Origin of the sequence: Alteromonas confluentis, from assembly GCF_001757105.1 — a bacterium.
In the GTDB taxonomy this organism is placed as follows: Bacteria; Pseudomonadota; Gammaproteobacteria; order Enterobacterales; family Alteromonadaceae; genus Alteromonas; species Alteromonas confluentis.
Window position 1 is genome coordinate 1 of the sequence record NZ_MDHN01000003.1, and the last position, 57,671, is coordinate 57,671.

52 protein-coding genes and 4 tRNA genes (1 of these 56 running past the window's edge) are annotated in these 57,671 nt (G+C 46.8%); 15 read left to right on the top strand and 41 right to left on the bottom strand.

Annotation, left to right across the window (positions count from 1 at the left end; all coding sequences use genetic code 11):
- Nucleotides 1-136: 136 nt before the first annotated feature.
- The gene (locus tag BFC18_RS00380) at nucleotides 137-1,573 is read right to left on the bottom strand and encodes an IS1182 family transposase (RefSeq protein ID WP_070123173.1); all 1,437 of its coding nucleotides are present in this window, start codon (nucleotides 1,571-1,573) and stop codon (nucleotides 137-139) included.
- A gap of 450 nt (nucleotides 1,574-2,023) precedes the next feature.
- Between BFC18_RS00380 and BFC18_RS00385 the strand changes: the two genes are divergently transcribed.
- Nucleotides 2,024-2,539 (top strand): hypothetical protein, encoded by a 516-nt coding sequence (locus BFC18_RS00385; protein ID WP_070123217.1) that lies wholly within the window; start codon nucleotides 2,024-2,026, stop codon nucleotides 2,537-2,539.
- Between the two features lie 152 nt (nucleotides 2,540-2,691).
- Nucleotides 2,692-3,675: a hypothetical protein gene (locus BFC18_RS00390; protein ID WP_070123218.1), complete on the top strand. Its 984-nt coding sequence runs from the start codon at nucleotides 2,692-2,694 to the stop codon at nucleotides 3,673-3,675.
- Nucleotides 3,676-3,750: 75 nt separating this feature from the next.
- On the opposite strand, the gene BFC18_RS00395 is transcribed toward BFC18_RS00390, so the two are convergent.
- Nucleotides 3,751-4,152 (bottom strand): type II toxin-antitoxin system death-on-curing family toxin, encoded by a 402-nt coding sequence (locus BFC18_RS00395; RefSeq protein ID WP_070123219.1) that lies wholly within the window; start codon nucleotides 4,150-4,152, stop codon nucleotides 3,751-3,753.
- A complete protein-coding gene (locus BFC18_RS00400) occupies nucleotides 4,152-4,322 on the bottom strand; it encodes an acetyltransferase (protein ID WP_070123220.1) in 171 nt (56 codons plus the stop codon). Before BFC18_RS00400 ends, BFC18_RS00395 begins: the two co-directional genes overlap by 1 nt.
- Before the next feature lie 180 nt (nucleotides 4,323-4,502).
- On the opposite strand from BFC18_RS00400, the gene BFC18_RS00405 reads away from it, so the two are divergent.
- The 3 genes from BFC18_RS00405 (at nucleotide 4,503) to BFC18_RS00415 (ending at nucleotide 9,834) form a co-directional block, all read left to right on the top strand.
- Complete coding sequence (locus BFC18_RS00405) at nucleotides 4,503-5,111, top strand: tyrosine-type recombinase/integrase (protein WP_070123221.1); 609 nt, start codon at nucleotides 4,503-4,505, stop codon at nucleotides 5,109-5,111.
- A gap of 229 nt (nucleotides 5,112-5,340) precedes the next feature.
- Nucleotides 5,341-9,021 carry a hypothetical protein gene (locus BFC18_RS00410; RefSeq protein ID WP_139138916.1) on the top strand — a complete coding sequence of 1,227 codons (3,681 nt, stop codon included), beginning with the start codon at nucleotides 5,341-5,343 and terminating at the stop codon, nucleotides 9,019-9,021.
- Between the two features lie 15 nt (nucleotides 9,022-9,036).
- Nucleotides 9,037-9,834 (top strand): hypothetical protein, encoded by a 798-nt coding sequence (locus BFC18_RS00415; RefSeq protein ID WP_070123223.1) that lies wholly within the window; start codon nucleotides 9,037-9,039, stop codon nucleotides 9,832-9,834.
- Nucleotides 9,835-9,935: 101 nt separating this feature from the next.
- Here the strand turns inward: BFC18_RS00415 and BFC18_RS00420 are convergent, their stop codons facing one another.
- From BFC18_RS00420 to yceD, 17 genes are all read right to left on the bottom strand, one after another.
- Nucleotides 9,936-10,772: a nitrate- and nitrite sensing domain-containing protein gene (locus BFC18_RS00420; RefSeq protein WP_070123224.1), complete on the bottom strand. Its 837-nt coding sequence runs from the start codon at nucleotides 10,770-10,772 to the stop codon at nucleotides 9,936-9,938.
- Between the two features lie 6 nt (nucleotides 10,773-10,778).
- Nucleotides 10,779-11,930 (bottom strand): methyl-accepting chemotaxis protein, encoded by a 1,152-nt coding sequence (locus BFC18_RS00425; protein WP_070123225.1) that lies wholly within the window; start codon nucleotides 11,928-11,930, stop codon nucleotides 10,779-10,781.
- A gap of 183 nt (nucleotides 11,931-12,113) precedes the next feature.
- Nucleotides 12,114-12,914 carry a DODA-type extradiol aromatic ring-opening family dioxygenase gene (locus BFC18_RS00430; protein WP_070123226.1) on the bottom strand — a complete coding sequence of 267 codons (801 nt, stop codon included), beginning with the start codon at nucleotides 12,912-12,914 and terminating at the stop codon, nucleotides 12,114-12,116.
- Nucleotides 12,915-13,034: 120 nt separating this feature from the next.
- Nucleotides 13,035-13,610: a pyridoxamine 5'-phosphate oxidase family protein gene (locus tag BFC18_RS00435; protein WP_245680303.1), complete on the bottom strand. Its 576-nt coding sequence runs from the start codon at nucleotides 13,608-13,610 to the stop codon at nucleotides 13,035-13,037.
- A complete protein-coding gene (locus BFC18_RS00440) occupies nucleotides 13,600-14,376 on the bottom strand; it encodes a TatD family hydrolase (RefSeq protein WP_070123227.1) in 777 nt (258 codons plus the stop codon). The genes BFC18_RS00435 and BFC18_RS00440 overlap by 11 nt, the downstream gene beginning before the upstream one ends.
- Before the next feature lie 23 nt (nucleotides 14,377-14,399).
- Nucleotides 14,400-15,290, bottom strand: a complete 891-nt coding sequence (gene holB, locus BFC18_RS00445) for a DNA polymerase III subunit delta' (protein WP_083272835.1) — start codon at nucleotides 15,288-15,290, stop codon at nucleotides 14,400-14,402.
- Entirely contained in the window at nucleotides 15,287-15,904 is a 618-nt protein-coding gene (tmk, locus tag BFC18_RS00450) for a dTMP kinase (protein ID WP_070123228.1), read from the bottom strand. The genes holB and tmk overlap by 4 nt, the downstream gene beginning before the upstream one ends.
- 3 nt (nucleotides 15,905-15,907) lie before the next feature.
- A complete protein-coding gene (mltG, locus tag BFC18_RS00455; protein ID WP_070123229.1) occupies nucleotides 15,908-16,942 on the bottom strand; it encodes an endolytic transglycosylase MltG in 1,035 nt (344 codons plus the stop codon).
- Nucleotides 16,926-17,732, bottom strand: coding sequence for an aminodeoxychorismate lyase (pabC, locus tag BFC18_RS00460; protein ID WP_070123230.1), 807 nt, complete (start codon nucleotides 17,730-17,732; stop codon nucleotides 16,926-16,928). Before pabC ends, mltG begins: the two co-directional genes overlap by 17 nt.
- Before the next feature lie 210 nt (nucleotides 17,733-17,942).
- The gene (fabF, locus tag BFC18_RS00465) at nucleotides 17,943-19,187 is read right to left on the bottom strand and encodes a beta-ketoacyl-ACP synthase II (protein WP_070123231.1); all 1,245 of its coding nucleotides are present in this window, start codon (nucleotides 19,185-19,187) and stop codon (nucleotides 17,943-17,945) included.
- Nucleotides 19,188-19,269: 82 nt separating this feature from the next.
- On the bottom strand, nucleotides 19,270-19,509 hold the full coding sequence (gene acpP / locus BFC18_RS00470; protein ID WP_070123232.1) for an acyl carrier protein: 240 nt from the start codon (nucleotides 19,507-19,509) through the stop codon (nucleotides 19,270-19,272).
- A 190-nt stretch (nucleotides 19,510-19,699) separates the two neighbouring features.
- A complete protein-coding gene (gene fabG, locus BFC18_RS00475) occupies nucleotides 19,700-20,440 on the bottom strand; it encodes a 3-oxoacyl-ACP reductase FabG (protein ID WP_070123233.1) in 741 nt (246 codons plus the stop codon).
- Nucleotides 20,441-20,459: 19 nt separating this feature from the next.
- Nucleotides 20,460-21,383 (bottom strand): ACP S-malonyltransferase, encoded by a 924-nt coding sequence (fabD, locus tag BFC18_RS00480; RefSeq protein WP_070123234.1) that lies wholly within the window; start codon nucleotides 21,381-21,383, stop codon nucleotides 20,460-20,462.
- Between the two features lie 49 nt (nucleotides 21,384-21,432).
- Nucleotides 21,433-22,398: a beta-ketoacyl-ACP synthase III gene (locus BFC18_RS00485; protein WP_070123235.1), complete on the bottom strand. Its 966-nt coding sequence runs from the start codon at nucleotides 22,396-22,398 to the stop codon at nucleotides 21,433-21,435.
- Nucleotides 22,395-23,420, bottom strand: coding sequence for a phosphate acyltransferase PlsX (gene plsX, locus BFC18_RS00490; protein WP_070123236.1), 1,026 nt, complete (start codon nucleotides 23,418-23,420; stop codon nucleotides 22,395-22,397). The genes BFC18_RS00485 and plsX overlap by 4 nt, the downstream gene beginning before the upstream one ends.
- A gap of 17 nt (nucleotides 23,421-23,437) precedes the next feature.
- Complete coding sequence (gene rpmF, locus BFC18_RS00495; protein ID WP_070123237.1) at nucleotides 23,438-23,608, bottom strand: 50S ribosomal protein L32; 171 nt, start codon at nucleotides 23,606-23,608, stop codon at nucleotides 23,438-23,440.
- A 3-nt stretch (nucleotides 23,609-23,611) separates the two neighbouring features.
- Nucleotides 23,612-24,145, bottom strand: coding sequence for a 23S rRNA accumulation protein YceD (gene yceD / locus BFC18_RS00500; RefSeq protein ID WP_070123238.1), 534 nt, complete (start codon nucleotides 24,143-24,145; stop codon nucleotides 23,612-23,614).
- Between the two features lie 172 nt (nucleotides 24,146-24,317).
- Here yceD and BFC18_RS00505 point away from each other — a divergent pair, with 172 nt between their 5' ends.
- A complete protein-coding gene (locus tag BFC18_RS00505) occupies nucleotides 24,318-24,956 on the top strand; it encodes a Maf family protein (protein ID WP_070123239.1) in 639 nt (212 codons plus the stop codon).
- Here BFC18_RS00505 and BFC18_RS00510 read toward each other — a convergent pair.
- Nucleotides 24,942-25,592: an HAD-IA family hydrolase gene (locus tag BFC18_RS00510; protein ID WP_070123240.1), complete on the bottom strand. Its 651-nt coding sequence runs from the start codon at nucleotides 25,590-25,592 to the stop codon at nucleotides 24,942-24,944. The two genes, BFC18_RS00505 and BFC18_RS00510, sit on opposite strands and share 15 nt — an antisense overlap.
- Nucleotides 25,582-26,532: a 23S rRNA pseudouridine(955/2504/2580) synthase RluC gene (rluC, locus tag BFC18_RS00515; RefSeq protein ID WP_070123241.1), complete on the bottom strand. Its 951-nt coding sequence runs from the start codon at nucleotides 26,530-26,532 to the stop codon at nucleotides 25,582-25,584. Before rluC ends, BFC18_RS00510 begins: the two co-directional genes overlap by 11 nt.
- 708 nt (nucleotides 26,533-27,240) lie before the next feature.
- Here rluC and rne point away from each other — a divergent pair.
- Together rne and BFC18_RS00525 are read left to right on the top strand one after the other, a co-directional pair.
- Entirely contained in the window at nucleotides 27,241-30,471 is a 3,231-nt protein-coding gene (gene rne / locus BFC18_RS00520; protein WP_170826543.1) for a ribonuclease E, read from the top strand.
- An 82-nt stretch (nucleotides 30,472-30,553) separates the two neighbouring features.
- A complete protein-coding gene (locus tag BFC18_RS00525; RefSeq protein WP_070123242.1) occupies nucleotides 30,554-31,534 on the top strand; it encodes a phosphotransferase in 981 nt (326 codons plus the stop codon).
- Between the two features lie 65 nt (nucleotides 31,535-31,599).
- On the opposite strand, the gene BFC18_RS00530 is transcribed toward BFC18_RS00525, so the two are convergent.
- A complete protein-coding gene (locus BFC18_RS00530) occupies nucleotides 31,600-32,151 on the bottom strand; it encodes a DUF2058 domain-containing protein (RefSeq protein ID WP_070123243.1) in 552 nt (183 codons plus the stop codon).
- A 7-nt stretch (nucleotides 32,152-32,158) separates the two neighbouring features.
- Nucleotides 32,159-34,792: a type I DNA topoisomerase gene (gene topA, locus BFC18_RS00535; RefSeq protein ID WP_070123244.1), complete on the bottom strand. Its 2,634-nt coding sequence runs from the start codon at nucleotides 34,790-34,792 to the stop codon at nucleotides 32,159-32,161.
- A gap of 354 nt (nucleotides 34,793-35,146) precedes the next feature.
- Here topA and astB point away from each other — a divergent pair, with 354 nt between their 5' ends.
- Nucleotides 35,147-36,487, top strand: a complete 1,341-nt coding sequence (gene astB, locus BFC18_RS00540; protein ID WP_070123245.1) for an N-succinylarginine dihydrolase — start codon at nucleotides 35,147-35,149, stop codon at nucleotides 36,485-36,487.
- A gap of 74 nt (nucleotides 36,488-36,561) precedes the next feature.
- Here astB and BFC18_RS00545 read toward each other — a convergent pair whose 3' ends face one another.
- Nucleotides 36,562-39,186, bottom strand: coding sequence for an Ig-like domain-containing protein (locus BFC18_RS00545; RefSeq protein WP_070123246.1), 2,625 nt, complete (start codon nucleotides 39,184-39,186; stop codon nucleotides 36,562-36,564).
- A 122-nt stretch (nucleotides 39,187-39,308) separates the two neighbouring features.
- Between BFC18_RS00545 and BFC18_RS00550 the strand changes: the two genes are divergently transcribed.
- Entirely contained in the window at nucleotides 39,309-40,655 is a 1,347-nt protein-coding gene (locus BFC18_RS00550) for a dicarboxylate/amino acid:cation symporter (protein WP_070123247.1), read from the top strand.
- A gap of 69 nt (nucleotides 40,656-40,724) precedes the next feature.
- Here the strand turns inward: BFC18_RS00550 and lolE are convergent, their stop codons facing one another.
- The 10 genes from lolE to dnaQ all read right to left on the bottom strand — a co-directional run bounded on the left by lolE (nucleotide 40,725) and on the right by dnaQ (nucleotide 46,957).
- Nucleotides 40,725-41,960 (bottom strand): lipoprotein-releasing ABC transporter permease subunit LolE, encoded by a 1,236-nt coding sequence (gene lolE, locus BFC18_RS00555; RefSeq protein ID WP_070123248.1) that lies wholly within the window; start codon nucleotides 41,958-41,960, stop codon nucleotides 40,725-40,727.
- Nucleotides 41,957-42,643 carry a lipoprotein-releasing ABC transporter ATP-binding protein LolD gene (lolD, locus tag BFC18_RS00560; protein WP_070123249.1) on the bottom strand — a complete coding sequence of 229 codons (687 nt, stop codon included), beginning with the start codon at nucleotides 42,641-42,643 and terminating at the stop codon, nucleotides 41,957-41,959. Before lolD ends, lolE begins: the two co-directional genes overlap by 4 nt.
- Nucleotides 42,644-42,780: 137 nt before the next feature.
- On the bottom strand, nucleotides 42,781-43,311 hold the full coding sequence (locus BFC18_RS00565) for a hypothetical protein (protein WP_070123250.1): 531 nt from the start codon (nucleotides 43,309-43,311) through the stop codon (nucleotides 42,781-42,783).
- 15 nt (nucleotides 43,312-43,326) lie between these two features.
- A complete protein-coding gene (locus tag BFC18_RS00570; RefSeq protein ID WP_070123319.1) occupies nucleotides 43,327-43,995 on the bottom strand; it encodes a HupE/UreJ family protein in 669 nt (222 codons plus the stop codon).
- A gap of 196 nt (nucleotides 43,996-44,191) precedes the next feature.
- Nucleotides 44,192-44,268, bottom strand: a tRNA-Asp gene (locus BFC18_RS00575).
- Nucleotides 44,269-44,296: 28 nt separating this feature from the next.
- Nucleotides 44,297-44,373 (bottom strand) — tRNA-Asp (locus BFC18_RS00580).
- A 25-nt stretch (nucleotides 44,374-44,398) separates the two neighbouring features.
- Nucleotides 44,399-44,475: transfer RNA gene (locus BFC18_RS00585), tRNA-Asp, on the bottom strand.
- 30 nt (nucleotides 44,476-44,505) lie between these two features.
- Nucleotides 44,506-44,582, bottom strand: a tRNA-Asp gene (locus BFC18_RS00590).
- 249 nt (nucleotides 44,583-44,831) lie between these two features.
- Nucleotides 44,832-46,268 carry a TIGR03503 family protein gene (locus BFC18_RS00595; RefSeq protein WP_083272841.1) on the bottom strand — a complete coding sequence of 479 codons (1,437 nt, stop codon included), beginning with the start codon at nucleotides 46,266-46,268 and terminating at the stop codon, nucleotides 44,832-44,834.
- Nucleotides 46,244-46,957: a DNA polymerase III subunit epsilon gene (dnaQ, locus tag BFC18_RS00600; RefSeq protein WP_070123252.1), complete on the bottom strand. Its 714-nt coding sequence runs from the start codon at nucleotides 46,955-46,957 to the stop codon at nucleotides 46,244-46,246. The genes BFC18_RS00595 and dnaQ overlap by 25 nt, the downstream gene beginning before the upstream one ends.
- Nucleotides 46,958-47,096: 139 nt before the next feature.
- On the opposite strand from dnaQ, the gene rnhA reads away from it, so the two are divergent.
- The 3 genes from rnhA to BFC18_RS00615 all read left to right on the top strand — a co-directional run bounded on the left by rnhA (nucleotide 47,097) and on the right by BFC18_RS00615 (nucleotide 48,735).
- Nucleotides 47,097-47,561 (top strand): ribonuclease HI, encoded by a 465-nt coding sequence (gene rnhA / locus BFC18_RS00605; RefSeq protein WP_070123253.1) that lies wholly within the window; start codon nucleotides 47,097-47,099, stop codon nucleotides 47,559-47,561.
- 23 nt (nucleotides 47,562-47,584) lie between these two features.
- Entirely contained in the window at nucleotides 47,585-48,334 is a 750-nt protein-coding gene (locus tag BFC18_RS00610) for a nucleoside hydrolase (protein WP_070123254.1), read from the top strand.
- Nucleotides 48,335-48,396: 62 nt separating this feature from the next.
- Nucleotides 48,397-48,735, top strand: coding sequence for an FKBP-type peptidyl-prolyl cis-trans isomerase (locus BFC18_RS00615; RefSeq protein ID WP_070123255.1), 339 nt, complete (start codon nucleotides 48,397-48,399; stop codon nucleotides 48,733-48,735).
- Between the two features lie 144 nt (nucleotides 48,736-48,879).
- Here BFC18_RS00615 and BFC18_RS00620 read toward each other — a convergent pair whose 3' ends face one another.
- Together BFC18_RS00620 and BFC18_RS00625 are read right to left on the bottom strand one after the other, a co-directional pair.
- Nucleotides 48,880-49,941, bottom strand: a complete 1,062-nt coding sequence (locus BFC18_RS00620; protein ID WP_070123256.1) for an NAD(P)H-dependent flavin oxidoreductase — start codon at nucleotides 49,939-49,941, stop codon at nucleotides 48,880-48,882.
- Between the two features lie 70 nt (nucleotides 49,942-50,011).
- Complete coding sequence (locus BFC18_RS00625) at nucleotides 50,012-51,175, bottom strand: alpha/beta hydrolase (protein ID WP_070123257.1); 1,164 nt, start codon at nucleotides 51,173-51,175, stop codon at nucleotides 50,012-50,014.
- Nucleotides 51,176-51,403: 228 nt separating this feature from the next.
- On the opposite strand from BFC18_RS00625, the gene BFC18_RS22090 reads away from it, so the two are divergent.
- Nucleotides 51,404-51,649, top strand: a complete 246-nt coding sequence (locus tag BFC18_RS22090) for a BrnA antitoxin family protein (protein ID WP_425388340.1) — start codon at nucleotides 51,404-51,406, stop codon at nucleotides 51,647-51,649.
- A gap of 90 nt (nucleotides 51,650-51,739) precedes the next feature.
- Here the strand turns inward: BFC18_RS22090 and BFC18_RS00630 are convergent, their stop codons facing one another.
- Together BFC18_RS00630 and BFC18_RS00635 are read right to left on the bottom strand one after the other, a co-directional pair.
- Nucleotides 51,740-52,615, bottom strand: a complete 876-nt coding sequence (locus tag BFC18_RS00630; RefSeq protein WP_070123258.1) for an AraC family transcriptional regulator — start codon at nucleotides 52,613-52,615, stop codon at nucleotides 51,740-51,742.
- A gap of 128 nt (nucleotides 52,616-52,743) precedes the next feature.
- Nucleotides 52,744-53,721, bottom strand: a complete 978-nt coding sequence (locus tag BFC18_RS00635; protein ID WP_070123259.1) for an NAD(P)H-quinone oxidoreductase — start codon at nucleotides 53,719-53,721, stop codon at nucleotides 52,744-52,746.
- A gap of 133 nt (nucleotides 53,722-53,854) precedes the next feature.
- On the opposite strand from BFC18_RS00635, the gene BFC18_RS00640 reads away from it, so the two are divergent.
- Nucleotides 53,855-55,048 (top strand): class I SAM-dependent rRNA methyltransferase, encoded by a 1,194-nt coding sequence (locus BFC18_RS00640; RefSeq protein ID WP_070123260.1) that lies wholly within the window; start codon nucleotides 53,855-53,857, stop codon nucleotides 55,046-55,048.
- 4 nt (nucleotides 55,049-55,052) lie between these two features.
- On the opposite strand, the gene BFC18_RS00645 is transcribed toward BFC18_RS00640, so the two are convergent.
- Both BFC18_RS00645 and hrpA read right to left on the bottom strand, forming a co-directional pair.
- The gene (locus tag BFC18_RS00645) at nucleotides 55,053-55,355 is read right to left on the bottom strand and encodes a PilZ domain-containing protein (RefSeq protein ID WP_070123261.1); all 303 of its coding nucleotides are present in this window, start codon (nucleotides 55,353-55,355) and stop codon (nucleotides 55,053-55,055) included.
- Between the two features lie 179 nt (nucleotides 55,356-55,534).
- Nucleotides 55,535-57,671 carry the 3' portion of an ATP-dependent RNA helicase HrpA gene (gene hrpA, locus BFC18_RS00650; RefSeq protein WP_070123262.1) on the bottom strand. Its footprint extends 1,769 nt past the window's final position, so only the last 2,137 of its 3,906 coding nucleotides appear in the window; its start codon lies beyond the right edge, outside the window; the stop codon is at nucleotides 55,535-55,537.

Here is a 57,671-nt window from a genome sequence, read left to right on the forward strand (position 1 = left end):
TTGGTCCAGACTGTGTGAAAACACACTTGCTTGTCGAAGGCGATGAATATCCATATTTTGAAATCGTCGAAGAAGATTTCGATCGCGATTTTCTACAACACCTGAATTTACCGGAGGCGAGTCAGATTGTCAGGGATTATCCTTCTCTGATGGCTTTTGTTAGTGCCTGCACGCCCATAATTGCCATCATTCTCTTCATGTTGTAAGCAAGAACATGGAGACTCATCTCGGTACTGACGTTTTTGAATCGTCTTGTCAGAAAGTGAGTTGCGCCCATCCACATTTTTATCGTCCCGAAAGGGTGCTCAACAGTTTGTTTTCGGATCACTGGTGTTTCGGGGGCGTTTGCTAGACGTTCCAGCATGGCTTCAGCTTCTGCCTCATGAATCCAGCGTTTCATTCGTCTTGGCTCGCGCTTTGAGGTGGTACACTGGTTCCGAATTTTACACTCCTTGCACGCGTTATGATTGAAGTAGACATCTAATTCCAAACCATCTTCGACGGTTCTCATTCTATTTATCATTTCTTCGCCAGCAGGGCAGGAATAGATATCTTTAGTGGGGTCGTATTTGAATTTGGAGCGATTGAAGATACCCTTTCTTTCCGAGCCAGAGGTATCTGTTTTAGGGACTAAAGTTTCAGCGCCAAGGTCCAGTGTCGCTTTGATATCCTGACGGCTGTAGTAGCCTTTATCTGCCAGAGAAGTGATATCTTTTCTATTTAATATTTCTTGCGTGAGTTTGGTCATCCTTGCTAGCTCGCCACGGTCGTTAGTATTTGTAACATCATGACAGACAATAAGATGATGCTTTGTATCAACCGCGCTTTGGATGTTATAGCAAACTTGGCGTTCCATATTTCTGGTTTTAAGCAATCTGGCATCGGGATCGGTTAGTGATACCTGTTTGTCTGGGTGCGCTTCTACTACCCGCTTCATTTCCTGTAATTCACCTAGCCTTTTCTTAAACCAAGCCAGTTTATCCTTCACCATTCTTACTCGATTATCTGGAACTTCTTTGCGGTCTACTTCGTCAAGCTCCAACAGATATTTAGAAATTTTCGCCTCAACGCGAGCAATCAGGTCATTGGCTTTCTTAGACGTAAAGTTATTCGTCTTACTGTTTACGGCTTTGAATTTACTACCGTCAATGGCGACAACGCCCTCACTGAACATATTCAGCTCTCGACATAAAATGACAAAATGACGGCAAGCCAACTTGATTCCTTCGCCGTTATCACGTCGGAAATCAGCGATAGTTTTAAAGTCCGGCGCTAAACGTTCCAATAACCACATGAGTTCAAGATTACGGTTGGTTTCTGTTTCCAGTCGACGAGAAGATTGAATACGGTTGAGATAGCCGTAGATATAAAGCTTTAATAAAGTGGCTGGGTGATAACCTGGGCGGCCCGTTGATTTAGCCTGAACACGTTCAAAACCTAATTCTTGCAAATCAAGTTCATTGACGAAAACGTCAACAATACGAACGGGGTTATCTTCACTGATAAAGTCATCCAAAATCTCTGGGAATAAAGTCGCTTGAATACGACATTCTCCTTTAATGTGATTCGTCATAATCAGTCATCAAAGTTCATTAACATGCTGATTATTATATCAATTAACTACCGAAACAATTAGATTACTTGATCATAATAAGCGGCTTTTTAGACCAAAAAGTGATCAGCGTTTTCACACAGCCTGGGTCAGAAGCGGACATCAGCATGCTATGCTGCTATAAACGCAAAGCGATTTTTCAGGCGCGAAAATATCAAACGACAGGGAAGTGTGGGGTTTATAGACACTTTAAAAGGACAATGCCTGCCGTTAAACGGAAGAGTTTTGCCTTAACGCTAATCAGTTAGATGACTTCAGATATCTAAAAGCGTCTCTCCTATTAAAACAAGCGGACATTTGTGCGAGGCTACTTTTGCACAAAATAGCCTGATTACAGCTCCCCTTAATCAGTGCTCAGTTTTGGTCTAAGAATTGCTCTTCACTATCATCAATTGATAGTTCGGTAAACTTATGCTCATATCATCCAGTTACGCAACAACTCCTATACAGGCATATAAGCAGTCTGAAACAAAGCCACAAACTGTCGTTGATGAAACACCAACACGCCAGGGGGATAAAGTCACACTTTCAAAGCCAGCGTTAGACTTGGCTGCGCAGGAAAAAGATAGAGAGTTTTCGAAGAGTTTTGCGATGGAAGTGGCCAGTCGAAACGAACAAAAAGCAGAAGACATGCTTGCGGCTTTCACATACGGACTTAATAACCCTTTAATCGATATCTCAAATCTGGATATGGCTACAGGTGAAGGAGCAACTTACACCGCAACGGGTCAGCCAGTAACAGATGCAAGTGAGGCTCTCTTTGCCAGCCAGAACGAGTCATTGATTAAACGAAATGAAATTTTAATTACTCAAGAACGAGAGAAAGGCACCCCCGCAGCTAAGATACTCGAAAAAGTAATGCAATCGATTGACCAGCAACCACAAAGCTATAAGGACAAAATAGACTGGTCCAGATTATCTTCATAAAATCAAAGACTGCCAATAGATTCCGATATCAATTTATAACAAAAAGTAAGAAGCGGATATCACACCATTAAGCACCTGCTCTTTGTATTGCTGTTGAAGGCTGGGCATATATCTTTCACAAGTAAACAGTCTGAATTGGCCAGGGAAACCATATGAACTATGGAGTTACAATATTATCGGCAGCGTCTGTCGAACGCTTGCAAACCCGCCAACTGAATCAGCAGGAGATCACCGGGTTTGCCGCTATATTATCGCGCGCAGCCGGGCAACAGGAACCCGCCACTCAGTTTTTGCAGTCCTTATCGCAAGATGAATTAAAGTTGGTACAAAAGGCTCACAGTCTGGCCAGACCGATTCAGCTTTCAGCACTCTCCCAGGAGGGAGCACAAAACTTATTAAGCCAACCTGATGGCTCCGATTTGGTTGATTTAAATAATGATGGTTTGGTCGAAGTGGGTGAAGGCAAAACGATTCATTTCCCGCCTGTTAATGCGCCGGCAAGCGTAAAAGCAGCCTGGCAGAAAGCTACTGCGGAACTATCTGAATCCGACAAAGCCACGTTAGCCCTGACCATGCATCATATGGTATACGGGGTACATATTGATTTACCGGAAGTCAGCCCTAAAGCAGCCTTGCCTCCCGAACAACAATGGAATCAGACCAATATAAAGGCGCTGTATGATTATGCCCGGTCAAACCTCCAGTTTAGGATAAACATGGAAGGTTGGACGTCTTACAACAAAATGCTTAATCAGGTTTATGAGCGTTTTTTTCGTGCTATTACGACTCTCCCTGCTGCGGGATTAACACCAACTCGCGTGGCGACTACACAGGGCAATGCAATTAGCGCACAGGCGAGTAACGCCGAAACTACTACCCCGGAAGTCTCTACCCTGAAGTCCCCCTTATCACGACAACAGCAAATTAATCAATTGTTACTGGATGCCCGGCTCGGTATTGAGCGTGATAAAATAAAAGAACTCGAAGAAAAAATGGAAGCTGTACGTAGCGATAGTACTTTGAGCAGCATGGAAAAACGGGACAAACTATTGGCACTACAAGCTTCCATTGAACAATTAGTTAAGCAAGCTCAACAACGTACAATTGAAGAGGAAAAGCGCCGGGCAACGCTCTAAATTAGAGCACTCGCCGCTTTTGGTCAAAAGCGGACCTTAGCAATGCCATGAAGAACTGGTAAGTAAAGGTAGACTTCAGAGATCTGAGTTTTGTTCGAAAATATATTGGGAATAAAGCAAGTCAGCAAAATCTGACTCATTAATTTGTCCAATGACTAAATCTCTGATCGCATCTGCAAAGAGATCATTGTCAGCGGTTAACTCAAAATCATTGAGCGACAAATACTCCAGCGCAACGGCCAAACCTGTTCGCTTGTTAGCATCGGGAAGTGAATGAGATAGCGCTATTGATGCGGCATATTTTGCAGCAATTTCGAAAACGTCATCTAAGCCTGAATAGGCAATAGCATTATCGATTCTGCCTAAGGCACCCTGAAGTTTGTTGATATCAGCGGCGCCCTTCATGCCTGGTTCGTTTTCGAGGATGAACACGTTAATTTCTATCACGCGTTCAAAGGGGAAGAAAATGAGATCCATCACATATCAGCGAGTTTTTCAAACGTACGCTTATGTGTTCTTAAAACTAACTTAGTTTCAGACTTCACAATTTGCTGACCAGCGTCACCGGACAAATCAAGTTTCTTGCTGGCGGCGATTTTAGGGCGCTTAACAGCTTTCACGCCGTATATTTCAATCTTTGTATTCATAAACACCTCTAATAATGTGACAGCTATTATACCTCTGATTCGAAGATAAGAAAATCTGGCGAACAGGTACTAAATTAGTGGTGTTTAGTTTACAGCTTATTCGAGAGAAAAGAACGTTACAACTTCCTGTTTCAGAACTTCCGGCCCATACTACAAATTATTAATTGCCGGGAGATTGCTATGGCAGCCGCTAGCAAACCTTGGAACAAACACCGAATTATTGGACAGAAGCGACCGCTGAAGATTTCTCACATATGGGGGATCAGAATTAGATTGGAAATAGAAGACAACAAACGCGACTTAGCATTATTCAATTTGGCGCTGGACAGTAAACTTCGCGGCTCCGATTTGGTCAAGCTGCTCGTATCGGATGTCATGTCGGGTGGCGTGGTAATGCGACGCGCACTTGTGACACAGCAAAAAACAGGCTCTCCGGTTCAGTTCGAAATTACTGAGGGTACGAGAAAATCTGTGCTGGACTGGATCAATTTTAAGGGCCTCAATTACAGCAGTTATTTGTTCCCATCAGCAAAAGTCCCTGGAGAACACATTTGCACCAGGCAATATAACCGCATATTCCACGGCTGGATTGAAAAACTAGGTCTCGACCCCACGCTTTACAGCACGCATACCATGCGAAGGACTAAGGCTTACCTGATTTATAAAAAAACGAAAAATCTACGCGTTGTTCAGTTGCTACTTGGTCATAAGAAGCTTGAGAGCACCGTGAGGTACCTTGGGATCGAAGTTGATGATGCTCTGGATATTGCTGAATCGCTCGATATTTAAAAAAGTAAAAATCAGAACTTCTCCCACATAAGTCATTAGAAAGCACAGAAAGCAGAGAAAGCAGAGAAAGCAGAGCTTCTACGAATTCAATCAGCAAAGTTTGCCCATTTTCAGGTAGGGAATTGCATTTAGACACATAAATTTTTTATTGTCTAAATTAATTTTTTAATGTACTTTCGCGCCCCCAAATTTTGCAACGACGCAAAGTTATATAACCAAGGATGAAATCATGGCTGCTAAAGGATTGCTCCAATCCCTACTGTTATCTGCTTTTCTTTTCCCACTAACTAGTCACGCGACGACCTTTGTCAAAGGCAACATTGATGCCCCGAGCGGTAATAATACAAGCTTCACTATAAAAGGTTGGGCATGTCAAACCGAGCGAAACCAGTCAATAAACGTGCATGTGTATTCAGGGGGGCGAGCGGGATTGGGAGGTCGTTTTCTCACTTCCGCGACCGCCAATAAGTCTTCTGCACAGGGCATTGCAAACGCTTGTAATAACTCCGTTACTACAAACAACCGCTTTTCTATTAACCTTACACAAGAGCAAATTTATCAACATCGTGGGCGAGAAATCTTTGTGCATGGTATTTCCGTTGCTGGTACGCCAAATGAAGCAATCGCAGGCTCAGGAAAATACAAAATGCCGTTACCTCCTGTATCCAATGTGGTTGGTAACATTGATGCATTATATCAAAGCGGCAGCAAGACTTTCGTGAAAGGCTGGGCTTGTCAACAGTATTTAGACAAACCCATTAAAATACATATATTTGCAGGAGGTCAGTCCGGTAACGGGACTCTCATTAAATCTCTCACCGCTAATAAAAGTTCTGGCACCAATATCGCCTCAGCGTGTAAAGCCACAGGTAAGACTTACTATTTTAATACTGAGATTCCTGCATCTCACGTTACTGCGCATGCAGGTAAAGCCATCTATGTTCACGGGATATCCCCTTTCAAAACTGGGAATCGCCTGATTTCAAAATCTGGGGTATTTAAGCTTCCCAAAATTGAATTAACCGACTCTATAAAAAAAGCGGCTTTATCAGACTTGGAGGAATATACCTTTGAACCATTTTATGCAGGACAGATGAAAGGGTTGGAAGCCGTTAACGTATCAAAATCTGGTAACAGCCTTGAACTTAGTGCAAAACTGTTAGAAAGAGCATTAGTACGGTTAGGAGGTGGCGCCAACTCAATAGCTATTGATAACTTTAAGGTAGTCCGCGGTCGTATACGCGTTAACGTCGCAACATTAAAGGATTGGCTAGGCGTTGAATCTGAGAGCTATATAAAACTAATTTTATCGCATGCCGGTTTGGGGCCGACCAAAAAATCGCTAAATGGTATTGTATACTACGAATTTACCCATCACTGGGTGAATTTAGGTGGAAAGGACATAGATCCCACGCTAAAAAGGCATTCTAAGATTGAAAAACTAAACATGCACGACGATGCGGGTGTAGATACGCAGCAGTCAGCTAGTAGCGTTTTTAACGGCAGTAAGCGTGGTGGTAATGGCGAGTTTTACCCTGATGTAGTGCAACTTGACGAATTACTTTATGAGAATGAAGAAGGTGTTGCGGAGTATTTGAACAGTTCAAACGTAGTTTACGGTGATTACATTTCTCAGAGAAAGCCTGTTGGTAGTCTGAAAGGTTACAGTTATTCATCGGGCTTACCTTATGAAATTATCACGCGTGAAGAATTAATGACTCTTTCATCACGCAGCGACCCGTTTAGTTTTGTACCTGAAGACTATAAGCACAAAATTAAAATCGAAGCAGTAACAGACGGCTTTTATGGTTTGAAAAATATTTTCATCAATGTCAGCGAAGCCACACAAAAATCTCTTTTCATTGATTACGTGCCGTCGGACTCGACAATGGAGGCAAAAATTAATGGTTTTGGAGGTATTCTTAATTCACCATATACAGCCACCACAACAAAAGACAGTATATACCTAAAACCTCGCGTCAGGCTTGGCGAGGAAACGGTAGCCACATCAATTGTCAGTCTCATGGCAGGTAGAACACAAAACCTGACCGTTTCGTTTTGTTTAGGAACTGTTTGTGATTCAAAAGTTGAACATGAAATCTCTGTCGGTGGTGTTCATGCGATAGCGTTAGATGCAATAAATATCAATCCTGACTTGATTGCAGAAGCTCCAGAACAGCTTGATACGCTAGCTAAAGAGTACGCATCAAATTTGCTCGATAGTCGCTTTTCGGGGCCGATGCTCTCTCATCTAGGCAGACTTTATCACCGACATTTGGATATTGAGGCAGACAGGGCCTCCAGTGTCAGTGGCGCACTAATTTACAACACGATTAATGAAGCTATCATTTCCCTGAATCTGAGCACCCGTAATGAAGGTGGCAAAAAGATTCTGTCTCTTGGCTCACGACAAATCGATGCCCCACGTTTGAAATACTCTGTTGCACCGACATCTGTCGATAATAACTTTAGTCAAGCACCGATATTATTTGGCCTAGGGGTTACCGCCTCCTCACTGGAGCATTCTCTATTTGCGAAAACGCTGGGTTGGCAAACAGAGTCGACGATGTCAGTGCTACGCTACGCAGGGATGAACGAAGAGCCGATTTTTGTTTTGAGTAAAAGCAACTTTGATGCACTTAAAAGCAAGCTTTCTTACGATACTTCGACTATCAATACTTTTAAACAAGCGGTTAACAGCGGATATCTCATTATTGCGCCACAGGGCCCGCAAACCATATTAGGAAGACCATATACAGCCTATATTCGCCTTCATCAAGACACCGGTGGTGGACGTTACATGATAAACGGTGTGAATGGCGGCATTGGGATGCTGGATGATTTATCATTATATGAAACCAATAGGACGTTGGGTGACTATGTCGATAGTTTTAGCAATTTTGTACCAATAGCAGGTTCAGCCGTGCTTGACGGTATTCTAATGGGTGATAGAAATGAGAAACTTTATGAAACCACATTAGAAATGGAAATTGCTGATGCATCCTCAACCGTGACGGAATGGGTAGTTGTAGGTGATATCAGAAATATTGCTTATGACCTTTACGACTTTTCTGAAGGGCAAGGTTCTTATCTCAACTTAGGCGTGTCTGTAATAGCTGTTTTACCCTACGGCGATGTTGCAAAAACAGGTTACAAGTACACGGACAAAGCACTCAGTGCTGCGGGGCTAATTACCTTTAAAACAAAGTTAATAAATGTGTCAGATAAGGCCGATGTTATTGTAGGTAATCTGGGTAGATTTTCCGATAAAATTATATCAACCACGACTGACAAGCTGCATGGTATATCTGTAGGTATTACCGTTGCCAAAAGAGGCGATATTGAATTTAAGAACATAACAGTTTCAGACAGAAGCGGCTATGAAAATGCAATTGGGAAATCGCTTGGTAGTAATCCAACAGATCAGCAGAAAGGCGTTTTCACTGAATTTGCTGGCCGGGACTATGCTCAAAAGTATCTTAATTGGGAATGTATTTATTGTGTTAAAGATACCGTTCCCCAAGGCGTAGATAATATTTTTAAAGATGAATACGGTAATTATATTATCCAGGAAACGAAATGGATTTCGGCAGCGACCAATGTTGGCTCCGGTTCGCTCAGCGACTGGACGTCAAACGGTCAGAAATATAAACAAATGTCGGAGGAGTGGATTTTTGGTGTTAATAATCGTGGCGATAATTCTGCATTAAGCCGCTCTAATCTCCCTACTGGTCTACTTCCGCAGTTATTAAAGGCTCGTGCAGAAGGTAAAATACGTACACAATTAGTAGTCATGAAACCCAAACACTTAGGGGCTGGAGTTACAAAAGGTTTATCCAGCCACAAACAACTGGGAGCAAATGCCGGTTTACCATTAAACGATATCGTGATCATAGAATTGGGTAATTAAGAGAGTGAAATACTTATGAAAGCAGTTGATGAGTTAACCCTTCGCCTGCGAGAAGAATTACTTTGTGCGAATCATGGTGGTCAAATAGCGGATATTAGTACAAGGCACACTGCGATTAGTCATCAATTAGTGGCCAATGCTTGGTTTTCTGCTTTTGTGTATGCAAAGGCATTGAGCAATGATAACGCGCTACTGTATTCGCAGCGTGCCGATGATTATTATCAAAAAGCTTTTGATGTGCATCCGCCCGGACAATTGTATCACCTAACTCAAATGTACATTAACGCAGTTTTGCGTGGCGATGATACCCGACTGGATTTGGCTAAACACATAGCAATTATGGCATATGATAAGACACAAGATGTTCAATCAAGTGTCATGGAAATTGTGACGGCGTTACTTGCTGTTAACCAATCCGTAACGCATTTTCTACCACAACTGACTAGTGAAGAAAAACACAAGTCTGACTTAGTGCCTTTTGGTAGTACCGGCGCAGTAAGGGCTATATTATCTAATGATGAACCGGCGCTTATTAATAGTGTAGATGAACTTTTAACCATTCATGCCAAACGTGCAAGTAATTTACGCTCTTCTATAGGTATTGGGTCTTCTAACGCAGTAATCTGCCGTATGGCGATTTTACTTTGCGAGGCGGCAAGTCATCGCGGAATAAATATCAAGGATAAACTAAGCAAACGCCGTCAAAAGATGAGTTTAAGAATGCAATATCCATCGGAGTTTCCAGAGGTTGATAAAAATATCAAAATGCCGCTGGAAGTGGATTTCTTAACAGGTCAGGCTTTTCTCAAATAAACTGGATTACAGGTCATGTAGGGACATTTCTTAATGTCCCTTTTTTATAACTTTCCGATACATGTATGTCTGCTTCTCGCTCAAACCAGACACCCCAACCACTACTGCCTCTTGTTAATCAACGCGGTTATTTGTTCATCCAAAATAATATTTAGCTCGTCCATCACCAAGGTGGCGGTTTCAAAATAGGTTTTGGCAGGTACTGTCGTTTTATCACTGTCGATAAATTCGCGCTTAATGAGGGCGAGGAAATCATTGCAGTTTTCTCTTGCGTGACGTACTTGGCTTAAGTTTTCTGATAGAGATCGTGTTTCAATTTGCCGGAAAACCCGATCGGTAAGGTTGCCTATTTTTTCTTGCAGATAACCAAGTTTCACTTTATCAATCTGCGTGCTGCCGCCTTTAGTGGCGACAGCCGAGCCGGTTGCCCTGGCCTGCCCGACGAATTCAATGGCGAAAGGAAAATCATGCCACACGAATTGACTGAGTTCTGGGTCTTGATCGTTTGAAAGAAACTGAAATTCCTCTGCCACATCTTCAAGAATGTACAACAGGTTTTCGATTAAATTTGTGTGCTGTACAAAACTGTTTGGTACCGTGAGTGTCATATAGGTGCCACTTAAGCGCTGCCAATGGTCCATGTAGCTTTGCCATCGGGATTGCTTGATAAGGTCGGTGGATGAGCTCAATCGCTGGATGGCTTGTTGAATGCTTTCCTGCAGCGCGATGATATGTTGTTCCGATTCGGCATTTCCTTGCAGAAACGTGGCGGTGTGCCCTCTGTGCTTTTGCGAAAACCCTATCAGGCTTTTCACATCTCTCGCGTAAATCAATACTTGCTGAGCCCGCTTCTTATCTTCCTTTTTACGATACTGGCGCTGAAACACAATTAAGGCCACCAGAAGTAAAACCATAAACGCGATAATGGCAATTAACATAATGCATCAGTCCTTTAAAGCGAGTGAACGGAGGTATTCAGCGACGGTTGACGTTTGTTTTGCCAATTGCGCGTTATCATTCGAACTTTCTACTACCTTCTCAATATTCCTAGATATCTCTTCGGTTGCCAGGCTTTGTTGACTGGTAATATCTGCAATATCCGCAACTTGCTGCTGCACTATTTCTGATTCGTGGCTAATACTGTCTAAAAGTGTACTGGCCTCTTCGGCTTTAATAAAACACGCCCTCGCCCGTTCAGTTACCGATTCCATGCTTGCCAGTACCAAATCACGCTCGTTAACCAATTCTCCCACTCTGCTGTTTATAACTTCAGCCGATTGGCGGCAATCTTCGGCAAGGTTTCTCACTTCATCTGCCACCACGGCAAAACCTCTTCCGGCTTCTCCGGCCCGGGCGGCTTCGATAGAGGCGTTCAGAGCGAGTAGATTGGTTTGCTCGGCTATTTTTTGAATAGAGCCGGTAAGCTCCATCACTTTTTCCATACTGTTATTCAGTCGTTCGAGTGCGCCTTGCGTATTAATTACGTCAGATTCCACTTGAGCAAACTCAGTGGTTAACGATGCCACCCGCGTTTTACCGGCTTCGGAATGGGTTCTGGCATTAATAGCAGCCTGATTGACCTGCTCAAAGGTATCAACAACGCCTGCGAGGGATTGGGTTAGCTCGTTTACAGCTGCAGCAGTAGAGGTCGTTGCGGCAGACTGTGTAGTGGCATTATCGGCCACTTTCATCACTGAAGTGATCATCTGGTCGGCGGAATAGCGCATTTCAGATAAGAACTCTTCAAGATGCTCACGCTTACGACTCATCTCTTTAAGTACGTCAAAAATTACTTTCACATGAGCAGGCAGTAGCCATTCGTTGGCGGGTAAGTTCCGATAACTTTCAGGATCACTCAGTGTCTTTGTCAGTAAGTTGTCCAGAGAATGAAGCTGGTTAGCGAGTAAAAATGAATGAGAAGCACTGAGCCAAATCATCAATACTGCGCAAATTATCGGGGCAAAAAGAAAGTCAGGCGGGGCGATAAGAATAAATACAAAACCCGCAGCGATGATAAAAGAAACCAGTGCTGTGGCGTGTTTCAAACCAAATGCATTAATGATGGATTTGCTCGGCCACAGTAAAAATGTCGGCATAGGCAACCTGTATTGAAAAGTTTAGCGCTACTGCACTGCAGCAATTGTCATTCCAGATTAGGATGCCCAAAAAACCTGTAAAATCAATGAATAAAAATTTAGTCAATGCTTTTATCAATATCAATGCACTAACATAGACATGTTAGTGCACCGAAATGATACTGAAGCTTTAACCGTTTTGGTTTACCAAAGAGCTAAAGTGGCAGTTTTACCTGCAATATCTGTTTGCTCTACCCTACTCGCTTTTTGATTTGCCAGGCCATAACAAACATGCAGCGGCAATAAATGCTCTTCTCTGGGATGACAGAAACGGGCATGGGGCGCTGTGGTCTCCCAATTGATTAATCGCTCAGCACGCTGCCCTTCGGACAGCGATTCGCTTTCAACGGTTTCCTTAAGCCAGTATTGGAACGCATCGTTTTGTTCATCGGCACTTGGTATGTGTCTGAAAAACGCTTTCATGTTGTGAAAAGAAAAGCCAGAACCAATCACCAAGGTATCAGTCAGGTCGGCAGCTTGCAGCGCTTCACCCAGCCGTACATGCAACGACGCATTCAGACTGGCTGCCAGCGAAAGCTGCACAACCGGAACATCTGCATCGGGATACATAAGTTTTAACGGCACAAACATGCCGTGGTCGTAACCTCGCTTCGGATCGATGGCTATTTTCGTACCACTTTTCCAGGCGGCCTCGCTTAATGCTGCAGCAAACTCAGGATCACCTTCTGCGGGATACTGGATACGGTACGCTTCCTCAGGAAAACCGTAATAATCGTAAATCAGGTCAGGCTGCGGATTACCCGTAACGGTAAAACTGGATTCTTCCCAGTGCGCACTGATCAACAAAATTCGCTTCGGTTTCGCTATCGTTGCAGTTACCGCTTTTAACTGTTCTACCATATGCTGGTGAGATGGCTCACCGAGCAAGGGAAATGGGCCGCCGCCGTGGGAAAGATAAAGAATATTTGATGGCGTCATTGTCATGATGTTACCTCATGGTTTAGCTGATCCACATCAGCCTGTTCATGCAACAAATGATACGCTTCTAATGACAATTGTCCTTGTCCTAAAATCGGACATAAAAGTCTATTTAATGGAATGATGTCAGGGAATGACAGACACTGAAGACCACTGTCCGTCTTGCAGTTGATGAAGTTCACGATACTGCGGGTTAGCTTTGAGATTAAGGTAATCAACTTCGACAACATGAAAGTTAATCTGGCAAAAATGCGGCGCTGGAGACGAATTGTCTTGCACTGTAGCCTGTAATGGGCCGTCATCCACACGACGCGTTTTAGGCTCCCCCCAGAGAAATTGCTTTTTCCCCTGCGCTGATAGTGCCTTCCACTGGGAAGTGAGATCCACGCCATCAATACCGTGCACCAGAATGGTAGTAGAACAAGCGAAACGGAATTGCTCTCTGCTGCGGGTGAAATACCAGCAAATGGAAGCACGCGGATCGCCCCTCAATTCTGCGATTTTTGGTGTACGGAGATCTGAAATCACCGACAGCACAGCGCTGTCGGCATCTAAAGAACGAAAAACCAATGTGCGGTTTTGTGGCACGCCAGACTCATCAATTGTCGCCACCTGGAGAAAGCGACTTTCCGGCGTGTCTTTACTGATCTGCAAACTTTTTTGCAATCGAGTAGCCCAAAGCGGTTGGGTATTAATCAGCACGTTGAGTCCGGTTGAACAAGCGGTAAAAGTTTTCAGTGGTCTGACGGGCCAATTCTTCTACCGTTACCCCTTTCAGTTCGGCGATAAACTCAGCCACTTCTACCACATAGCCTGGTTGATTTTGTTTACCACGATGCGGCACTGGAGCCAGCCAGGGTGAGTCGGTTTCAATTAATAACCTGTCTAGCGGTAATGCTTTTACCACTTCACGCAATTCATCGGCAGAATTAAACGTAACGATGCCTGAAATCGACACGTAGAAACCCATTTCAATAGCCGCTTGTGCCATTTCCAGACTTTCGGTGAAGCAATGCAACACGCCGATGGTGTCAGGATCTTTATATTCCTTAAGAAGATTCAGCGTATCTTCCCTGGCGTCACGAGTATGAATGATCAACGGCTTTTTGAGCGCGTTAGCCACTTTGATGTGGTCGATAAACGAACTGAGCTGTACTTCACGGGTATCGGCGCTGTAAAAGTAATCCAGCCCAGTTTCACCAATAGCGACAACTTCAGGTTTATCAGCTTTTTCTAATAGCGTTTGATAATCGCAGGCATCCTCCTGATGAAGCGGATGCACACCACAAGACACCGATACATCGGGATACCCTTTTACCTTGTCATACATGTCGTCGAAATCGTTCACCGCTACGCAAACACAAAGAAAATGCTCGACGCCACGCTGGCGAGCGAATTTCAGGGTTTCTCCAAGCTCAGCATCGTCCATTTTTAAACGGTCTAAGTGACAGTGAGAGTCTACAAACAAAATGACTTACCTTTCTATAAAATTTAAAGTGGATTAACCGCGAATACATCCAGCACGCCGGTAAGAATAACGGTTTTATTCACACCCGGGTGCTCAAAATGTTTCAGCGCCTGCTGACAGTAAGAATACGCCTCGTAATCGGCTGGCAGAAGACTTTGTACGTACTTTTCATGGGCAGCGGATTGCAGCCAACTCACCACTTGCTTACCACTGTCCTGCCACTTCGATGCGAGCTGTACAGACGAATCAGCCCCTGACATCAATCTAGCAATGCCTTCCTGGAATTCACTGAATGAGAGCCCTTTAGACTCATCTTCCAAGCTGGCTTTCACTAAAAACGGCGAATTGCCATATGCTTTCAATGTGGCAGGCGTGACATCGTTGTGCCCCTGCCCGGCTAACCAGTTCAGTGTTTCACCCTCTGCTGGTAACTTGAGTACGTGCTTCTCAGAACGACTAAGAATCGTGGGTAGCAACGCATTTAATTTACTGGCTAAGAGTATGAGATAGGTATTGGTGGTCGGTTCTTCAAGGGTTTTCAGCAAGGCATTTGAAGCGGCTTCTGTCATGGTATCGGCGTGATGTATGACTAATACCTTGTTGTGACCCAACTGCGCGGTGCCTGAGAGTTTTGCAATGCCGCCACGAATGGTATCTACACCAATTTGCTTTTCACTAACCAAAGGGTGAAAGTCTGGGTGGTTCCCGGCAGCAAACAGCTGACAGCTTTGACATGCGCCACAACTGCCCTGCGCAGTTAATTGCTTACACAGCAGTGATTTGGCCAGTTCATCAGCCAAGGCAGTCTTACCCAATCCTACTGGACCAGAAAGTAGTAACGCATGGTGCAACGTCTGCGACTGAAGACGACGTATAAACTGCGAATAAACCGATTGGAACCAGGGCAGCATCATGCCAATCGAGCCTTCAACGCGGCAACCACATCCTCGTGTACCTTTGCCATAGGCTGCATGGCATTAATTGTAACGGTAGTGGAAGATGCTTGCGCGAGTTGCAAATACTTGTCACGAGTACGCTGGAAGAAATCCATACCCGAACGCTCAATACGATCGAGTTCACCACGGCCCCGGGCACGTTTCAAACCTTCTTCGGGGTCGACATCAAGATACAATGTTAAGTCTGGTTCGAAGCCCTGCAAACACAATGTGCGAAGTGCCATCAATTTGTCTTCAGGAATTTGTCTGCCACCGCCCTGATAAGCCAATGAGCTCATATCGTGGCGGTCACCAAGCACCCATTCGCCTTTGGACATTGCCGGATGAATCACATTCACCAGCAACTGTCTGCGAGCCGCATACATCAGCATCAGTTCCGTTTCTTCGGCAACAGTTTCCTGCCAATCGCCTTTCACGCACTCACGAATGGCTTCAGCCATAGGCGTACCACCGGGTTCACGGGTGCAAACACACGTTTGACCCAGTGCCTGAATAAAGTTGCGTACAACCTCAATAACAGAGCTCTTACCTGCGCCTTCCAGGCCTTCAATGACAATAAATTTACCTGACATAGTTTACTTACTACTAATGTTTCGTTGATATTCGTTCACGGCCTGATTGTGCTGTTCTAACGTGGCAGAAAAAACATGAGTGCCATCGCCTCTGGATACAAAATAAAGCGCGTCGGTCACCGCAGGATGCAAGGCTGCATCAATCGCGGGTTTACCTGGCATCGCGATGGGCGTTGGTGGCAAACCACTTACCGTATACGTGTTATAAGGGTTCTTCTCGCGCAGGTGTCGACGGGTTATGTTGCCATCGAAGTTATCACCTAATCCATAGATCACCGTGGGGTCGGTTTGCAGCCGCATATCTTTCTGTAAACGGTTGATAAACACCCCGGAAATAAGCGGGCGCTCGTCTGCAACAGCGGTTTCCTTTTCAATAATGGACGCCATGATAAGCGCCTCGTACGGCGTATCGTAGGGCATTCCAGGCTGACGCTGTTCCCATGCAGATTGCAGGTATGCAGACATGGCGTTGTTTGCACGTTTCAATATACCAGAAACCGAAGCACCGGCTGTGTAATGATAAGTATCGGCAAGAAACAGTCCTTCCGGATTACTATCAACCGGCGCGCCTTCTGAAGTCACCAGGTCTGCGGCTGCGACTAATGCGCTCACCTCGTCGACCGAGTCGATGTCTTGCTTTAGCGATGGTGCATTCTCTAGTACGGCTAACCACTGCTTGAGTGTAAAGCCTTCAACCAATCCTACTGAAAACTGAAATTCCTCGTTACGCGCAATCAGATACAGTGCATCGAGTAGCGACATGTCAGGCTGGAGCTGGTAGGTACCAGCTTTAACGGCGCGGGCTTGCTCATCAAGCTTCAACCAGATTTTTGCCACCACTTCCGGGGTATCAGCATAACCTTCGTTATCGAGCTTTCGCACCACCGAAATAGCGGAACTGCCTGGTTCCACCACAAATAATGCAGGTTCACTAACGGTGAGCGGCGCATTCACAGATTTCAACACCCAGAATGCCAGCGCAGAACCAAATGCCAGCAGCGAAAACAATATCGCTGTAATACTAATCAGTCGCTTCATTTTCCCTCTCGTAAGCGGCTTTAATCTTGTCTTGTAAATCTAATACAGGCGACTTGTCGAAACGGGTTACTGTGGAGTGATGCTCGACGGCCTTGACGGGCACAATCCCCATCAGCGAATTACAAAGAAATACTGCAGATGCGTGCTCCAGAGAAGCGACATCAAAATGACCGGTTTGCACGGGAGTCCCCTGGGCTTTAAGCGCATCTAGAACAAATGCCCGGTAAACACCAGCAACACCGCATTGGTCAAGCGCGGGCGTCACCCACTGACCATCAATCATCCAGAACAGATTGCTAGCACTGCCTTCAATAAGGTGATTATGGATATCGCACACAATGGCATCATCACACCGCATATGTTGCTTAATTAATACTTGCTCGAGCCGATTTAAGTGTTTTATCCCAGCCAGTAATGGCTGTAAGCCGAGCTTAACCGGACTCACTTCGGTAGTAATGCCCTCAGTTCGCCATTTCGCGTAATGCGCCGGTACAGCATGCTCTGAAAGACGATATTGCATATCCGGGTGTTCAGGTCGCGCGTAACCACGGCCGCCCACGCCAGAAGAAATATGTAACTTGAGTACACCTTTACTAAGCTGATCAGCTGCTGCTGCGACGTGATGCGATAAATATGATAAATCGAGCTTTAAACCAAGACGAGAACTGTCGTGCTCTAAACGCGCCAAATGATAACGCCAAAGGCTCACCCTGCCGTTTTCCACTCGCATGGTGGTAAATAATCCGTCGCCGTAATGGAATGCCCTGTCCTGATATAGCTTCTGCGTCATTTGAATGTGAGATAAAAAAATATGGGAGGGAGTATATCAGTACAAGCTGTTAATTACAGTGTGCGGAGTAGGCAATCAAACCGATGGCAAAAAGATTAAGGTTACTTGCCACTAAAAGCATCAGTGAGCAACACAAGATGAGTTACGCGTAACCAAATGAAGTACAAAAAAGGCAGCGTTAAGCTGCCTTTCAATGCTTTGACCTTTAAATTAATCGTCGAGACGTTTAAAGACCAGCGAGCCGTTCGTTCCGCCGAAGCCAAACGAGTTACACAGTGCCAGTGATTCATTGAATGCTTTGGCTTTGTGCGGGACAAAGTCCAGGTCACACCCTTCACCTGGATTGTCCAGGTTAATCGTTGGCGGCGCCATACGGTCACGCAGAGCCAGTACAGTAAAGATAGCTTCAACTGAACCCGCAGCACCCAAAAGGTGTCCGGTCATAGACTTCGTTGAACTTACCAGTACCTTTTTGGCGTGATCACCGAATACACGTTTAACCGCAGCCACTTCAGCAATATCACCTGCAGGCGTAGAGGTACCGTGGGCATTGATATAACCAATGTCTGCAGCATCGATGTTACCATCACGCAGTGCATTCTCCATAGAGCGTGCCGCGCCATCACCGTCTTCCGGTGGCGACGTCATGTGATAGGCATCGCCGCTCATGCCGAAACCAACCAGCTCAGCGTAAATTTTTGCACCACGGGCAATTGCCGAATCATAAGATTCCAGCATCATCACACCCGCGCCCTCGCCCATGACAAAACCATCACGGTCTTTATCCCATGGACGGCTCGCTTGCTGTGGCGCGTCATTGTTTGAAGACAATGCACGGGCTGCAGCGAATCCGGCAACACCTAACGGTGTGATAGACGCTTCAGCACCACCGGCCAGCATGGCATCGGCATCACCGTAAGCGATGGTACGGGCCGCAACACCAATATTGTGAACGCCTGTAGTACACGCTGTCACGATATTCAGGTTCGGACCTTTCAGACCTTCCATAATAGACAGAAAGCCGGAAATCATATTCGTAATCGTAGAAGGCACAAAGAATGGCGAAACGCGTTTTGGACCGCTGTTCGTCAGCTTAGTGTGGTTCTGTTCGATTTGTTCGAGACCACCAATACCTGAACCAATTGCTACACCTACACGGTATGCATTGTCGTCAGTGATTGCTAAGCCTGAATCGGCCAAAGCTTGTTTACCCGCTGCAATACCCAGCTGAATAAACCGATCCATCTTTTTTGCTTCTTTTTTTTCGATGTAATCTTGCGGGTCGAAATCGTTGACCTGACCGGCAAAACGAGTGGAATAGTTACTGCAATCGAATAAGGTGATATCACCGATACCGCTTTCGCCTTTTAACAGACGAGCCCAGGTTCCTTCAACAGAAGAATCCAACGGTGACAGCATACCCATGCCAGTAACCACTACGCGACGTTTTGTCACAAAAAGCCCTCGTATTGGATTGAACGTTAGATACGAAAACGGCTCTTAACAGAGCCGTTTTCGCAAATCTCAAGACAGCTAATTAAGCGTCTTTGTTTGCGTTGATGTAATCTACAGCAGATTGAACGGTAGTGATCTTCTCTGCTTCTTCATCAGGAATTTCAGTATCGAACTCTTCTTCTAAAGCCATTACCAGCTCAACAGTGTCGAGTGAATCTGCGCCCAAATCATCAACGAAGGAAGCTTCAGCTTTTACTTCTTCTTCTTTAACGCCCAGCTGTTCTACGATGATCTTTTTTACGCGCTCTTCGATGTTACTCATAATTCTAGGTTTCCCTTAACGTCACTAGATAAAAAAGTGCCGCTAGTTTATTTTGCAAGGTCGCTCCTTGCAAGTACCAAGTCATGTAAAAACTGTGGTCAAACCAGCAACTAACCAATATTTATACAAATTTTTAACACCAACACCCTGTTAAAACAAGACCTTGGCTCGAAAATGCTGCAAATGCAGCTTAGTTCATATACATTCCACCGTTAACGTGGATTGTTTCGCCAGTGATATAGGCAGCGCCATCACTGACTAAAAAAGCAACCGTTGATGCAATTTCTTCAGGTGCGCCCAGACGGTTCGCCGGGATGTCCTTAAAGATCGCTTCTCGCTGGTCATCTGTCAATGCTTTCGTCATATCTGTATCGATAAAACCAGGGGCAACCACGTTAATCGTGATACCACGGGAAGCAACTTCACGGGCCATTGACTTCGAGAAGCCAATCACACCGGCTTTCGCTGCCGCGTAGTTTGCCTGTCCGGCGTTACCCGAACTACCTACAACAGAACCTACATTCACAATGCGGCCATAACGCTTTTTCATCATGCCACGCAGTACTGCTTTAGACAGTGTGAAAATAGAGCTCAGGTTAGTATCAATGATATCCTGCCACTCGTCATCTTTCATCCGCATTAGCAGGTTGTCGCGAGTAATGCCCGCATTGTTGATTAAGATATCAATGCCACCAAACTCGTCAGCAATCGCTTTCAGGGACGCTTCCACAGACGCTTTGTCAGTCACATTCAGCGCCAGTCCTTTTCCGCCACTGGCAGCCAGGTACTCACTGATAGCCGCTGCACCGTTTTCACTGGTTGCGGTACCAATAACGGTGGCTCCCTGTGCCGCAAGTGCTTCGGCAATCGCTTTACCAATGCCGCGGCTCGCACCTGTTACCAGGGCAATTTTTCCAGATAATTGAGTCATGTTTTTCCTACATGTCAGATTACAGATCAGCCAGAGTTTCTGGTGTATTCACCGCTACACTGGTCAATGCTTTATCGATGCGTTTGGTCAGACCGGTAAGCACTTTACCCGGGCCGACTTCAATGATTTTTTCAACGCCTTGGGCCGCCAGAAACTCTACAGTACTGGTCCACTGTACCGGACAATAAAGCTGACGCACCAATGCATCTTTGATAGCAGCTGCTGAAGATTCAACGCTCACATCAACATTATTAACCACCTGAATAACAGGCTCGCTAATGGTAATGGCCGCCAGTGCATCGTCAAGTTGATCAGCGGCAGGACGCATTAATTCACAGTGTGAAGGCACGCTCACGGCGAGTGGTAAAGCGCGTTTAGCACCCGCTTCTTTACACGCATTGGCGGCTTGCTCTGCGGCGGCTTTCTCACCGGCGATAACCACCTGACCTGGTGAGTTATAATTAACCGGCGCGACTACATCACCCGTAGCGATAGCCGTTTGCTGACAACAATCCGCAATGGTCTCGTCGTCAAGACCGATGATGGCGTACATAGCCCCCGCACCTGCAGGCACTGCCTGTTGCATGAACTGTCCACGGGCTTCTACCAGTTTAACAGCGTCTTTGAATTCAATGGCACCGGCACAAACCAGCGCTGAATATTCACCTAAGCTGTGACCAGCCAGGTAATCAACCTCTATGCCCTTCTCCTGAAGAACACGCCAAATTGCGAAACTCGCTGTCAGCAATGCAGGTTGAGTAATATGCGTTTCGTTCAGTTTGCCATCGGCATCATTCTGAACCAGATCCCACAGATCATAACCCAGCACGTCTGAAGCTTCAGCAAAGGTCTCGATAACCACTGGATGATTTTCAGCCAGTTCTTTTAACATGCCTACAGATTGGGAGCCTTGTCCCGGAAATACACAGGCTGTACGAGTCATAAAGTTTCCTTATTCTTATCGTTATATCAGCAGGATATGTTGCGTGGGCTTAATATCTGACAAGTGCAGAAGCCCAGGCAAAACCGCCACCAAACGCCTCAAGCAGTAAATGCTGACCACGTTTAATGCGGCCATCTCTGATCGCGGTATCTAATGCAGTGGGTACCGTCGCTGCTGAGGTATTGCCATATTTTTCTAGAGTAAGCACGACCTGGTCAAGAGACATGTCCAGTTTTCTTGCCGTGGCTTTAATAATTCGGAAGTTTGCCTGATGTGGTACTAACCAGTCCAGATCAGATTTAGCCATGTTATTGGCCGCCAGTGTCTGTTCTACAGTTTCAGACAACTTGGTGACGGCGACTTTGAAAGTCTCGTTGCCTTTCATAGAACACCAATTTTCTTCTACAGACGCCGCATTACCACGTTGTGGATTGCCGGCATACAGCAGCTCTCCGTAAGAGCCGGCAGCATGAATATGCGTAGATAAAATGCCTGGCTCATCGCTGGCTTCGATGATTGTTGCACCCGCACCGTCACCGAATAAGATAATAGTACCGCGGTCGGTGGGATCCATCATTCTGGTTAGGCAGTCAGTACCAATTACCAGAATGCGCTTTGCCATGCCTGTTTTGATGTACTGGTCAGCAACACTTAACGCATAGCAGTAGCCTGCACATGCCGCTGCTACGTCAAAAGCAGGAATACCGTTGATATCTAACATAGCCTGAATTTCACAGGCTGTACTTGGGAAGGCATGGGCACCACTGGTCGTGGCACACACGATCATATCAATCGTTTTGGGGTCGATTTGCGCCGCTTCGATGGCGTGCTTACTGGCTTCGAATCCCATGGTGGCTGCAGTCTCGTCTGCACCAATAATACGTCTTTCTTTTATGCCCGTGCGTTCAGTGATCCATTCGTCACTGGTATCGACCATTTTTTCCAGATCGGCGTTGGTTCGCACTTCACTTGGATAATAACTGCCGGTCCCGATAATTCGTGAATAATTGCTCAAAGCTGCTCCAACAATACCGTTTCTATTTTACTTTTTATTTTCTCAGGAATGCCCATTTTGGCTTCACGCATACCCTGATGAATCGCGTAGTAAAAAGCGTCAGCGGAAGCGTTTCCGTGACTCTTGATTACAATGCCGCGCAATCCTAACAGACTCGCCCCATTATACTGGTCGGGGTTCACCCTGTTGTAGATGCTTTTAAGTAGCGGCAACGCTATTCTGGCCATCAAACGACTCAAAAGGTTCATTTGAGATTGCCTTTTTACTTCATTTATAACCAGTTTTGCTAAACCTTCGGTAGATTTAAGCGCGACATTGCCGGTAAAACCGTCGGTTACCACTACATCAGCATGGTCAGTAAAAATATCATCGCCTTCTACATAGCCAATGTAATTCAGCGCTTCTGCATCGCGGAACATCTGATCAGCAATTTTAACCTGCGCATTGCCCTTAATGTCTTCTTCACCCACATTCAGCAACGCGACTCTGGGCTTTTCAATACCCGACACTTCCTGGGCTAGTACGCTGCCCATCACCCCATATTGAAACAAGGTTTCTGAGGTACAGTTTACGTTCGCGCCGAGGTCGAGCAAAAACACCTTGTGCTGGCTTGCTGTGGGCATGGCCGATACCAGCGCGGGTCTGTCGATGCCCGGTAACGTTTTAAGGAAGTAATAAGCCAGCGCTAAAAGTGCACCGGTATTTCCCGCACTCACACACGCGTCGGCTTCACCAGATTCCACCAGTTCGATAATGCGTCGCATCGAAGAATGCTTTTTATTGCGTAACGCAAAAGCGGGGGCATCACCCATTTCGACCACATCTTCACAATGCTCGATGGTGACTCTGGCACGTTGCTCAGGCAATAGATCAGCTACAACAGGTTCAATAATTTCCTGCTTGCCGCAAAGAATGAAATTAAAATCTGGGTGTTGCCGGATGGCTTTGAGGGATGCGGAAAGGATAACAGGGGGACCATGATCGCCCCCCATGATATCTAACGCGATGGTTAGCTTAGACAAAAGTTGTCACCTACTGATTAGCGGGCGATTACTTTTTTGCCTTTATAGTAACCGTCTTCGGTCACGTGATGACGACGGTGTGTTTCACCCGACGTTGAATCGACAGACAAAGTCGCGCCTGTCAATGCATCGTGTGAACGACGCATGCCACGCTTAGAGCGTGTTTTACGATTTTGTTGTACTGCCATAACTTACTCCTGGTCTCGCTTAAGTTCTTTCAAAACCGCGAAAGGGTTTGGTCGCTCATTAGCCGGGTCGATTTTACCAAATGTCATATCGTCTTCACCCACTTCGCAATCCTCCTCTGCATGAAGGGCTACGATAGGTAATGAGATAATCAATTCATCTTCAAATAATTGAAATAAATCAACTTCTCCGTGGTCGTTGACCTCTACCGGTTCATAAGCTTCGGGTAATGCATCTGCCTGTTCCTGATCTTTCCCCTGCACCGGGCTAAAACAGAATTCAGTATAGAGGGAGTGATTAAACTCGCCATTACACCGTTGGCAGACAAGTGTTACCTGTGTTTCCAGATGACCGTGAAGGACAGTAAGACCCTGCGCGTCTTTTTCGAACTGTACTTCGGCGTTCACCCATTCATCACAGCTGACAACAGCTTCATTCAATCGTTCCAACTCTTTGGTGGCGATAACGCCTCGATAATCGGAGCGTTTAACGGCACTTTTGACCGGATCGACAGTATGAGGTAATTTCACTTTTTGCATAGGGCGCGCATATTATAGATTTGGTTAGTCTGTGTCAAAAGATTAATCACCAATCACCGCTATTAACCACGGTTCCAACGGGTTTTGCATGTTTACAAAGCCCAATATTAGCAATAATCCACGAATTATGGCCTACTAGCGGCCTGTTAACTGGTTTCTTTCCCGGTCTGCTATGCCCTCGCTAACAACAAAACAATATCCGAAATTCATTCTTGCCAGTTCATCGAAATATCGTCAGGCACAATTTGCCTCGTTAGGTATTTCGGCTGAAGCCATTGCCCCAGACATCGACGAAGCTGCCCATGATAACGAATTGCCCCAGGCATTGGCGGAAAGACTTGCGAGCGCCAAAGCGGCAAAAATTGCAGGCCAACATGCCGATAGCATTATTATTGCCAGCGACCAGGTTGCTGTGGTTTGTGTACACGATAAGCTTCATCAGTTAGGTAAACCGGGCAGCTTTGACAAAGCCCGCCAACAATTACAAATGTGTAGTGGACGTTGCGTTACCTTTTATTCAGCATTAACCGTACATCATGCCCAAACTAAAAAGGTTATAACTGATACCGATGTGACACAGGTTTGGTTCAGGGAACTGAGCGATGCACAGATAAATGCTTATCTTCACAATGAGCAGCCTTACGATTGCGCCGGAAGTTTCAAATCCGAGGGCAAAGGCGTGCTGCTTTTTGAACGCATCGATTCCAGAGATCCCAATGCGCTTATTGGGCTTCCGGTTATGCTACTGCGTGACATGCTGGCCGAATTTAATATCGACCTGCTGACGCTGGCCACATCAATGAGCCAGTAAATACGCTTGCAGTTCACCTAAGCTGTGTACAACGGTTTGAGGGGCATAATTTTCTAAGTGCACCTGCGCATGTACGCCGAAAGAAACCCCAATGCGATCAACGCCAGCATCACGGGCCATTTGCATATCAAACGTGGTATCGCCAATCATTACCGCCTCTTCCGGCGCTACGCCCGCTTCCGCCAGTAACTGAAGGATCATATCGGGTGACGGCTTAGATTCAGCGTCATCGGCTGTGCGCGAATAACTGAAATAGACGCCTGTGCCGGTATTGTTCCAGCAACGATCAAGCCCTCTTCTCGCTTTGCCGGTAGCCACAGCCAATGTGCGATTGTCTGCTTTCAATGCTGAGAGCAAAGCGTCTGCACCATCAAACATGGGGCTTGGCGTTCGATCTTGCTCGATAAAGGTATTTTTATATGCTTCAAACAACTGATCGGTTAGCACCTCGTCGGCGGTGTTAAACAATTTCTGAATGGCTGGGCGCAAGCTAATGCCAATAATGCCACCCACTTCTTCTGCTGAAGGAACAGCGACACCACATTGTTTCGCAGCCAGCTGCATACAATTTACAATCTTGGCGGCTGAATCCATCAGCGTGCCATCCCAGTCAAAAATAATAAATTTATACTTCATTTAACTGCTTTAGTGCGTTGTTAAGTTGAGCATCTAATGGGGCCTGAAAACGAATTTGTTCTTCTGTACCCGGATGCAAAAACTGAATACTTGCGGCATGCAGGAAAAGGCGTTTTAGCCCTGCCCGGTTCATTTGCTGGTCAAAGTCCGCATCACCATACTTTGCATCGCAAGCAATGGGATGACCAGCGTGCAGGCAGTGCACACGAATTTGGTGCGTACGGCCAGTTATAGGCGATGCTTCAACCAATGTGGCATTTTCGTAGCGGGTAAGAATGCGATAACGGGTTTCCGATGGCTTGCCGTTTTCATTAACACTTACCAGACGTTCACCCGATTGCAGCACGTTTTTCAGAAGCGGCGCTTTAACCTTAAAACGGTTTTCAGGCCATTGCCCGGCAACCAGCGCCTGATAACGTTTATCCATTTGGCCTTCCCTCAGTTGAGCGTGAAGGTGGCGCAATGCCGACCGCTTCTTGGCTATGAGAATACAGCCGGAGGTATCGCGGTCTAGACGGTGAACCAGTTCCATGAACTTGGCATCGGGGCGCAATGCACGCAGCCCTTCTATCAAGCCAAAACTAAGTCCGCTGCCACCATGAACCGCCGTACCGGAAGGCTTGTTGATGACTAAAATACGATCATCTTCAAACAGGATACAGTTTTCCAGCTCGGCCACTTTTTCCAGTTTTGGATTAGGCGTGTCTTTCTCTTCCGCTACCCGTACAGGTGGAATACGAACCAGATCATCTGCCTGCAGTTTATACTCAGGTTTTACACGACCTTTATTTACCCGCACTTCGCCTTTTCGCAAAATACGGTAAATCATACTTTTGGGCACACCTTTTAGCTGAGTGCGCAGGAAATTATCGATACGCTGACCGGCGAGATCGGAGTCGATGGTCACAAAGCGTACTTTTTTAGGGAGTTCTTCTTTCATGGGCGGCAGTATACCTGAGCCCCCCGACTTACGCTAAAGCTAAATAGCAGACAGTATTAAAATGTTACTCGTCGAGTGAGCAGTGTAGATATTTCACCGCAGTCTCAAGAATCATTATTCTTTCATTTAGTTCCCTCTTTAAATTCACTTCATCCCATGAATTAAATGTCATAAATCTGCTTAAAACGTGGTTTATTTATGCCCCTTATAAAAAACCACACTTTAAATGCTGGTTTTTAGTACAAAAGCAGCATAACTGTGCTTGCTAATATCGTGAGTATGGTGAGATAATCAGGAGGATTTTGCAGTACACTTGCTTAGCAAAATCCGGTTCGAACTTAAGTAATGAACCATAATAGTGTGCGGACAACTGAATAAATGCATTCGTCCGGTTCCATGGGGGCAGCACAAAACCTCCAGAACCTCAGCACAACTGATGAAAATAAAGTTCGCCGTTTAGCAAACAGAATTGAATTGACCTTCGCCCCTGGTAACAAAAGGGGTGAGAATATAAAAGACAGTAAGGGCTTGTCGTTCCCGACACTCGCAATTATCCGTCAGGCACCTGAATAACCTGTGCCGACAATATGAGTAATACGACGAAAACAACAAATCCCGCACACAGCCGTGAGGCTGGGTGACGCGTATTTGCACGTGTCATTTTGATTTTGTGTCTAAGCGGCTGTTCAAAAAACAGAGTTAGATACAATGAAAAGAATGTTGATTAACGCAACTCAGCAAGAAGAGTTGCGCGTTGCCCTGGTAGATGGGCAACGGTTATATGATCTTGATATAGAAAGCCCCGGGCATGAGCAAAAGAAAGCCAACATTTACAAGGGTAAGATTACCCGTGTTGAGCCAAGCCTCGAAGCTGCCTTTGTAGACTACGGTGCAGAACGTCATGGTTTCCTCCCTCTAAAAGAAATTGCCCGCACTTACTTCCCGAAAGGTTACAAATTCGAAGGCCGTCCAAACATCAAAGAAGTGATCAAGGAAGGCCAGGAAGTTATCGTTCAAATTGATAAAGAAGAGCGAGGCCAGAAAGGCGCCGCCCTGACGACTTTCCTGTCATTAGCAGGTAGTTACCTGGTACTGATGCCAAATAACCCTCGTGCCGGTGGTATTTCACGTCGTATTGAAGGTGACGAACGTAACGATCTGAAAGATTCACTAAGCCGCCTCGACTTGCCAGACGGTATGGGCTTAATAGTTCGTACAGCAGGTGTAGGTAAATCTTATGAAGAACTTGAATGGGATTTACGGGTTCTACTTAAGCATTGGGACGCCATTTCTGAAGTTGCTGAAAATCGTGCAGCACCTTTCCTTATCCATCAGGAAAGTAATGTTATTGTTCGCGCAATTCGCGATTACCTGCGCCGTGACATTGGCGAAATTCTGATTGATAAAACCAGCATTTATGAGCAGGCACTGCAGCATATTGAACTGGTTCGCCCTGATTTCGCAAACCGCGTAAAACTGTACAAAGGCGATGTGCCGCTGTTCAGCCATTACCAAATCGAAAGCCAAATTGAATCCGCATTCCAGCGTGAAGTGCGTTTGCCGTCCGGTGGTTCAATTGTTATCGACCCTACCGAAGCGCTTACCTCTATCGATATCAACTCTGCCCGCGCAACCAAAGGTGGCGATATTGAAGAAACCGCACTGAACACCAACCTTGAAGCCGCCGACGAGATTGCCCGTCAGTTACGTCTTCGGGATTTAGGTGGCTTAGTGGTTATCGACTTCATCGATATGACCCCAGTGCGCCATCAGCGTGAAGTAGAAAAACGTATGCAAGACGCAGTGCGTTCCGACCGAGCTCGTGTTCAGTTAGGCCGTATCTCGCGTTTTGGTCTGTTGGAAATGTCACGTCAGCGTCTTCGTCCGTCTTTGGGCGAATCTGCGCACCATGTGTGCCCTCGCTGTTCTGGTCACGGTACAATTCGTGGTACTGAGTCTCTGGCACTGTCTATCCTGCGTATTATCGAAGAAGAGAGCATTAAAGATAACACCGGTCAGATTGAAGCTCAGTTACCCGTACCGGTAGCGACTTACTTGCTTAATGAAAAGCGTAAGTCCGTTAACGTGATTGAAAAACGTCACGGTGTTTCACTGTTGCTGATCCCGAATCCGCATCTGGAAACGCCGCATTATGAAGTGATTCGTCACCGTCCTGATGAAATCATCACCGACGCCAGCTACGATGTTGAACTGAAAGAGCCGGATGAAACGGAAAAGTATCAGCCAGTAGCCCAGCCTGCAAAACGTGAAGAACCGGCACTGAAGGGCTTAGTCGCGCCGACTCAGGCACCACCTCCCCCTGTTGCTGCCGCTCCTACCCCAGCCGCGCCACAAACTCCGCCAGCGTCCAGTGGTGGCAACCTGTTTACCAAACTGGGTAAGTGGATTTCATCCATTCTGGGTAGTGACGAGAAAGAAGAAGTTAAGGAAGAGTCGACTGAGAAAAAGACATCTTCGCGACCGCCTCGTAATAAGGACAACCGCAAGCCACGCAACAACCGTAACCGCCGTGGTGGAAAGCAGCAGTCTGATAACAACGAGCGTGGTGAGCGTAACGACCGCAATGATCGCAATGTAAACGATGAAAACAAGTCGCAACAGAAGCGTCAGGATGATAAGCGTAATCGTCCTAAGAGCCGTCGTAAGCCTCAGGAAGACAAGCAGAGTAAACCTGAGCAGCAGAATGCCGCTGTGGAAAACACTGACAACAATGCTAACGACAATCAGGAGCAGCCAGAACGTAAGAAGCAGGTTGCAGAGCGTCGTAAGCGTCGTGACAAGCGCCGTAGTGTTCGGGTAAATAAAGATGATGCGCAAAACACTCAGAATTCGGAAGAGATGCCAGCTGTTGCAGCAGAAGCTAAACCTACACCGGTTGACGCAGTTTCAGAAGTAAAAACCACTGACGCGCCAAACGTTGAAGAGCATAAAGCACCTGAAGTGACTGAAACTCAGGAAAAATCTGCTGTAACAGTGGAAGGTGAAACGACAACAGACGCGACAAATGGTGAAGAAGCGGGTCAGAAACGCGAAAGCCGTGGACGTTCACGCCGTTCTCCACGTCATGTTCGTGCTGCCGGTCAACGCCGTAAGAAAGAGCAAACGCCTGTTGATGATGCAGAGCAATCAAGCGCTGCTGAAAACAACGAGCAAAATGATGTCTCTGTGGCTCCTGTCGTGACTGCGCAAGCTGAAGAAACAGTCAACGCTGAATCGACTAGCACTGTTTCTGACGACAGCAAGCCTGCGAACACTGAAGTTCCGGAAAAACAAGACAACATTAAAGAAGCGGTTGCTGATGCGCCTGCGCAAGACCAGCTTAATTTTGAACTTGCTCATCCTGAGACTGAAGAGAAGCCTAAATCAGCTAAACCACGCGTGCGGGTTGAAGGTGATAAAGTGGTTTCTGCGGATGTGTCGCCAGAACAGGTAGAAATTAACCTGAACGACAATGCTGAAGCGGAAGCTAAAACCGAAGCAGTTGAAGAAGCGCCTGTCGCAGATAAAGCGGAACAAGCTGCGCCGTCTGCAGTCGTTGAAGCAGAACCTGAAGCCACAACTGAAGTTAACGAAGTTGAAGCCCCTGCAGAAGAAGCTACAGCTGCGCCAGAAATTGCTGAACCTGAAGTAAAAGCAGAAGCTGAGAAACCGGTGGTAGCAGAAAAAGCCCAAGCTACTTTCGTTGCAACTTCCAGCCGTGGTCGTAAGCACGTTTCTCATCCGATGACGTTACCTGCGTCTGTTGATGCCGTATTCAATGATGTTGCATTGACGGCAAAAGCAGATGATGCTCGCCCTGCCCTGATTGTTTCGGGCAAAGCCGCATCAATGAGCCAGGCAACATCTTCTGCCTCTGCAGGCATGACATTGCCAGGTCAGAGCAAAGCAGAAACAGCGGAGGAAACTGCCGAGGTATAATTACCTTAACAGTTGAATAAACGTGATAAGGCCGTACTCTTAGCAGTACGGCTTTTTTTATTTGTTTGTCAAAGTGAGTAGTATGTCTAATAGCCCTCTTTTACCCTTCCTGAACTGGCTAAATCAAGTTTCTGATCTAGAGTTCGAAAAGCCACAACATATTCAAACACTTTGGAGCGGCTACGGCGCATGTTTCCGTGCGTTTTCAGTACAAAGCCATGAACCCGTTGTCATTAAATGTGTAAAGCCAGAGCAGGCATCGTCTCATCCAAAGGGGTGGAAAACATCTGCATCTCACGAACGAAAGTTGCGATCGTTTGAAGTTGAACACTATTTTTATAAGCATTTGCAAAAGCACACAGATAGCCAGTGTCGGGTTCCCGTTTATGCAGGCGGATGTCAGGAACAGGATTCCCACTTAATAATCCTCGAAGATTTAGATGCAGCCGGATTCAATCGTCGTGAAAGCGTTTTATCAACAGCACAGTGTGAAGTAGTACTTATCTGGTTGGCTGAATTTCACGCCAGCTTCCTGGGCCTGAAAGACGAACATGTATGGGAAGAAGGGACATATTGGCATTTGAATACCCGACAGGATGAATGGCATGCGATGGAAGCCGGGGAGCTAAAAGACAAGGCATCAGCCATTGCCAACACTCTGAAAAATGCAAAATATCAAACGCTACTGCATGGCGATGCCAAAGTCGCGAATTTTTGTTTCACCGATGATTTATCACACTGTGCAGCAGTAGACTTTCAGTACACAGGTTACGGTGTGGGTGTGAAAGATGTGGCCTATTTTATAGGTAGTGCGTTGTCTGAGCAGGAACAGCGCGATGCAACAGCACACTGCCTCAATGTTTATTTTAACGCATTGCAGCAGGCATTAAGCAGAAAACACCCCTCGGTGGACGCTTCAAAATTAATCGCTGAATGGCGAGGTTTATACAACCTTGCGTGCGCAGATTTCTACCGATTTCTGGCCGGTTGGAGTCCAGACCACTGGAAACTAAACAGGCCACTCAGCGATGCGTGTCAAATCGCACTGAGTAGCCTGTTATAAATTGAGAATGGTTGTAACGAATCAGTAAACAAAGACGAGGCGATGAATACCCGTCGATTGAACCTCTACCAGGTTAAATCGTCAGGAATTTCATAATCCGCATACCAGTCTTCTTCGTCTTCCTGTTTACCGTCGACGTCTTTGGTATCGAGATCGGCGCGATAAATCACAAAGCTCTCGTCACGTTGCGCAATTTTATCTGCAACGGGTGTTGGTACCAACTCGTATGCTTCATCGAGTAACACCACAACCAAGCGGCCTTTGGTGACCTGACGATGCATTTCCTCACTCACGTACATGCGTTTTACCACATTGTCGTGAGTGAAGTTTAATACCACGTCGCCTTTACGCTCCTGCTTATTCACATTAATAAGCTGTTTAATTTGCGCTATCACCGAACGCTTTTCGCGCTCTTGTTGCTGTTCAGCATTCAGGGCGCGGTCTTTCGCTTTTTTCTCTTCCGCTGCTTGTTCGGCAGCAATTTTGGCGGCATCCGCTTCAACGTGCTGATTTTTATTTTTCAGCTTTTGTTTTTTGCGCTTATCCGCCCGGGCTTGTTTGGCTGAACTTTTGTTCGCCAAACCCGCTTTCAATAGTTGATCTTGTAATGAAGCCACGAATCACCTACTTCTTTTTCTTGTCCTGATCGACCCACTTGCCACCTTCATACCATGAAGACCAGCCTGTAGATTTACCCTCGCTGTTTTCAGACATGACATACTGCTGTTTTGTCTTTCTGCTAAAGCGAACAATGGCTAAATTACCGTCTGGATCAGCTTTAGGCGCATCGGCCAGATATTGGAATTTCGGCGAAATTCTGTCACGGAAGCGAGCAAGTTCTTCCACTTTCGGCGCACGGGTCTCCCTGGATTTAGGGAAATTATGGGCCGCTAAGAAAATACCTGATGCACCATCTCGCAGTACGAAATGCGCGTCAGATTTTTCGCAGGGAAGCTCGGGTAAATCTACTGGATCTTCCTTCGGTGGCGCGGCTTCACCGTTACGCAGTAATTTACGGGTATTCTTACACTCTTCGCTGGTACAACCAAAATATTTACCGAAACGGCCGTTTTTCAGCTCCATGTCACTGCCACACTTATCGCACTCAATAACTGGGCCGTCGTAGCCTTTAATTTTGAATGTACCTTCCTCAACAAAGGTACCCGGACAAGTTGGTGTGTTACCACAAACATGCAGCTTACGTTTTTCGTCAACCAGATAGCTGTCCATGGCGGTACCACAGATGTCACAGCGACGCTTGGCACGCAGCGCTTCGGTTTCCATTTCCTCTTCGTTGTCGACCTTCACCACTTCTTCACCTGGCGTCAGGTTCATGGTGTTAGTACAACGTTCTTTCGGCGGCAAATTGTAACCAGAACAGCCCAGGAAAACCCCTGTGGATGCCGTTCTTACATTCATTTCGCGGCCACATTTGTCACAGGAAATACCTGCAGGCACCGCCTGATTAGGACGCATACCACCTTCATCGGCATCTTTCTCTGCTTTTAGCAGTTTGCCGTAGAAGTCGGTGTAGAAGCTGTTAAGCACTTGCTTCCAGTTTTCTTTTCCTTCGGCGATATCGTCGAGGTGCTGTTCCATGTTCGCGGTAAAGTCGTAACTCATCAGATCGTCGAAGTTTTCCATCAGACGATCGTTAACGATTTCACCCATTTTCTCAGCATAGAAACGCTTGTTTTCAAGACGCACGTAGCCGCGATCCTGAATAGTAGAAATGATGCTCGCGTACGTAGATGGACGGCCAATACCACGCTTTTCCAATTCTTTAACCAGCGACGCTTCGTTAAAGCGGGCAACAGGTTTAGTAAAGTGCTGTTTTGGATCTAGCGCTTTAAGATCCAGGGTATCGCCCTGCTTTACATCGGGTAGTAATAATTCTTCTTCGCCTTTCTTGCGAATTTGCGGTTGTACCTTAGTCCAACCGTCGAATTTAAGGACGCGACCTTTTGCCGTTAATTCATAATCGCCAGCGGCAACACGAATCGTTGTGGCATCGTATTTAGCGTTTGTCATCTGACATGCAACAAACTGACGCCAAATAAGCTCATACAAGCGCTGTGCGTCTCTCTCCATGTCTTTCAGAGATGCTGCCTGTACTTTCACGCTTGAAGGACGAATCGCTTCGTGAGCTTCCTGAGCGCCTTCCTTACTGCCGTAGCGGATTGGCGAGGCTGGCAGATACTTAGCACCGAAATTCTCGTCGATGTAAGCGCGGCAATTATCCAACGCTTCCTGACTCAGGTTTGTGGAGTCGGTACGCATATAGGTAATGTGACCGGCTTCATACAAACGCTGAGCCAGCATCATGGTTTTCTTAACACCGAAACCCAGGCGGGTACTCGCCGCCTGCTGCAACGTAGATGTAATATATGGCGCGGAAGGCTTGCTCTGCGTTGGTTTGGATTCGCGACTTTCCACCAGGTACGAGGCATTTTCTAAATGGCCAACCGCCGTATCCGCTTCTTGTTTGTTCTTCGGCTTGAAAGGCTGGTCCTGGTAGCGGGCCACCAGCATACGCAGTTGCTGTGCCTTGCTTGCGGTAACATCGGCATGAATATCCCAGAACTCTTCCGGTACAAAAGCCTTAATTTCGCGCTCACGCTCAACCACCAACCGCACGGCGACCGACTGTACACGACCAGCTGACAAGCCACGGGCAATCTTTTTCCACAACAGTGGCGACACCATGAACCCTACAACCCGATCAAGGAAACGGCGGGCTTGCTGCGCATTCACGCGGTCAAGATTCAATTCACCAGGATGAGAGAAGGCTTCCTGAATGGCGTTTTTGGTGATTTCGTTGAAAACTACACGCTGATACGTTTTGTTTTTCTCACCCAGAAGTTCCCGCAGGTGCCAGGCGATAGCCTCCCCTTCGCGGTCCAAATCCGTTGCGAGATAGACAGTGTCAGCATCTTTCGCCAGCTTTTTAAGTTCGTTAACGACTTTCTCTTTTCCCTGCAATACCTGGTAGTGGGCATGCCAGTCGGCTTCTGGATCGACGCCCATGCGATCGACCAGTTTGCGGTACTCGTGTTTGCGCAGATATTCTTCCCGCGCTTTGTCGCTCATCGTTTTTAGTTCTTTTGCCGGTTTTTTCGGTTCGACGTTACCCACCGCCTTAGTAGGCAGGTCGCGAACGTGGCCAACAGAAGATTTTACGATAAAATTTTTACCGAGATATTTATTTATCGTTTTAGCTTTTGCTGGTGACTCGACAATAACCAGTGATTTTGCCATAAAAATTGATTAAACCTGTTCGTAATCAGAGACTTAAATCGTCTCAATGAATATTTAGGTGTAGTGAGTGGCGATGGTGCACTACCCTTTCTTTTTTTAACATATATCTACAAAGTGAATGGAAAACAAGATCTTCTTAATAGTTATTCTGTCGCTTGCTTCAAATACCGCCACAAACTGTTCATAATTTAACCTGCGACGTTGGCAAGCCTAGTAAAAACCGTATAATGCCGCCAATCCAATAGCCAGAAAACCCGCTTTATCCGTTGCTCTGCCTGCATTATCAGGGTGAATCGCTCAAATTCAAGCAAGCATCGGTAAGAAACGGAAATCTATGAGTTAAGAGGCGAAAATATGCAGCAATTCGAAGTAAACTTTGACGGCCTGGTAGGCCCCACCCACAATTATGCGGGACTATCTGTCGGCAACGTGGCATCGCAAAGCAATGCCAATGCTGTGAGCAATCCAAAGGAAGCGGCCAAGCAAGGTCTGGCAAAAATGAAAGCGCTGGCTGATATGGGTATGCAACAAGGTGTACTCGCGCCACAGGAACGCCCAGACATGGCCATGCTCCGTCGTCTTGGCTTTTCTGGCACCGATGCAGAGGTGTTAGAGAAAGCCGCCAAACAAGCGCCACAGGTCTTTCTTGCGTGTTGTTCGGCTTCAAGTATGTGGACCGCAAATGCGGCCACCGTATCACCTGGCGCAGATACAGCCGACGGCAAAATTCACTTCACCCCAGCGAACCTGACCAACAAATTTCACCGTTCGTTAGAACCTGAAGTCACTGGCAATATTTTAAAGGCCACCTTTGCCGATACGGCCCATTTTGCTCATCATAAACACCTACCAGATAATGAACATTTTGGTGATGAAGGTGCTGCGAATCACACGCGTTTGTGCTCGCAGTATGGCGAATCGGGAGTAGAACTTTTTGTATACGGACGATACGCCTTCGACAGCAGTAAACCGGCGCCGACACGCTACCCTGCTCGCCAAACAATGGAAGCTTGCCAAGCCGTAGCCCGTCTGCATGGTCTCGATGAGCAACGTGTTGTTTATATTCAGCAAAATCCTGATGTGATTGACCAAGGCGTATTCCACAACGACGTTATTTCTGTGGGTAACCAAAACGTACTGTTTTATCACCAGCAAGCGTTCTTAAATACGCCTGCGGTACTCGATGAAATCAAAGCTAAATTTGGCGATAACCCATTGCACTTTATCGAAGTGCCCACCAGTGCGGTTTCTGTTCAGGATGCGGTAAGCACTTACCTGTTCAACACGCAGATCATTACTCTTCCTGAAGGGCATATGGCCATTATCGCGCCCTCAGAATGTGAAGAAAATGCGGCGGTTTCAGAGTACCTGAAAACCCTTACCACGCTGGGCTCCCCAATTAAGGAAGTGAAGTTCTTTGACGTAAAACAGAGCATGCGTAATGGCGGTGGTCCTGCGTGTCTGCGCTTACGTGTGGCGATGAATGACCAACAGCTTGCAGCAACTAACCCGAATACATTGATGAACAACGCGCTATTTGCCCGTTTAAATCAGTGGGTAGACAAGCATTATCGCGATCGCTTATCCGAACAGGATTTACGCGACCCGCAGTTGCTTATTGAAAGCCGCACAGCATTAGATGAACTCACCCAGATCATGCAGTTAGGTTCGGTTTATCCGTTCCAGCAGGGCTAAATATTCCGTTCAATGAACAGCAGATAAAACAAAGCCGGGGCACTGTGAAGTGACCCGGCTTTTTTCTTACCTTATTAATTAGCTCCGCAGAACACGATTCTTGTGAAACGGTCATTCGGGTCATCAGGCAGACTAGTACCAAATGGACTTGAAGGCGGAGGTACATCTAGATTTGTTAAGTCATCCGATGCCACGCCATATTTGTAGTACATACTAGCTTTTGATTCGCTGCCAGTTGACTGAGCAAATACAGTAATATTAGCCTCATAGAATTGCCCGTACGCTCTTGGATAACGTAATTGCAGCGTAGCCTGGCCATTCGCGTCCGTTTCATCAATACCACCTTCGAAAGAGACGGTACCAACAATCCCAGGGGTTAAAAAACTGTCTTCGTTTGCATCTTCCTCATAATCCAACATGCCGTTGTCGTTGATGTCTTCATTTGCACAGATGGATGTGTATCCCGCAGAAACTTCATCGTTTTCATCAAGAATACCTACTATCCACCTCGGTTCAACCCAAACCCATGTACCACGGTAGTAGTTGCCACCTTCTACAAAAGGTACTGGAGCAATAGAAGCCGTGAGAGAAACACCTTCAATAGGTCTACCTGCCGAGTCAGCTACAAACACCGCAAATTCTTTTAAGTAAGTTGTGTCATCTGGAGACTGGATCAGGTTACCCGTGCCAATTGACACATCAAACGCACGATTTCCCACTGTCATTGAAACCTGTGCCGTCACTTCTGGCTCATCTATTACAGTCGCGGTGATTAGTACAAATTCTTCACTGGTTACTGCTGCAGATGTGAATACAGTAGAAGCGATACCGTTACTGTCAGTGGTGGCTTGCGAAGGTGAAATCGTACCGGTGCTAGTATCATTTACATTAAAACTAACCACCTTGTTTTTAACTAGATTACCTGCCGGATCACGGACAACAGCAGAAATCGTACTTGTTTGACCATCAGGACCAATGATATCCGGTGATGCATCAACGTACATGATGTGAGCGTCGGTGGCGATAAATTCTATTTCAACCGTTGCCGTGACTTCGTTACCTGCACCATCATTACCGGTTGCGGTAATTTCAGCAACACCAGCATTCGTCGACGCGATGTCGAATGAGATTTCGCCTGAAGCATCAGTGGTGCCGGTTTCGTCACCAGGGCGAATATCGCCTCGTGATGCTGTGAAAGTCACGTTGCCACCGGCAAAAACGGCGTTGTCTTTACTCCAGGAAACGGTCAAGGTGGTGTAATCACCGGCTTCATAAGCATCATCTGGCGCTACCGGTACTTCCTCGGTTGGCACTGTTGTAAAAGCAAAATCATCCTCTTGAACAGTAATCGTAAATGTTGTTGTTGACCCCAGTGCAGCACCTGAAATTGTCGCCGTACCAGATTCAGAACCTGTATAGGTAACGGACGCCTGGCCATTGGTGCCTGTGGTCACTTCTGTCGCAGACAGCGTGCCGATATCTGTACTTAGTGAGATAGATTGGTTTGGAATGTTTGTGCCATCAGAGTCCTGAACACGAAGTGTAAGGGTCGCAGAATCGTTAATCGTAATTGAACGAGAACCATTAATGGTGACTTCTGTACCGTCTATTTCAATTTCAATGGTGCGCACTACATCGCCTGCTGTAGCGGTTACGGTGACAAAGCGGTTACCTGCATTATTACTGGTGCTCAGTAATGCTGAAGCAGTACCATTTTCCAGCGTGGCATCGTCTACTTGCTGAATTTCTACGCCTGCGGATGCAGGAGCAGAAAAGCTCACTTCAACGCCTTCCATGAGCACACTTTGTGAGTTTTTAACCAAAGCGATCAGTTCGACGCTATCAGAGCCACTTGAGGGTAAAAGCACTGAAGAGGCATAAAACTCCATTTCAGCTGGCACTTCAGTGACAACAGAGGCGCCCGCAGAAGAAAATGTGGTGGTTTGAGTAGACCCATCCGGCAAGGTAGCAGTAACTTGGCCATCGCCCGCGGAAGAACCCACGAGCAATCCAATCGTCGCTTCGCCGCTGTCGTTAGTTCTAGCAGTGCCCGTATCGTTAGAAAACTGTGCAATATCGTCATTTGACAGGGTAAAGGTGATGAGTGCGTCAGTTAACGGATTACCGCTAGCATTTACCGCCGTAAAATTAAGGGTGAGCGGATTTTCAGAAGATAAATCACGGTCAGCTTCCCCTCCAGCATTGGCTAACGATAGTGCCACCGTATAGTTGTCTGACGTTGCGCCTGTACCTGTTGCCGAAAACGTCGTCGTGCCTGTGGTGCCATCAGGCGTTGTTGCCGTAATCTGGCCATCGCCACTGGCGGTGCTGGCGGTCAAGTTGATGGTTGCTACACCGGCATCATCCGTTCTGGCGGTACCGGTATCGTTGCTAAACGAAGCCAGGTTTTCATTGGATAGGGAAAAAGTAACCAGGGCATCAGCTAATGCTGCGCCGTCTTGATCCACCACCGTCGCTGTAAGAGTCAGCGGATTTTCTGAAGATAAATCACGGTCGGTTTCGCCTGCCTGATCGGTAAGCGAAAGCGTTACTGTATAAGTGGGATCTGTGGTGGTGCCCGTGTCTCCGCCGGTGTTACCGCTGCTGGTTTCGCGCTCAAGTGAGCCCCCGCCGCCTCCGCAGGCAAATAACATTAACAGCATACTGAACAACGTCAGAGACTTGGAAAGTGTTTTCATAGTTGTCTTCCTGGACCTCTAGTAAATGACATTACTGAAATATTTCTCATTTCAATCTGATAAGATTCTGGCAAACTAGCGCAATAACAAAATCAAGAAACATCTGATGTTAGGGAACCTTCATGTCTCAATCTTCTAAAAAGCTAAGTTTGACAGCCAGAATCTTTATCGGCATGGGTGCCGGAATCATTACCGGCGCATTACTTCAGCTTCTGTTCGATGATAGCGGAGATTTACGCTTTTCGATATTCGGCTTCGAGTTTTCCACGTATACCTTTTTAGTAGATGGTATATTCTCAACTGTCGGCGCCATCTTCATCGCCAGCTTGAAAATGTTAGTGGTACCACTAGTGTTTATCTCGCTTGTATGCGGTACATGCAGTTTAACCGACCCCAGTAAACTGGGTCGATTAGGCCTCAAATCCGTATCGTTATATATACTCACAACCGCCATCGCAATTACACTGGCTATCGGTCTGGGATTAGTGGTAAGTCCGGGTAGCGGCGTGTCAATGCCCACCGATGCAACCTATGTCGCCAAAGAAGCACCGACTTTCAGTCAGGTGATTATCAACATGTTCCCCACCAACCCGATTAAGTCGATGGCGGAAGGCAACATGCTACAAATTATTATCTTTGCCGTGCTGTTCGGCGTTGCAATGGCAATGACTGGCGATGCTGGTAAGCGTTTGGGCGCAGTATTTGAAGATTTGAATACAATCATCATGCGCTTGGTGACGATTATTATGAATCTTGCACCGTACGGTGTGTTTGTATTGATGGCGAAACTGTTTAGCACCATTGGTGCTGAAATGTTAGGAAGTTTAGCGAAATATTTCTTCCTGGTGATTGTCGTGCTTATTTTGCATGGCATTGTAACCTACTCCGTCATGCTGAAACTCGCGACCGGTCTCAACCCTGTTATCATGCTCAAGAAAATGCGTGATGCTGCCTTATTTGCCTTTACCACATCAAGCAGCAGTGCCACCTTGCCAGTGACCATGGAAACCGCACGCAACAAACTGGGTGTGGGTAAATCGGTTTCATCTTTCACCCTGCCGCTGGGGTCAACCATTAACATGGATGGCACCGCCATTATGCAAGGTGTGGCAACCGTGTTTATCGCGCAAGTTTACGGTGTCGATTTAACCCTTGGCGATTACATCATGGTTGTGTTTACCGCCACGTTAGCCTCGGTGGGTACCGCAGGTGTGCCTGGTGTTGGCCTTATTATGCTGGCAATGGTACTCCAACAAGTTAACCTGCCAGTTGAGGGAATCGCACTTATCATTGGTGTCGACCGCTTACTCGATATGACCCGCACAGCGGTTAATATCACCGGCGATTGCATGGTGTCTTGTGTGGTAGCAAAAAGTGAAGGCGAGCTTGATGAAGCCGTGTTCAACGACCCAGATGCCGGTACAAAAGAAGAAAACATCGACTTCGAGCACTTTGATAAAAACAGCTAATTAGATGATTCAAAAAGAAAAGGGGTGCATTTTACCAATGCGCCCCTTTTTTTTATTCAATTCGAACTGTTAGCGGTTCAGTGCCTGGGCAGGATCAACATTCACAGCCCGTCTTGCCGGATACCAGGTTGCCAGCAAGCAAAGTGTAAATGCCACTACGACCGTAAGAATGACATCAGTCCATTGCAGTTCCGAAGGCAAAAAGTCAATAAAATAGATATCGCCGGAAAGCAGTGTAATGCCCGTCCACGACTCGATAGTTGCGACAATGGCTGACAGATTCGGAGCAATCACCACCGCCGCTACCGTACCGCACACAATGCCAATGACACCGTTAATCATGCCTTGCATCATAAAGGTACGGCGAATCAGGCTGTCAGGCGCTCCCATGGTACGAAGAATAGCAATTGCCCCCTGCTTTTCGCGCACCGACATAACCAGTGTGGAAACAATATTAAAACAGGCCACCGCAATCACCAGCGTCAGCGCAATCATCACAACAACACGCACCAGTTGAATGTCGTTGTATAAGTGCCCTTGGGTACGCATCCAATACGAAATATACACGGGTTGGTCAAAGTTATACCCAATATCCCGCATCGTTTCATAAGCGCTGTAAGGATCTTTAAGCATGAAACGCAAACCCTGTGCACCGGTGGTGACACCGGATTCCGTCGAGGCTGTGGCCAGGTGCATCATAGCCAGATAATTATCCATTTCACCGCCTACTTTGAGCCTGCCAGCCACAGTGAGGTGCATGAGATGCGGCGCTTTAAACGACAAATCTTCCGTGGCGGTAGGAATGAGTACGCTAATGCGATCTCCCGCTTCGAGTTCAAGCTTGTCCATCAGACCCTGACCAATCAGCACTGAATCTTCGTCTGCCTTGAATTGTTGCCAATCTTCAGCCGAGACCTGATTTAGCCAACGATCGTGACTCGCCCGGCTCATATCAAGTCCGGTGAGTTCTACAGCTCGCAGATTCCCTTTGTGCTGTAACATGCCAGTAATTCGGGTGTAGGGCTCAATGCTTTCGACTCTGTCATCTTGTTCCAACAACGCGATTTCGCTTTTCCAATCGCGGATCCCTTCACTGTTTACTGAATAAAGTTCGCCGTGAGGAATGACGGCTAAAATCCGGTTTAAAAGCTCACGTTCAAAGCCGTTCATGATTGATAGCAGCACAATGAGTACAAAACAACCGAGACCAATCCCCAGTGTTGAAGAGAATGAAATAAACGAGATATAGCCGTTTGTCTGTTTAGCCCGGCGAAAACGAGAGGCTAATTGCCACGCAAGACTCAAGCGCTAGCCTCCCCATGAAGCACGCCATCTTTGATGCGTAGAATACGGTCCATTCGCGCAGCTAGAGCGTTATCGTGTGTTACTACCACAAAGCTGGTACCTAAACTTTCACTGAGTGATGTGAGTAGCTGATAGATCTGCTCACCGGTTTTATTGTCGAGATTGCCAGTTGGCTCATCGGCCAGCACCAAAGCAGGACGGTTCACCAAGGCGCGCGCAATGGCTACACGCTGACGTTCACCACCAGACAGCGCAGAAGGTTTGTGCTGCATGCGATGAGACAGTGCTACTTTTTCAAGTATTTCCTCGGCTTGCTTCGTTGCGTTAGCCGGACTTTCGCCACCTATCAACAGTGGCATAGCCGTGTTTTCCAGTGCGGTGAATTCAGGTAACAAGTGATGAAACTGATAGATAAACCCGATTTTCTGGTTTCTCAGCGCAGCAAGTTGCGCCGATTTCATCGAAGTAATCGATTTTCCTTCAAACCACACTTCACCTTCCGTTGGCTTGTCTAAACCACCCAGTATGTGGAGTAATGTGCTTTTACCGGAGCCCGAACTGCCAAGAATAGCAACATGTTCAGATGGTTTTACAGATAAGGATACGTTTGACAGTACAGGCGTGTCAGTCTGTCCGTCGTGATAGATTTTTGTGATCCCGCGACAGGCGAGTAATGCTTCCATTTATTTAGCGCTTCTAATTTCGTTTCTGACAGTGCAGATACTATCGCGCCTGTGATGAATGGCAAACAAAGAAGCGTTTAAATTGCAGAACAGTAGGGAGAAAACCGCTCAGCGCGGCCGTTTTCTTCAAATTTGATTTACTGTTTTAATCCGATAACCATGTACTGACCTTTCACATAGAGTTTAACCACCACGGGTTCCCCACTGTAGTTCCGCCAATACCAACCATGACTCCCCGCAAAAGGCACAGTAAAGCTTCCTTTCATTTCGGTGGAAGTGGATATCGCGTAACTCTCAAAATATCCCGTGGTGTCGCCCTCTGGCTCGCCGTGTAAGTCGAAATACAATGGTGTCCCATCAGTTATCCATTCGTAAGTCATTTTCGCGTACTGTGGCATCGAAAATTTATACTCCACGCCCTTTCCTGCCGGAACGGTAACATTAATTACCTCAAAGGTATCGCTGACTGCTATCTCATCTTCACTTTGCAAAGGCCGAGATATTTCGTCATTTCCCGCTAATACAGTAAGCCCAAGTGCTTTACCTATGCCAGAAGGGTCAATGTTGTACTCAGCAGGAAGAATAACGGTCATTAGAGTTATCGCAGCGAGGAGCAATGCGGTTGATGATGCTTTAATCAATGTTTTTGAACTAACGGTATGTTCCATGATGCTCTCTGTACGTTAACTGAGGAAATAGCCGGTAAGCTGGTAACCCATAAGCATAAGCCCGGCACTCATTAGCAGTGTATTGGTGGTAGTTGCAAAACGTTGAAAAGACGGCAACTTACGCCAGGCAGTGATCAAAATCAAAATTACAGCCAACGCGCTGAATTGCCCTACTTCCACACCGAGGTTAAAAGCAACGAGGTTCGCAAACAGGCCATTATCAGACAGTTCGAATTCTTGCAGTTTAGTTGCCAGTCCGAAACCATGACATAAACCAAAGATAAAAACCGCCACGCGGGCGTCGGGTTGCCAATTAAAACAACGTTTAAAGCCACCCAAATTATCAAAACCTTTGTAAACAACAGATAAACCGATGATGGCATCGATGAGGTACGCATTAACCTGAATGTGCATCAGCACACCGAGTAACAAGGTGGTGCTGTGGCCGATGGTGAATAAGGTAACAAAAAGCAGGATTTCTTTACTGCGATATAAAAAGAATATGACGCCGAGTAAGAATAGCAGGTGATCGTAACCGGTCACCATGTGTTTTGCGCCGATATAAAGGAACGGGATAAATTGAATGCCTTCATTCTGCTGAAGGAAAGCGCGAGTGTTGTTATCAACACCGTGAGCAAGAACGTCTGTACACCACAATGTGGCTGCTATGCTAATGAAAAGAATGCAGCATCTTAAAAATGCAGCTGGCACTTGCCCGCTCCTTAATGACTTATATTTTGATATGAGCAACGGAGTTTTACAAATTATCAAAAAGATAGCGAGATAAATTGGTGAATAGACTCAATAACGAAGACGTATTTTAGAAGGAAAATATGATTACTAACGAGGTTGGAAATAAAAGATAAAGCGAGAAGGGAAATGGCGGAGCGGACGGGACTCGAACCCGCGACCCCCGGCGTGACAGGCCGGTATTCTAACCAACTGAACTACCGCTCCAACGGCATTTTTGTTCTGAACTCTCGAATGGCGGAGCGGACGGGACTCGAACCCGCGACCCCCGGCGTGACAGGCCGGTATTCTAACCAACTGAACTACCGCTCCACACAAGAGAAGGCGCGAAACTAAATGGCGGAGCGGACGGGACTCGAACCCGCGACCCCCGGCGTGACAGGCCGGTATTCTAACCAACTGAACTACCGCTCCGAAGAACCATATTAGTTTTGCTATTGAAAGTGGCGGAGCGGACGGGACTCGAACCCGCGACCCCCGGCGTGACAGGCCGGTATTCTAACCAACTGAACTACCGCTCCACTTTTTTCAATTTTTTCAGCAGCTTGCAGAATCTTTATTCAAGTCTCTGCCCTGACTGCGGCGCAGATAATACGTATTCCCTATGGTCGAGTCAACGGTTTTTTTCGATAAAGTAGGTCAATTCGTTCCGTTTGACTGAATAATCGCCACAATGCTGCAATATAAATCAAATAGACTACCAGAGCAGCATTTTCACTGAGAAACAGATGTATAAGCTTTACTTTTAATGCGCCTCGAACAGTACCGATTTAGTCGCTACTGGCGTCGGGTTCTTTCTTTTTCTTGAACTTAGCCAGTAAACCCGCCAGAAATCCCGGTTTCTTTTCAACGGGTTCTGCAGTCGCCGAAGTTTGGTCGTCTTTAATGGCCAACTTCTTCGCCGCGCGTTTTCGTCGCCAGATGATAATAATCACCACAATCGCGCCAATTAAAATGATACCGCCGTTGACTGCGCCGATGAGCAAATAAAGTGTCGCATCATCCATCCCCTGCTCTTCAGGTGGTGTTACTGGCATTTCGGGCGCGTTCATTTTATCCATCAGCTGCGCTTCGAGATCGACAGGCGCATCGCTGCCGTCGCCTTCCTCGGCACTGTCTGGTGCTTCTCCACGAAAAGTATACTCAGGCACATCAAGGATCACGTCTCTGCCATCTACCGTAGTGGCATAGGCAGTAATTTTCACCCTGAACAAGCCCTCACCGTAGGCTAATATGCGATGTAGCCTGGGTTCTGGGGATGGCTCGGTAATTGAGAAATTCTGCACGTCTCCATTAGGGAACCGTACCTTACCGTCTATTAATAACGACTCTATATCGATTTGGTCTCTTACCACATCTATATAAAGATCGTGATAACCCTGTTGGCCATCGTTCAGCACTTCACGCATGGTAACCGGGTTTTTATGTAACATAATGACCGGGTCAACTTGCTCCCGGGAAAACATCGGTGTGCTTACGGTGAATACTGGGCGCCATTCGCCGGCAGGGATTGCCAGATTAAACTGACCGGTAAAAACGCCGTCCTCCGGCGCCTCGTCCATTCCACGACCGTTGTCTTCGAAACGAGCAATTTGTTCGACGTTAGCGCCGAAATTATCGTAATTAGGGTTATTCGTACTGCGCAACTCAATGGACACATCCACTACATCACGGAACTGCGAATAATCGATGGGTTTGCCACCATTGGTAAGATAAGCCGTTTGCTTAAGCACTTCTCCAGAGAATATGACCGCAGGCAACGGGTCGGCATGCAATTCTATTTCTGAAATCACCATCACGCGGCTTTCAGGCATTACCTGCCCCACCGCTTGCCATGGGCCGGGTACAGGGTTTTTAATCTTTATCATGTCGAAGGTGTCATCATCGAACCATTCGACGTTATTCTTTTCAGCCTGACTGCTAAAAATTTTCGACCCATCAGGCCGCACGAGCACGACAGGAGCTGAGCCAAACTCACGGAAAAATATCAGCGTGACTTCATCCACTTCGTGGTCAATGCGAAAACGATTTTGAAGCAGAATGATGGAATTTTGGTAGTCGTCGCCCAGTGAGGTAAGCACACTGGTATCGACGGGTTCAGCCGCAGGCTGAGACTGCTGTGCCGCAGATAAAGGAATATAACAGGCTATCGCGGCAACGATAGCCAGGGAAATTGAAGTAATTAATTTTCGGAAGCTGGTCGCCACAAACACTTTCCACCGCTTTTTTGCACGATATCCAGACGTGCCTCATGTTGTTCTAATTCATCGGCGGAGGCACTGATAACCTTTAATTTATTTCCGTTACGCTGCACTCTGCGAATGGCGCCGTCGTCACCACTGCCACTGTTTTGTCCCGCCAGATTCAATTTTGTCTGGCCGCCGGTCATTAACAGATAAACGTCAGCCAGGATCTCCGCATCGAGTAATGCGCCGTGAAGTTCACGGTGACTGTTATCTATGCCATAACGACGACACAATGCATCGAGGTTGTTCTTCTGGCCAGGATGCATTTTTCTGGCAAGCAATAACGAATCAAGAACAGTACATATTTCTGCCGTTTTCACCGAACGCGTTGCCGGGTTCATGGCAAATTCATGATCCATAAAGCCCACGTCGAAAGCCGCGTTGTGAATGACAAGCTGGCCGCCTCGGATAAAGTCGATGAAATCCTGTGCCACATCGGCAAATAAAGGCTTATCGGCGAGGAATTCATTGGTAATACCGTGAACTTCAATTGCTTCCTGCTCTACAATGCGCTGCGGATTAATATAAACATGGAAATGATTACCGGTGAGCTTACGGTTAATCACCTCGACACAGCCTATTTCGATGATACGGTGCCCTTCTTTCGGCTCGATACCTGTGGTTTCCGTATCCAGAACAATCTGACGCATGTTTACAACACCTTGTTTTATTGCACAATAAAGAATGGTTGAAGGGATTTTCAGTTTTCGCTGGTAGAGCCCTTGTCACTTCATTAGTATACCAAGCCAATCGCAGAGAAACACAATCTGAAGTAAAAAAGGCCTCACTATGGCAAAGAAAAAAATCGCTATCTTCACCGATGGTTCTTGTCTCGGGAATCCCGGCCCCGGCGGATACGGCGCATTGCTGATTTATGGTAAGCACGAAAAGGAACTCAGTGAAGGGTTTAACATGACTACCAACAACCGTATGGAGTTGATGGCCCCATCGGTCGCCTTAGAATGTTTGACGGAACCCTGTCAGGTAGACATCACCACCGACAGCCAGTATGTGAAAAACGGCATTAACCAGTGGATAAAAAACTGGCGCAAGAACGGCTGGCGCACCGCAGACAAAAAGCCAGTAAAGAACGCCGACCTTTGGAAGCGTCTCGACGAAGCAGTGAAGAAGCACGATATCGACTGGCACTGGGTAAAAGGCCATTCTGGCCACCCGGAAAATGAACGGGTTGATGATTTGGCCCGTGCCGCGGCGGAATCCCCTACGCGGGATGATGACGGTTTTAGCGGATAAGGCCTTTGCGCTGGTGGCGAAGTATGCCAGCAGCGTTGAATCCCAGATTTGCAGAAGCCAGTTTCGACAAACAAAACACGGCAATAGTCGGAAAAGAAAAAGCGCAAACACTGTTAAACAAAATGAACCTCAGTGCCATAACCGTGCATGAAGGTCGCGACTATATCAATGCGCAAAATCAAACTTCACCCTCACCAGCAGCCATGGCTATTGTGAAAGAAGTGATGCGAGATGACCCCTTACCGCTGGCAATAACGATTGGTGGACCGCTCACAAACCTAGCAGAAGCACTAAAACTTAAACCGGAAATCGCAAATAAAATGGAAGTGGTGTGGATTGGCGGTGGCGACTTCCCATCAGGCGGTTGGGAATATAATTTTTCAACCGACATAAACGCCGCCAAGTACGTATTTGAGCAATCACAAATACCGGTTACCCAGATCCCTGTTTCTGCATATCGACAAATGCAGTACTCAGTGGCTGAAATGAGAGTCGATTTTCGCCCTTTGTCCGATACCACCCGCTGGCTGTATTCGTTGTATACCGAATTACCTGACTTTGTGGAAATGGGCGGCTCTCTGACCATGGTCGATCATCCCCTGGTACTACTGACAGCCTTGTCTACGGAAAGTAGCTATTCTGAGAATGTTAACGCAAGCGCTATCCTGCCCGATTCGGCGTACGGGGAGATTCTGCACGACAGATCCATCAAAGTTTACACCCGTTTAGACGCACGCCTGACCTTCGCAGATTTTCTCAATGTTGAAGCTTAATCGATAAACATCAATCGATATTTGCGTTACTCTTCTACCATAGAGCATTGAAGAGACTAAGAATGACTGACGAAATTAAATTTGAAGACACCGTGGTTGGAGAAGGTAAAGAAGCGAAAAAAGGCGCACTAATCACCGCTCATTATCGCGGACTGCTGGAAGATGGCACAGAATTCGATTCATCCTACGCAAAAGGCCGCCCATTTCAGACCGTATTATCAAAAAACAAAGTCATTCAGGGCTGGTTTCAAGGAATTCAAGGTATGCGCGAAGGTGGCACACGAAAGCTGTGGGTACCGGCCTCACTGGGTTACGGAGAACGAGAAATTGGCAAGATCCCGCCAAACAGTAAGCTCTATTTTGAAATTGAACTGATTGAAGCTTTGAATCGGGATGACTAAAAACACCGAAAACGTGGCAATATCATTCGGGTAGATATAAATGGGATCGTGATGATCCCATTTTTATTTGTATCGCGTGTCAAAATAACCCGAATTTGCTTCTACCAATCAAGCGTAAATTTAGCTTAATTGGCACTTTTAATTTCACCAATTGCATTCTTTGACCAGCTGGCTTACAAGGTCGTCGGCCGGAAGCGCTCTTTTCAACGGCGCGCCCTGACCAGACCAATAAGCCGCAAAATCAAAATTACCTTGCTTTGATGCCGCACGGTGTAATTTTTTAGCGGCATCATAGGCCACTGGATACGATGCAGGTAAAACGGTTTTATCACTGTCTCCATGGCAAATCAGGCGATTGACGATACCTCGCGCGGGGCGGCCTGAAATAGCGCTGGTTAGCTTTGTTTTCAGTGATCTTTCGCTGGTTAACGCTGCTCTATAATCATTGGAGGCTGCAGATTCAGGGCAAACAATAAAAGCCGTTCCCAGTTGAGCCGCTTCAGCGCCTAAATGCATTGCTGCTTTTATTCCCGTGCCATCAACAATGCCCCCCGCAGCGATGATTGGCAAACTGCCTTGCGCTACGAGTTTTCTTGTCAACACCGAGGTCGTTAGCTTTTCATCTGTTGTATTGGGCTCAAAAATACCCCGGTGACCGCCCGCCTCAATCCCTTGGGCCACAATGGCATTGATTCCGCTGTCTTCAACTAAGCGCGCTTCATCCGGGTTGGTTGCCGTGGCGATGGTGTAAATTCCACGTTTTTTCAATGCATGAATCTTTTCATCTGATGGCAAACCAAAATGAAAGCTGACGACAGCAGGTTTTGTTTCCACCAACATCTCAAACACATCGTCTGAAGAAATGAAAGACGTATAAATTTCATTGAGCGTTTCAGGCACCATTTCATCCAGCTCTGCAAACAACGGCGAAAGGTGAGCAAGCCAAGCGCGCTCTACCTGGTCATTACGAGAGACAGGTTCATGACAGAACACATTGACATTGAAGGGCTTGTTGGTAAGTAAACGCGTGTCTTCGATGAGTTTTTTTGCGCTTTTTACATCGCTAGCACCTATTCCTAATGAACCAAGACCACCGGCATTTGAAACTGCAGCAGCCAACGCTGGCGTTGACACACCAGCCATAGGAGCCTGAATAATAGGATAATGAATGCCTACATCGGAGCAAAACCTGTTCTGCTTATACATACACTTCCCGTTTATTTCTCATTGCGTGTGTTATTTTCATCTCTTGATATAACACTCCAGAGAAAGCGAATTAATTCGCTTTCTCTGTGCCTTTCAATTTGTTTTCTAAGCGCGCTACATTCTCAACAAAATAATCGTAGTAAGGAATATCTTCTGTAGCGACAGCCAACGCTTTTTTCGCATACGTCAGCGCTTCCCTGAGTTTGTTTTGCCCTTCATAGCCATACGCAACACCGGCAATTGCATCAGGGTTTTCAAGATGATGGGACATATTATGCTTATACAGCATCATGGCTAAATGGGGCTTTTTCTGCCAGTCAAAGTAGTAACCCAATTCGCGAACCACATTTTCTGGTGGCGTTGGGTCTATACCCCATTGTTCACCTAACCGCCGATAGTAATTATCGATAACTTGCATATTTGCAGTCACTTTCTCCCGGGGAAATGTTTTACTCAGGAAAAATGACTGATAAGCGTTAAAAATGCCAGCCGCCGATGTGAGCCCGTGAGATACACCAGGATGTTCGTTTAGGACTAAACTTAGATGGGGGTTTTCATGATTTGAAAACGCCGTTAACAGCGCGTCGTAATACGGTCGCATTGGAAGCCCTTCATTCCCCATATTCATATAAACATAGGCTGATTCAGAAGGTTTAGTAGACAGCCACTTTTTGGTTCGTTCCACCATCGCCCCCGCATTCCACCAAACCGCAGGACTATAAGCGATATGCGCATTGAAAAGGCCCGGGCGCTGCTGCATGGCATACAAACTAAACACGCCAGCAGCTGATGCCCCGGCGATAATTCGGGTTGAATGTGTGCGATACCGTTTTTCCACATCGGGGATCAGTTCCTGCTCGATGAACGCAAGAAACTTTTTAGCCCCGCCGCCAATACCAACTGGGCCATTTCTGTCCTGATTAACTGTAGGATACATGTCGTGGAGTCTGTCGGTATTTTCAATCGCAACGATGATAACGTCGGGAGCGGCGTCAGCTTTTTGTAATCTGCCTAAGACCTCTTTCATCAGAGGAATATTCTCAGCGCCGTCAAGCCGGTAAATTACGGGATAATTTTGCGATGTGGAGAAATAATCCTCTGGCAGTAAAACCTGATATTGCCGCCGTTCGTCCAATACCTCTGAATCTATGTTCACCACTTCGTAATCATTTGCCAGACTTTGAAACGAAGACGCAAGCAATGCCGCAGTAAACAACCATTTGAAATACTTCATACTTACCCTTGTAATTTTTCTTCTACCTTAACAGCTTATCAGTGCATGTTGTGGGTTACAATTTGGTTTATTTTTCATATTCTTAAATAATTGTGCTATGAGTGAAAATAGGCTAAGCCTCTAACACATATTAAATCCCCCGATGCTCTTACCGGGATTCATGGGCTTAATCGCTTCACCCGAATTTCATCGACATCAACCGTACTTCTAACCGGAGTTAGGGGCCAATTGACTCCAATCATTTCGTACATACAATGTAAATATGATTTATCAACAATGAAATCACGAAAAAACCCTTATACTTCAAAGTTAAAGAAGCCTGTGACCATGCGGCTAAGTGAAGACGTTATTGATTATTTTAAAAAAATGTCTGAAGAGAATGGTGTCCCTTATCAAAGTTTGATCAACTTATATCTACGCGATTGTGTAACTCAACATCGTAAAATCGACATCTCCTGGCATGCTGAGGCATAACATGCATTAAGAATCCTGCGACATTGCAGACACATCAATCGTGAGCAGGGACACAACAAAGTGCCCTTGCATGCTATGTCGCCACTACAATTACTGAGCCTGCACCGGCAAATACACCCTACTTTGCGCCTCTTCCAAAGGCACATCCGGGTAAAAGCGCAGTCGCTCTATGAATGGTGGGAATTGTTCGAAGTCCCAGTCATAACCCCCTTCGCCAATAACCTGTTCAATACGTCGCTGTAACTTGCCGTCGCTGCCAGTTTCTGTCCAGCTTAAACAATGCAAAGCGGGAATGTGGGCTTCAGAAACGCCCTGCTTATTTGGCGCTATGCCTTTGTTATGCTCTGCCGCAATACCGAAGGTAAAGGCCTCAGGTTCGCTATTATCAGGTTTAGAATAAAAGATGTTAAACGTCCGGCTTTCAGAAGGCGGCGAGCCATTCAACTTTCGCCATTGAATAAAGGCACCAACGGAAGCCATCAGCATTTGTGGTGACCCCATATGAAGAAGCTGTGCCAGCTTTACACCTTCAAACTGAACTAAAGCCGGTGCAGACGTATCCGTAGCGGTATTGTCTGGAGTCTCACTGTCCAGCACCCTTACCGCATTGGCGAGCTGCGTTATGCGCTCAAGGTCCGGAGAATGCCGGAATTCGCTGGGTGTCACGCCTGTCTGACGTTTGAAAGCCCTGCTGAAGCTCTCGCTGTTTTCATAGCCTGCCTCAAACCCAATATCAGTGACAGACATAGAATGGCGATAAGCGAGTTGCCAGGCGGCGCGATGTGTCCGAACCCTTCGCATGAGCGTTTGCAGGCTAATCCCGAAGGTTGTAGAAAACTGGCGGTGAAAATGATGCCGGGACAAACCAGCCACCGCCGCCAGTTCGTCCAAATTAGGCGTTATACCACTATTAGATTCCAGCCAGGCTATGACTTTTTCAAAAACGATTCTTGTATCAGCGCGCATTCTGTCTCATCAAGTCACGGGGTAAAAATGTTGCTGTAGTTTACCTGCTTCCCATCTGCTGCGCCTGACCGTTTTTGCTGCTAGAGGAGATTCACCACAACATACCTGTTAGATGAATCTCGCATTCATTACCACTCAACAATGATTTTGCCGCGACTATCGTTGGCTTCAAGGCGGGCATGGGCAGTGGCGACCTCTTCATCCGGCAATACTGTATCGACATTTACTTTGAGCGTACCGTCGTCAAAACCCGGTAAGCCGTGTTCGCAGAAATCACGAATTAAATCAGCTTTGTAACTATCACTGCGGTTTCTGAGTGTTGACCCCTGAATGCGGGCGCGTTTGCCCAACATCAATGCCATATCCAACTTGTCAGCAAAGCGTCCTGCCAACATGGCCAGGTAAACAATGTGTCCATCTTGCGCGAGTACTTTTAAATTACGGTTCAGGTAATCCCCTGCCACAAAGTCGAGCACAAAGTTTACGCCTTCGGGCCAGGTGTCTTTCAAGACGGCTGCAAAATCCTGTTCTTTGTAATTAATGGTAAGGTTAGCGCCCATGTCACGGCACTGTGCCAGTTTATCTTCAGAAGACGCGGTGGTCGCTGTGGCAATGCCCTTCAGTTTGCAAAGCTGCAGTGCAGCCAGGCCAACACCGCTGGCACCGGCATGAATAAGGGCTTTATCCTGAGGTTGCAGGTTACCAATGGTGAATAATGCTTGCCAGGCGGTAAGAAACACCTCCGTGAGCCCTGCGGCGTGTGTCAACGACATACTCTCTGGCACCGGCATAAGATGACGGGCATCTACTGCCACATATTCAGCGTAGCCGCCGCCCGCGACCAAACCGCATACCTTATCGCCCACTTTCCAGTGAGTGACATCATCGGCAACGTCGGTCACTTCCCCGGACACTTCGAGCCCGAGAATGTCGCTTTCACCTGGTGGTGGCGGGTATTTTCCCTGGCGTTGCAAGGTGTCAGCACGGTTAACCCCAAACGCGTGCACTTTAACGAGTACCTGGCCACTGGCAACAACAGGGGTGTTTGTTTCACTGATCTGCAAAGATTCAGGCCCCGCGCCCTTTTCGAAATCGATATATCGCATCGCTGTACTCCCTGGTTTGACGATCTGAATTCAAAGATACCTATGGTCGTCACAAATATTCGGTTCAAAAGTCGCGCCGGATAATGAGAAAAGCTATACTGCGCGCCACTTTCATCTAAGGGTTATCATAACAATGTCTGCCACCGTCGTCTTACAACCTCAACGTGATAAATCACTGCGCCGTCGTCATCCCTGGGTTTTTGCCAGCGCCGTCGCCACGGTAAACGGACGTTGCCGCAGCGGAGACACCGTTGATGTGGTAAGTGCAGAAGGTGACTGGCTGGGCCGTGGCGCTTGGTCACCGGAATCACAATTACGTGTACGCATGTGGACATTCAACAAAGATGAACCCGTAGACAACGGTTTTTTTGTTCGCCGTCTTACCACAGCCCTCACCCTCCGTGAGAATCTGGTGATCAGCAAAAACACCAACAGTTATCGCCTTATCGCTTCAGAATCTGACGGATTGCCTGGCGTGACTATAGACGTGTACAACACGGTGATTGTGGTGCAACTGTTAAGTGCCGGTGCTGATAAGCAACGAGACAAGATTGTGTGGGCTTTGAAAAAAGTGCTGCCGGGGAAAGACATTTTTGAACGCAGCGACGTGGATGTGCGTGCAAAAGAAGGGTTGGAACCCCTGGTGCAGACGCTTCATGGCGACCCGGAACCGGTGGTCACTATTCTCGAGAATGGTATTCAGATCCAGGTAGACATTCGCAACGGCCATAAAACCGGTTTTTACCTCGATCAGCGTGATGCCCGTGCCGCTGCCGGCCGCTACGCCAAAGATAAAGAGGTACTGAACTGTTTCAGTTATACCGGTACATTCTCGTGTTATGCGCTACAAGGCGGCGCGAAACATGTCACTAATGTGGATGTGTCTGATCCGGCACTCGCTCTTGCAGCCAAACACCTTGAAATCAACGACCTCGACCGTGCGCGTTGCGACATGGTGAACGGTGATGTGTTTCAGGTTTTGCGCAAGTATCACGAAGAGCAGCGCCAGTTTGATATGGTGATCCTCGACCCACCCAAATTTGTCGACAGCAAAGCGTCGCTGGGCCGTGCATCACGTGGCTACAAAGACATTAACATGTACGGAATGCACGCGGTGAAATCAGGCGGTTTGTTGCTAACATTCAGTTGTTCGGGCCTGATGCCAGCCGATTTATTTCAAAAGATTGTGGCCGATGCCGCGCTGGATGCCGGCAAGACAATTAAGATAGTTGAACGCCTGACGCAGGCAAAAGACCACCCGGTGATAGGAACGTATCCGGAAGGCTACTACCTGAAAGGGTTGGTATGCGAAGTAACTGATCTGTGATCAGTTACTTCATTTCTGAGATTTCCACACCGATAATACAGCTTTCTTCGGTTTCCGGAACACAGCGAACCACGGTTGCCAGTGCGGATAACGATGGAATTTGCGAGCTGTTAGAGTCTATAGATACGTTTACCTGTGTACCCACTTCAATAGACGGCTCTTCTACTTCCAAAGACATTCCAGTCGCGCTGATGTCTTTACATACAGCTTGGTGAGTCCGGCTCGATTCTTCATCGTTAATCTGAACCTGACAGGGTGAATTCACCATCATTCTGAAAAAATTTCTTTTATCGTCGTATCCCAACACGTTTACTTCTCCCAACCTCAGTTACAACTTAATAAAGTACCCATCTCTTATAGGACGGGACCCTGCTTATGTCAACTTAGTTTACCCGCTAATAGCGCAAAGTTTGATATGCGAAAGAATATGATGGTATATCCCTCACCCCTTTAAATTAAAGGTGCGATAGCGCCCTTACTTTATTACTAGAAATTCTCCAATGCATTCAATACCCGTTTGGCTGAAACGGGATAAGCCGTTCCTAGCTGTTGAGCAAACAATGACACTCTGAGTTCTTCAATCATCCAGCGAATTTCAGCCAATTCTGCAGGCACTTTATCCGCCGGGAATTTATTGCACGCTTTTTTATACGCCGCTTCTGCCTTCTCAACGGTATGCTGATGCATGCGATCTTTATTCGGATCGATGGGCAGCTTCTCAAGACGACGTGCGAGTCCCTTGATATAACGGTTCCAGTCGCTCAGTCGTTGTCTTCCAAGATCGGTAACGAATCCAGGGTAAACCAATGTGCCAAGATGCTGTTTTACATCGCCCAACGCGCTAACCATATTCAGCGGCACGTTTCCTTTCATTTGTTTCTGACACTGGTGTGCCAACGTGAGACCTTCCTCGACCTGTTTCGCGATATCCAGCACCACGTCGTTAATCTCTGCACGCACAACATCCAAACAGGCTTTAAACGTGTCTGCGTCACGAATTTCAGAGTTATGTTCTTGCATAAAGCGGCGGGTTAAGTCATCGATTCCAGCCAAAATACAATCGTCAATCAGGGCTTTAATCTGACCAAACGGATTAAAGTACAATCCCAACTTGGCTTTATTCGGTAACTTACTTTGCAAATAGCTCAGCGGCGATGGCATCGCATTTCGAATCAGTACGTTGACACCACGTTGATGTTCAGCTCGGGCTTTGTCGGCTTCATCCACCAGCACGATGTCAACTTTATCACCCTTGGGTACCAGTGCAGGAAATGCCTGCACCTCGAACCCGCCCATCTTTTGGGTGAAGGTAGCGGGCAGTTTATCAAAGTCCCATTCTTGTAAGCCTTTACGCTCAAGTTCTGGCGTCGCTGCTTTTTCAAAGGTCGCTTTAACCTGCCCCTGGCATTGCTTTTTCAGCGCTTCGAGGTCGTCACCTTGCTCAATCACTGCGCCTTTGCCATTAACTACGGCAAAATGCATTTTCAGGTGACGTTCCAACTGATCAGTTTGCCACTCCTCTTGCTCTATCGTAACACCTGTCATTCGGCGAAGTTTGTCAGATAGCGCCTGCAATAGCGGTACAGGCTGCCCCTGCTTATCAAACTGATTGATATCTTCCAGACAAGCGTCAGCATAGTTGGGGGCCGGTACAAAATTCTTGCGTAAGCGTTTCGGCAGGCCGCGAATAAGGCTCACGATGAGTTCATGACGCAACCCCGGTACCAGCCAGTCGAAGCCTTTTTCACTCACCTGATTCAGAATCGGTAATGGGATGGTAACGGTAACACCATCGTTTTCGGCGTTTGGCTCGAAATGATAGCGTAAGGGTAAGGTAATGGTGCCTTGCTTCCACACATCCGGAAACGCATTGGCGGTAGCTTGACCTGGCTGCTGGCGATACACGTCGTCTTCGGTAAACGCCAGAACCGATTTGTCTGGCTGCTTTTGCCACCATTTTCTGAATGCCGCTTCGTTGTTCACTTCTACCGGCAAGCGCATGGCATAGAAGTTAACCAGCGATTCTTCGTCTACCAGAATGTCACGGCGACGGGTTTTCTTTTCCAGCTCATCAACCTGTTCGAGCAGCGCCTGATTGTCCTGCAACACCTTGTCATTCAGCTTGGTGTCACCTTCAATCAACGCATGGCGAATGAATAAATCCTGCGACACATGGGCGTCGATTTTGCTGTATACCACTGAACGTTTTGGCACGATGGGTAGGCCAAACAGCGTCACTTTTTCAAACGAGATCACCGCACCTTGTTTTTTCGACCAGTGCGGCTCGGAATAGCTCGATTGCGTCACGTGTTTTGCCAGCGGTTCTACCCAGGCAGGATCGATCTTGGCGTTCATGCGAGCGAATAAACGGGACGTTTCCACCAGCTCAGCGGCCATGATCCATTTGGGCTGCGCTTTCGATAATCCCGAGCCCGGGAAAATCATGAATTTGGTATTGCGTGAGCCTAAGTATTCCCGCTCCTTGTCTTTCATTCCAAGATGCGACAGCAAGCCACTGCATAGCGCCTGATGCACAGACTGGAAATCCGCTTCCTGCTTACTGATCCCAAGACCAATTTCGGCCACTGATTTTTTCAACTGACTGACAATGTCTTGCCATTCA

What these genes read in the sequence shown, in the direction of transcription:
- mltG (WP_070123229.1), bottom strand. Translation starts at nt 16,942, where the DNA reads ATGAAGCGACTGATTAGTATTACAGCGATATTGTTTTCGCTGCTGGCA.
- lolD (WP_070123249.1), bottom strand. Translation starts at nt 42,643, where the DNA reads ATGGAAGCATTACTCGCCTGTCGCGGGATCACAAAAATCTATCACGAC.
- rnhA (WP_070123253.1), top strand. Translation starts at nt 47,097, where the DNA reads ATGGCAAAGAAAAAAATCGCTATCTTCACCGATGGTTCTTGTCTCGGG.
- yceD (WP_070123238.1), bottom strand. Translation starts at nt 24,145, where the DNA reads ATGCAAAAAGTGAAATTACCTCATACTGTCGATCCGGTCAAAAGTGCC.
- BFC18_RS00430 (WP_070123226.1), bottom strand. Translation starts at nt 12,914, where the DNA reads ATGACAATGACGCCATCAAATATTCTTTATCTTTCCCACGGCGGCGGC.
- BFC18_RS00550 (WP_070123247.1), top strand. Translation starts at nt 39,309, where the DNA reads ATGTCTCAATCTTCTAAAAAGCTAAGTTTGACAGCCAGAATCTTTATC.
- pabC (WP_070123230.1), bottom strand. Translation starts at nt 17,732, where the DNA reads ATGACGCAGAAGCTATATCAGGACAGGGCATTCCATTACGGCGACGGA.
- BFC18_RS00610 (WP_070123254.1), top strand. Translation starts at nt 47,585, where the DNA reads ATGCCAGCAGCGTTGAATCCCAGATTTGCAGAAGCCAGTTTCGACAAA.
- BFC18_RS00505 (WP_070123239.1), top strand. Translation starts at nt 24,318, where the DNA reads ATGCCCTCGCTAACAACAAAACAATATCCGAAATTCATTCTTGCCAGT.
- BFC18_RS00400 (WP_070123220.1), bottom strand. Translation starts at nt 4,322, where the DNA reads ATGAATACAAAGATTGAAATATACGGCGTGAAAGCTGTTAAGCGCCCT.
- fabD (WP_070123234.1), bottom strand. Translation starts at nt 21,383, where the DNA reads ATGACTCGTACAGCCTGTGTATTTCCGGGACAAGGCTCCCAATCTGTA.
- BFC18_RS00510 (WP_070123240.1), bottom strand. Translation starts at nt 25,592, where the DNA reads ATGAAGTATAAATTTATTATTTTTGACTGGGATGGCACGCTGATGGAT.
- BFC18_RS00640 (WP_070123260.1), top strand. Translation starts at nt 53,855, where the DNA reads ATGTCTGCCACCGTCGTCTTACAACCTCAACGTGATAAATCACTGCGC.
- astB (WP_070123245.1), top strand. Translation starts at nt 35,147, where the DNA reads ATGCAGCAATTCGAAGTAAACTTTGACGGCCTGGTAGGCCCCACCCAC.
- fabG (WP_070123233.1), bottom strand. Translation starts at nt 20,440, where the DNA reads ATGACTCAATTATCTGGAAAAATTGCCCTGGTAACAGGTGCGAGCCGC.
- BFC18_RS00380 (WP_070123173.1), bottom strand. Translation starts at nt 1,573, where the DNA reads ATGACGAATCACATTAAAGGAGAATGTCGTATTCAAGCGACTTTATTC.
- rne (WP_170826543.1), top strand. Translation starts at nt 27,241, where the DNA reads ATGAAAAGAATGTTGATTAACGCAACTCAGCAAGAAGAGTTGCGCGTT.
- BFC18_RS00545 (WP_070123246.1), bottom strand. Translation starts at nt 39,186, where the DNA reads ATGAAAACACTTTCCAAGTCTCTGACGTTGTTCAGTATGCTGTTAATG.
- acpP (WP_070123232.1), bottom strand. Translation starts at nt 19,509, where the DNA reads ATGAGTAACATCGAAGAGCGCGTAAAAAAGATCATCGTAGAACAGCTG.
- rpmF (WP_070123237.1), bottom strand. Translation starts at nt 23,608, where the DNA reads ATGGCAGTACAACAAAATCGTAAAACACGCTCTAAGCGTGGCATGCGT.
- BFC18_RS00405 (WP_070123221.1), top strand. Translation starts at nt 4,503, where the DNA reads ATGGCAGCCGCTAGCAAACCTTGGAACAAACACCGAATTATTGGACAG.
- BFC18_RS00385 (WP_070123217.1), top strand. Translation starts at nt 2,024, where the DNA reads ATGCTCATATCATCCAGTTACGCAACAACTCCTATACAGGCATATAAG.
- BFC18_RS00635 (WP_070123259.1), bottom strand. Translation starts at nt 53,721, where the DNA reads ATGCGATATATCGATTTCGAAAAGGGCGCGGGGCCTGAATCTTTGCAG.
- BFC18_RS00425 (WP_070123225.1), bottom strand. Translation starts at nt 11,930, where the DNA reads ATGCCGACATTTTTACTGTGGCCGAGCAAATCCATCATTAATGCATTT.
- BFC18_RS00630 (WP_070123258.1), bottom strand. Translation starts at nt 52,615, where the DNA reads ATGCGCGCTGATACAAGAATCGTTTTTGAAAAAGTCATAGCCTGGCTG.
- BFC18_RS00620 (WP_070123256.1), bottom strand. Translation starts at nt 49,941, where the DNA reads ATGTATAAGCAGAACAGGTTTTGCTCCGATGTAGGCATTCATTATCCT.
- tmk (WP_070123228.1), bottom strand. Translation starts at nt 15,904, where the DNA reads ATGTCAGGTAAATTTATTGTCATTGAAGGCCTGGAAGGCGCAGGTAAG.
- BFC18_RS00615 (WP_070123255.1), top strand. Translation starts at nt 48,397, where the DNA reads ATGACTGACGAAATTAAATTTGAAGACACCGTGGTTGGAGAAGGTAAA.
- dnaQ (WP_070123252.1), bottom strand. Translation starts at nt 46,957, where the DNA reads ATGCGTCAGATTGTTCTGGATACGGAAACCACAGGTATCGAGCCGAAA.
- BFC18_RS00625 (WP_070123257.1), bottom strand. Translation starts at nt 51,175, where the DNA reads ATGAAGTATTTCAAATGGTTGTTTACTGCGGCATTGCTTGCGTCTTCG.
- BFC18_RS00390 (WP_070123218.1), top strand. Translation starts at nt 2,692, where the DNA reads ATGAACTATGGAGTTACAATATTATCGGCAGCGTCTGTCGAACGCTTG.
- rluC (WP_070123241.1), bottom strand. Translation starts at nt 26,532, where the DNA reads ATGAAAGAAGAACTCCCTAAAAAAGTACGCTTTGTGACCATCGACTCC.
- holB (WP_083272835.1), bottom strand. Translation starts at nt 15,290, where the DNA reads ATGATGCTGCCCTGGTTCCAATCGGTTTATTCGCAGTTTATACGTCGT.
- topA (WP_070123244.1), bottom strand. Translation starts at nt 34,792, where the DNA reads ATGGCAAAATCACTGGTTATTGTCGAGTCACCAGCAAAAGCTAAAACG.
- BFC18_RS00420 (WP_070123224.1), bottom strand. Translation starts at nt 10,772, where the DNA reads ATGTTAATTGCCATTATCGCGTTTATGGTTTTACTTCTGGTGGCCTTA.
- BFC18_RS00415 (WP_070123223.1), top strand. Translation starts at nt 9,037, where the DNA reads ATGAAAGCAGTTGATGAGTTAACCCTTCGCCTGCGAGAAGAATTACTT.
- BFC18_RS00525 (WP_070123242.1), top strand. Translation starts at nt 30,554, where the DNA reads ATGTCTAATAGCCCTCTTTTACCCTTCCTGAACTGGCTAAATCAAGTT.
- BFC18_RS00395 (WP_070123219.1), bottom strand. Translation starts at nt 4,152, where the DNA reads ATGGATCTCATTTTCTTCCCCTTTGAACGCGTGATAGAAATTAACGTG.
- BFC18_RS00565 (WP_070123250.1), bottom strand. Translation starts at nt 43,311, where the DNA reads ATGGAACATACCGTTAGTTCAAAAACATTGATTAAAGCATCATCAACC.
- BFC18_RS00410 (WP_139138916.1), top strand. Translation starts at nt 5,341, where the DNA reads ATGGCTGCTAAAGGATTGCTCCAATCCCTACTGTTATCTGCTTTTCTT.